The 54,746-nt window shown below is 53.1% G+C and carries 63 protein-coding genes (1 of these 63 running past the window's edge); 23 read left to right on the top strand and 40 right to left on the bottom strand.

The window, feature by feature from the left end:
• Together B3007_RS02140 and B3007_RS02135 are read right to left on the bottom strand one after the other, a co-directional pair.
• Positions 1–1,199: the 5' portion of an Ig-like domain-containing protein gene (locus B3007_RS02140; protein ID WP_301376686.1), read on the bottom strand. 733 nt of this gene lie to the left of the window's left edge; only the first 1,199 of its 1,932 coding nucleotides appear in the window; it begins with the start codon at positions 1,197–1,199; its stop codon lies beyond the left edge, outside the window.
• 14 nt (positions 1,200–1,213) lie between these two features.
• Positions 1,214–2,365, bottom strand: a complete 1,152-nt coding sequence (locus tag B3007_RS02135; protein WP_301376685.1) for an OmpA family protein — start codon at positions 2,363–2,365, stop codon at positions 1,214–1,216.
• A gap of 446 nt (positions 2,366–2,811) precedes the next feature.
• On the opposite strand from B3007_RS02135, the gene rph reads away from it, so the two are divergent.
• Positions 2,812–3,528, top strand: coding sequence for a ribonuclease PH (gene rph, locus B3007_RS02130; RefSeq protein WP_297531659.1), 717 nt, complete (start codon positions 2,812–2,814; stop codon positions 3,526–3,528).
• A gap of 77 nt (positions 3,529–3,605) precedes the next feature.
• Here the strand turns inward: rph and B3007_RS02125 are convergent, their stop codons facing one another.
• A complete protein-coding gene (locus tag B3007_RS02125; protein WP_068439739.1) occupies positions 3,606–4,382 on the bottom strand; it encodes an exodeoxyribonuclease III in 777 nt (258 codons plus the stop codon).
• Between the two features lie 172 nt (positions 4,383–4,554).
• Here B3007_RS02125 and pyrE point away from each other — a divergent pair, with 172 nt between their 5' ends.
• Positions 4,555–5,202, top strand: coding sequence for an orotate phosphoribosyltransferase (gene pyrE, locus B3007_RS02120; protein WP_068439737.1), 648 nt, complete (start codon positions 4,555–4,557; stop codon positions 5,200–5,202).
• Positions 5,203–5,214: 12 nt separating this feature from the next.
• Positions 5,215–5,880 (top strand): hypothetical protein, encoded by a 666-nt coding sequence (locus B3007_RS02115; RefSeq protein ID WP_068439736.1) that lies wholly within the window; start codon positions 5,215–5,217, stop codon positions 5,878–5,880.
• 23 nt (positions 5,881–5,903) lie between these two features.
• Here the strand turns inward: B3007_RS02115 and slmA are convergent, their stop codons facing one another.
• The 5 genes from slmA to coaBC form a co-directional block, all read right to left on the bottom strand.
• Entirely contained in the window at positions 5,904–6,518 is a 615-nt protein-coding gene (slmA, locus tag B3007_RS02110; RefSeq protein ID WP_068439735.1) for a nucleoid occlusion factor SlmA, read from the bottom strand.
• A gap of 9 nt (positions 6,519–6,527) precedes the next feature.
• Positions 6,528–7,430: an acetylglutamate kinase gene (gene argB / locus B3007_RS02105; RefSeq protein ID WP_068439733.1), complete on the bottom strand. Its 903-nt coding sequence runs from the start codon at positions 7,428–7,430 to the stop codon at positions 6,528–6,530.
• An 83-nt stretch (positions 7,431–7,513) separates the two neighbouring features.
• Positions 7,514–10,012, bottom strand: a complete 2,499-nt coding sequence (locus tag B3007_RS02100; RefSeq protein WP_301376684.1) for a phosphomannomutase/phosphoglucomutase — start codon at positions 10,010–10,012, stop codon at positions 7,514–7,516.
• A gap of 66 nt (positions 10,013–10,078) precedes the next feature.
• Positions 10,079–10,534 (bottom strand): dUTP diphosphatase, encoded by a 456-nt coding sequence (dut, locus tag B3007_RS02095; protein WP_348655057.1) that lies wholly within the window; start codon positions 10,532–10,534, stop codon positions 10,079–10,081.
• A 48-nt stretch (positions 10,535–10,582) separates the two neighbouring features.
• Positions 10,583–11,800 (bottom strand): bifunctional phosphopantothenoylcysteine decarboxylase/phosphopantothenate--cysteine ligase CoaBC, encoded by a 1,218-nt coding sequence (gene coaBC, locus B3007_RS02090; RefSeq protein ID WP_068439755.1) that lies wholly within the window; start codon positions 11,798–11,800, stop codon positions 10,583–10,585.
• 84 nt (positions 11,801–11,884) lie between these two features.
• Here coaBC and radC point away from each other — a divergent pair, with 84 nt between their 5' ends.
• From radC to B3007_RS02065, 5 genes are all read left to right on the top strand, one after another.
• Positions 11,885–12,559 carry a RadC family protein gene (gene radC / locus B3007_RS02085; RefSeq protein WP_068439728.1) on the top strand — a complete coding sequence of 225 codons (675 nt, stop codon included), beginning with the start codon at positions 11,885–11,887 and terminating at the stop codon, positions 12,557–12,559.
• A 200-nt stretch (positions 12,560–12,759) separates the two neighbouring features.
• On the top strand, positions 12,760–12,996 hold the full coding sequence (rpmB, locus tag B3007_RS02080) for a 50S ribosomal protein L28 (protein WP_068438718.1): 237 nt from the start codon (positions 12,760–12,762) through the stop codon (positions 12,994–12,996).
• 11 nt (positions 12,997–13,007) lie between these two features.
• On the top strand, positions 13,008–13,166 hold the full coding sequence (gene rpmG, locus B3007_RS02075; protein WP_068438531.1) for a 50S ribosomal protein L33: 159 nt from the start codon (positions 13,008–13,010) through the stop codon (positions 13,164–13,166).
• A gap of 120 nt (positions 13,167–13,286) precedes the next feature.
• The gene (gene mutM, locus B3007_RS02070) at positions 13,287–14,096 is read left to right on the top strand and encodes a bifunctional DNA-formamidopyrimidine glycosylase/DNA-(apurinic or apyrimidinic site) lyase (protein WP_068439726.1); all 810 of its coding nucleotides are present in this window, start codon (positions 13,287–13,289) and stop codon (positions 14,094–14,096) included.
• Positions 14,097–14,249: 153 nt separating this feature from the next.
• Entirely contained in the window at positions 14,250–14,765 is a 516-nt protein-coding gene (locus B3007_RS02065; protein WP_068439724.1) for a hypothetical protein, read from the top strand.
• Between the two features lie 32 nt (positions 14,766–14,797).
• On the opposite strand, the gene B3007_RS02060 is transcribed toward B3007_RS02065, so the two are convergent.
• Together B3007_RS02060 and B3007_RS02055 are read right to left on the bottom strand one after the other, a co-directional pair.
• A complete protein-coding gene (locus B3007_RS02060) occupies positions 14,798–15,229 on the bottom strand; it encodes an OsmC family protein (RefSeq protein ID WP_068439753.1) in 432 nt (143 codons plus the stop codon).
• Positions 15,230–15,327: 98 nt separating this feature from the next.
• Positions 15,328–16,086, bottom strand: a complete 759-nt coding sequence (locus B3007_RS02055; protein ID WP_301376683.1) for an ElyC/SanA/YdcF family protein — start codon at positions 16,084–16,086, stop codon at positions 15,328–15,330.
• 92 nt (positions 16,087–16,178) lie between these two features.
• Between B3007_RS02055 and B3007_RS02050 the strand changes: the two genes are divergently transcribed.
• Positions 16,179–17,768, top strand: a complete 1,590-nt coding sequence (locus B3007_RS02050; protein WP_068439722.1) for an alkaline phosphatase D family protein — start codon at positions 16,179–16,181, stop codon at positions 17,766–17,768.
• A gap of 24 nt (positions 17,769–17,792) precedes the next feature.
• Here the strand turns inward: B3007_RS02050 and ggt are convergent, their stop codons facing one another.
• The 11 genes from ggt to B3007_RS01995 all read right to left on the bottom strand — a co-directional run bounded on the left by ggt (position 17,793) and on the right by B3007_RS01995 (position 28,767).
• On the bottom strand, positions 17,793–19,505 hold the full coding sequence (gene ggt, locus B3007_RS02045; protein WP_301376682.1) for a gamma-glutamyltransferase: 1,713 nt from the start codon (positions 19,503–19,505) through the stop codon (positions 17,793–17,795).
• Positions 19,506–19,577: 72 nt separating this feature from the next.
• Complete coding sequence (locus B3007_RS02040) at positions 19,578–19,835, bottom strand: YfhL family 4Fe-4S dicluster ferredoxin (protein ID WP_068435219.1); 258 nt, start codon at positions 19,833–19,835, stop codon at positions 19,578–19,580.
• A 52-nt stretch (positions 19,836–19,887) separates the two neighbouring features.
• Positions 19,888–20,370 carry a pantetheine-phosphate adenylyltransferase gene (coaD, locus tag B3007_RS02035; protein ID WP_068436960.1) on the bottom strand — a complete coding sequence of 161 codons (483 nt, stop codon included), beginning with the start codon at positions 20,368–20,370 and terminating at the stop codon, positions 19,888–19,890.
• Between the two features lie 80 nt (positions 20,371–20,450).
• A complete protein-coding gene (locus B3007_RS02030) occupies positions 20,451–21,515 on the bottom strand; it encodes an FAD:protein FMN transferase (protein WP_301376681.1) in 1,065 nt (354 codons plus the stop codon).
• Positions 21,516–21,519: 4 nt separating this feature from the next.
• On the bottom strand, positions 21,520–21,975 hold the full coding sequence (locus B3007_RS02025) for a TlpA family protein disulfide reductase (protein WP_301376680.1): 456 nt from the start codon (positions 21,973–21,975) through the stop codon (positions 21,520–21,522).
• Positions 21,972–23,141, bottom strand: a complete 1,170-nt coding sequence (locus tag B3007_RS02020; RefSeq protein ID WP_301376679.1) for a DUF3570 domain-containing protein — start codon at positions 23,139–23,141, stop codon at positions 21,972–21,974. Before B3007_RS02020 ends, B3007_RS02025 begins: the two co-directional genes overlap by 4 nt.
• Positions 23,132–23,356, bottom strand: coding sequence for a DUF4266 domain-containing protein (locus B3007_RS02015; protein ID WP_068436954.1), 225 nt, complete (start codon positions 23,354–23,356; stop codon positions 23,132–23,134). The genes B3007_RS02020 and B3007_RS02015 overlap by 10 nt, the downstream gene beginning before the upstream one ends.
• A 119-nt stretch (positions 23,357–23,475) precedes the next feature.
• Entirely contained in the window at positions 23,476–24,864 is a 1,389-nt protein-coding gene (locus tag B3007_RS02010; RefSeq protein ID WP_301376678.1) for a succinylglutamate desuccinylase/aspartoacylase family protein, read from the bottom strand.
• Positions 24,865–25,105: 241 nt separating this feature from the next.
• Entirely contained in the window at positions 25,106–26,728 is a 1,623-nt protein-coding gene (locus B3007_RS02005) for a GMC family oxidoreductase (RefSeq protein ID WP_297531693.1), read from the bottom strand.
• Positions 26,729–26,756: 28 nt separating this feature from the next.
• A complete protein-coding gene (locus B3007_RS02000; RefSeq protein WP_297531695.1) occupies positions 26,757–27,314 on the bottom strand; it encodes a twin-arginine translocation signal domain-containing protein in 558 nt (185 codons plus the stop codon).
• A 10-nt stretch (positions 27,315–27,324) separates the two neighbouring features.
• The gene (locus tag B3007_RS01995) at positions 27,325–28,767 is read right to left on the bottom strand and encodes a coniferyl aldehyde dehydrogenase (RefSeq protein ID WP_297531697.1); all 1,443 of its coding nucleotides are present in this window, start codon (positions 28,765–28,767) and stop codon (positions 27,325–27,327) included.
• A gap of 151 nt (positions 28,768–28,918) precedes the next feature.
• On the opposite strand from B3007_RS01995, the gene B3007_RS01990 reads away from it, so the two are divergent.
• From B3007_RS01990 to B3007_RS01970, 5 genes are read left to right on the top strand one after another with little or no spacing between them, the layout of a single operon-like run.
• Complete coding sequence (locus B3007_RS01990; RefSeq protein ID WP_076516850.1) at positions 28,919–29,578, top strand: TetR/AcrR family transcriptional regulator; 660 nt, start codon at positions 28,919–28,921, stop codon at positions 29,576–29,578.
• A complete protein-coding gene (locus B3007_RS01985) occupies positions 29,575–30,636 on the top strand; it encodes a DUF3080 family protein (RefSeq protein ID WP_301376677.1) in 1,062 nt (353 codons plus the stop codon). The genes B3007_RS01990 and B3007_RS01985 overlap by 4 nt, the downstream gene beginning before the upstream one ends.
• 25 nt (positions 30,637–30,661) lie before the next feature.
• Positions 30,662–31,456 (top strand): S1/P1 nuclease, encoded by a 795-nt coding sequence (locus tag B3007_RS01980; RefSeq protein WP_301376676.1) that lies wholly within the window; start codon positions 30,662–30,664, stop codon positions 31,454–31,456.
• Between the two features lie 12 nt (positions 31,457–31,468).
• Positions 31,469–31,807: a hypothetical protein gene (locus B3007_RS01975; RefSeq protein WP_273089900.1), complete on the top strand. Its 339-nt coding sequence runs from the start codon at positions 31,469–31,471 to the stop codon at positions 31,805–31,807.
• Positions 31,808–31,824: 17 nt separating this feature from the next.
• Positions 31,825–32,718: a prenyltransferase gene (locus B3007_RS01970; RefSeq protein ID WP_297531702.1), complete on the top strand. Its 894-nt coding sequence runs from the start codon at positions 31,825–31,827 to the stop codon at positions 32,716–32,718.
• A gap of 11 nt (positions 32,719–32,729) precedes the next feature.
• On the opposite strand, the gene tatC is transcribed toward B3007_RS01970, so the two are convergent.
• From tatC to ubiE, 8 genes are all read right to left on the bottom strand, one after another.
• Positions 32,730–33,470 (bottom strand): twin-arginine translocase subunit TatC, encoded by a 741-nt coding sequence (gene tatC, locus B3007_RS01965; RefSeq protein WP_297531703.1) that lies wholly within the window; start codon positions 33,468–33,470, stop codon positions 32,730–32,732.
• Complete coding sequence (gene tatB, locus B3007_RS01960; protein ID WP_301376675.1) at positions 33,467–33,850, bottom strand: Sec-independent protein translocase protein TatB; 384 nt, start codon at positions 33,848–33,850, stop codon at positions 33,467–33,469. Before tatB ends, tatC begins: the two co-directional genes overlap by 4 nt.
• Positions 33,850–34,113, bottom strand: coding sequence for a Sec-independent protein translocase subunit TatA (gene tatA, locus B3007_RS01955; protein WP_068440200.1), 264 nt, complete (start codon positions 34,111–34,113; stop codon positions 33,850–33,852). The genes tatB and tatA overlap by 1 nt, the downstream gene beginning before the upstream one ends.
• A gap of 12 nt (positions 34,114–34,125) precedes the next feature.
• Positions 34,126–34,458 carry a phosphoribosyl-ATP diphosphatase gene (locus B3007_RS01950; protein ID WP_076516836.1) on the bottom strand — a complete coding sequence of 111 codons (333 nt, stop codon included), beginning with the start codon at positions 34,456–34,458 and terminating at the stop codon, positions 34,126–34,128.
• Positions 34,459–34,465: 7 nt separating this feature from the next.
• Complete coding sequence (gene hisI / locus B3007_RS01945) at positions 34,466–34,846, bottom strand: phosphoribosyl-AMP cyclohydrolase (RefSeq protein ID WP_076516834.1); 381 nt, start codon at positions 34,844–34,846, stop codon at positions 34,466–34,468.
• An 89-nt stretch (positions 34,847–34,935) separates the two neighbouring features.
• Positions 34,936–36,588 carry a ubiquinone biosynthesis regulatory protein kinase UbiB gene (ubiB, locus tag B3007_RS01940; protein ID WP_068440192.1) on the bottom strand — a complete coding sequence of 551 codons (1,653 nt, stop codon included), beginning with the start codon at positions 36,586–36,588 and terminating at the stop codon, positions 34,936–34,938.
• A 2-nt stretch (positions 36,589–36,590) separates the two neighbouring features.
• The gene (locus tag B3007_RS01935) at positions 36,591–37,217 is read right to left on the bottom strand and encodes a ubiquinone biosynthesis accessory factor UbiJ (RefSeq protein WP_068440189.1); all 627 of its coding nucleotides are present in this window, start codon (positions 37,215–37,217) and stop codon (positions 36,591–36,593) included.
• On the bottom strand, positions 37,217–37,966 hold the full coding sequence (gene ubiE, locus B3007_RS01930; RefSeq protein WP_068440186.1) for a bifunctional demethylmenaquinone methyltransferase/2-methoxy-6-polyprenyl-1,4-benzoquinol methylase UbiE: 750 nt from the start codon (positions 37,964–37,966) through the stop codon (positions 37,217–37,219). Before ubiE ends, B3007_RS01935 begins: the two co-directional genes overlap by 1 nt.
• Positions 37,967–38,144: 178 nt before the next feature.
• Between ubiE and B3007_RS01925 the strand changes: the two genes are divergently transcribed.
• On the top strand, positions 38,145–38,396 hold the full coding sequence (locus tag B3007_RS01925; RefSeq protein WP_068440183.1) for a DUF1145 domain-containing protein: 252 nt from the start codon (positions 38,145–38,147) through the stop codon (positions 38,394–38,396).
• Positions 38,397–38,472: 76 nt separating this feature from the next.
• On the opposite strand, the gene B3007_RS01920 is transcribed toward B3007_RS01925, so the two are convergent.
• Positions 38,473–39,555 carry an OmpA family protein gene (locus B3007_RS01920; RefSeq protein WP_068440179.1) on the bottom strand — a complete coding sequence of 361 codons (1,083 nt, stop codon included), beginning with the start codon at positions 39,553–39,555 and terminating at the stop codon, positions 38,473–38,475.
• A gap of 248 nt (positions 39,556–39,803) precedes the next feature.
• On the opposite strand from B3007_RS01920, the gene B3007_RS01915 reads away from it, so the two are divergent.
• The 3 genes from B3007_RS01915 to B3007_RS01905 all read left to right on the top strand — a co-directional run bounded on the left by B3007_RS01915 (position 39,804) and on the right by B3007_RS01905 (position 42,214).
• On the top strand, positions 39,804–40,994 hold the full coding sequence (locus B3007_RS01915; RefSeq protein WP_301376672.1) for a sensor histidine kinase: 1,191 nt from the start codon (positions 39,804–39,806) through the stop codon (positions 40,992–40,994).
• The gene (locus B3007_RS01910) at positions 40,991–41,587 is read left to right on the top strand and encodes a response regulator (protein WP_301376671.1); all 597 of its coding nucleotides are present in this window, start codon (positions 40,991–40,993) and stop codon (positions 41,585–41,587) included. The genes B3007_RS01915 and B3007_RS01910 overlap by 4 nt, the downstream gene beginning before the upstream one ends.
• Before the next feature lie 87 nt (positions 41,588–41,674).
• The gene (locus B3007_RS01905; protein WP_301376670.1) at positions 41,675–42,214 is read left to right on the top strand and encodes a lipocalin family protein; all 540 of its coding nucleotides are present in this window, start codon (positions 41,675–41,677) and stop codon (positions 42,212–42,214) included.
• On the opposite strand, the gene B3007_RS01900 is transcribed toward B3007_RS01905, so the two are convergent.
• Positions 42,186–42,824 (bottom strand): arylesterase, encoded by a 639-nt coding sequence (locus B3007_RS01900; protein WP_297531709.1) that lies wholly within the window; start codon positions 42,822–42,824, stop codon positions 42,186–42,188. The two genes, B3007_RS01905 and B3007_RS01900, sit on opposite strands and share 29 nt — an antisense overlap.
• Positions 42,825–42,855: 31 nt before the next feature.
• Between B3007_RS01900 and B3007_RS01895 the strand changes: the two genes are divergently transcribed.
• Both B3007_RS01895 and B3007_RS01890 read left to right on the top strand, forming a co-directional pair.
• On the top strand, positions 42,856–43,545 hold the full coding sequence (locus tag B3007_RS01895) for an ABC transporter ATP-binding protein (protein ID WP_297531711.1): 690 nt from the start codon (positions 42,856–42,858) through the stop codon (positions 43,543–43,545).
• Entirely contained in the window at positions 43,545–46,043 is a 2,499-nt protein-coding gene (locus B3007_RS01890; RefSeq protein WP_301376669.1) for an ABC transporter permease, read from the top strand. Before B3007_RS01895 ends, B3007_RS01890 begins: the two co-directional genes overlap by 1 nt.
• 30 nt (positions 46,044–46,073) lie before the next feature.
• Here the strand turns inward: B3007_RS01890 and B3007_RS01885 are convergent, their stop codons facing one another.
• The 4 genes from B3007_RS01885 to B3007_RS01870 are packed head-to-tail and all read right to left on the bottom strand — an operon-like array spanning position 46,074 to position 49,162.
• The gene (locus B3007_RS01885; RefSeq protein ID WP_301376668.1) at positions 46,074–47,999 is read right to left on the bottom strand and encodes a M48 family metallopeptidase; all 1,926 of its coding nucleotides are present in this window, start codon (positions 47,997–47,999) and stop codon (positions 46,074–46,076) included.
• A gap of 14 nt (positions 48,000–48,013) precedes the next feature.
• Positions 48,014–48,610: a LemA family protein gene (locus tag B3007_RS01880; protein WP_301376667.1), complete on the bottom strand. Its 597-nt coding sequence runs from the start codon at positions 48,608–48,610 to the stop codon at positions 48,014–48,016.
• 31 nt (positions 48,611–48,641) lie between these two features.
• A complete protein-coding gene (locus B3007_RS01875; protein ID WP_301376666.1) occupies positions 48,642–48,968 on the bottom strand; it encodes a YdbL family protein in 327 nt (108 codons plus the stop codon).
• Between the two features lie 14 nt (positions 48,969–48,982).
• Positions 48,983–49,162 carry a YnbE family lipoprotein gene (locus tag B3007_RS01870; RefSeq protein ID WP_068440156.1) on the bottom strand — a complete coding sequence of 60 codons (180 nt, stop codon included), beginning with the start codon at positions 49,160–49,162 and terminating at the stop codon, positions 48,983–48,985.
• Positions 49,163–49,394: 232 nt separating this feature from the next.
• Between B3007_RS01870 and B3007_RS01865 the strand changes: the two genes are divergently transcribed.
• The 3 genes from B3007_RS01865 (at position 49,395) to B3007_RS01855 (ending at position 51,132) form a co-directional block, all read left to right on the top strand.
• Positions 49,395–49,796, top strand: coding sequence for a c-type cytochrome (locus B3007_RS01865; protein ID WP_348655056.1), 402 nt, complete (start codon positions 49,395–49,397; stop codon positions 49,794–49,796).
• Between the two features lie 243 nt (positions 49,797–50,039).
• On the top strand, positions 50,040–50,315 hold the full coding sequence (locus tag B3007_RS01860) for a hypothetical protein (RefSeq protein WP_301376665.1): 276 nt from the start codon (positions 50,040–50,042) through the stop codon (positions 50,313–50,315).
• A gap of 127 nt (positions 50,316–50,442) precedes the next feature.
• Positions 50,443–51,132 carry a DUF3047 domain-containing protein gene (locus B3007_RS01855; RefSeq protein WP_068437634.1) on the top strand — a complete coding sequence of 230 codons (690 nt, stop codon included), beginning with the start codon at positions 50,443–50,445 and terminating at the stop codon, positions 51,130–51,132.
• On the opposite strand, the gene B3007_RS01850 is transcribed toward B3007_RS01855, so the two are convergent.
• Genes B3007_RS01850 through lptM form a run of 5 tightly spaced genes read right to left on the bottom strand, consistent with a single transcriptional unit; the run spans position 51,080 to position 54,707 of the window.
• Entirely contained in the window at positions 51,080–51,787 is a 708-nt protein-coding gene (locus B3007_RS01850) for an HAD family hydrolase (protein ID WP_301376664.1), read from the bottom strand. The two genes, B3007_RS01855 and B3007_RS01850, sit on opposite strands and share 53 nt — an antisense overlap.
• A 2-nt stretch (positions 51,788–51,789) precedes the next feature.
• A complete protein-coding gene (locus tag B3007_RS01845; RefSeq protein WP_068442994.1) occupies positions 51,790–52,461 on the bottom strand; it encodes a DUF484 family protein in 672 nt (223 codons plus the stop codon).
• Positions 52,462–52,481: 20 nt separating this feature from the next.
• Entirely contained in the window at positions 52,482–53,312 is an 831-nt protein-coding gene (gene dapF, locus B3007_RS01840) for a diaminopimelate epimerase (protein ID WP_301376663.1), read from the bottom strand.
• Positions 53,313–53,338: 26 nt separating this feature from the next.
• The gene (lysA, locus tag B3007_RS01835) at positions 53,339–54,589 is read right to left on the bottom strand and encodes a diaminopimelate decarboxylase (protein ID WP_068442988.1); all 1,251 of its coding nucleotides are present in this window, start codon (positions 54,587–54,589) and stop codon (positions 53,339–53,341) included.
• Positions 54,590–54,593: 4 nt separating this feature from the next.
• A complete protein-coding gene (gene lptM, locus B3007_RS01830) occupies positions 54,594–54,707 on the bottom strand; it encodes an LPS translocon maturation chaperone LptM (RefSeq protein WP_414716211.1) in 114 nt (37 codons plus the stop codon).
• Positions 54,708–54,746: the final 39 nt, after the last annotated feature.

The raw sequence follows: 54,746 nt of genomic DNA, 5'->3' as shown, positions 1-54,746 counted from the left end.
ATCGACGAGTCGAGGAGGTCCGCAAAGTTGTCGAGGTCGCCAAGATCTTCTTCAGACAGACCAGTCAGGGCGAGCAGTTCCTCTGAGCCTGCAGCAATCAATGCAGCCAGGGTTAATGGCAGCTCGAACAGAGCCTGAGGATCGGTTGGCACACCGCTGTCTCCCCCTTCATTGCCGCCCTCATCACCGGGCTCTTCTGTACCATTTTCAACAATAGTAAGAAGGTTTCCGGCAAGATCTTCGAGTGCAGCTTGCAGGTCACCTAATGGATTGTCGCCAGATCCACCACCGAGTATTCCTTCAATGACTGCAGTCAGGCTCTCTGTACGGAAGATATTTGTGCTGACTGCTGCGAGTGGATTACCACTGAGGTCTTCAATATTGGTATTAATTTCCAACAGGTAAAAGCTTTCACCATTCAGCGGTTCACTCGGGGTAAATAGCACCCGGCTCCCATCGAATGAGAAATCACCTTCAATTTTGCCGCTACCTGGAATTGGCGAACCTTCACTGTCGACAGGGATAACATAAATGCTGTCGAAGTTTACGGTGCTACTGTCGAGCGGCTCTGAGAAATCAATAACCAGAGTAATATCGACAGGTAATAATCCCATTAAATCTGGTGTTGAAACCAATATTTCAGGGGCCGTTGTATCCTCATCTTCCTGCCCACCGGTAGTGAAGTCAGAGGATGCATCTGTCCCTATCGCGATATTTTCGCTGCAGGCAGCCGAAATACCCGCGCCGATATTAACAGTGTAAAGAGTGTCCTCTTCCAGGCCGCTGACAGGATTGATGAGCAGCGCATTGCCATTCACAGACAGGCTGGCATCAATTGAGCCTGCGGTACCACCTGAGAGGAAAGCAGACGTTGCATCAACAGAGTCTTCATCCAGATCCGTGTTAAAGGTCACCCGGACACTCGTTGCTATAGAAACATTTTCAGCAGCATTGGCCGGAATGAATTCTGTAACCTCGAACTGGCTCTCCCCTGAGCACACAGGGTCGACGGTGCCAGGTGCGCCGTTGTCATCACCGTTACCTACGGCTCCGTCGGTCTGGTCTGAACCCACCGGATCGGTAATGGCGGAGTCGTTACTTCCCAGTCGGCCTTCTGAATCTGAACCGTTGCCGCCACACGCGGTCAGAACGACTGCAGCCAGCAAGGTTAGTGAGGTTTTAAAATCAGGCTTTTTCATAAGTATCTCCGGTTTTATTCAGGCTGGCGCAGAACCAGTTCCACTCGGCGGTTCTCAGCGCGCCCTTCGGGCGTGTCGTTAGTGGCGACGGGTGCAGTTTCGCCCATACCCTGAGAGTTAATTCGGGTTAACGAGATGTCGTATTCCGCTGACAGTACTTTTCCGACAGCACTGGCGCGGGCATCCGAAAGTTGCATGTTGTAGCTTGCTGAACCGCGGCTGTCCGTATGGCCGAACACCTGGAGTTCTGTTGAAGGGTATTCCTTCATCAAGCGAGCAATATTCTCAAGTTCTTTGACGGATTCCTGTGGCACGGCAGAGCTATTGCTCGGGAAGGCGATATAAAGATTTTCCCGCACTTCTACAGTCAGTTTCTCTGCGCAGCCCTGAGCGTCTACTTTTGCTCCTTGCGGTGTATCTGGGCAGGCATCATCTTTGTCGAGGACGCCATCCATATCAGAGTCTTTTTCTTCACATCCGGTCGCGTCAACGACGGCACCTGCTGGCGTATTCGGGCATTGATCGTCACCGTCAACGACGCCATCGTTGTCACTATCGAGAACCACAGGCTCTATTGATTTGGGGTAGCTGCGACCGAAAAGGACCGATACACCCAGAAACGGTTGGAAATCGAGATAAGTATCCTGAAGTTCACCAATCGCACGTATGCCTGCTTCAGCAATAAAGCGTTGATCGAATATCAGTTTCTGCAAGCCAGCTTCAGCGAAGAGGGCGTTTTCGCTGACTTCGTTGCTGCCAATTAAGGTATTCGATGCGATGTCGTAATTACTGTATTTATAGCCGCCGCCAGCGAATGCCCGCCAATCACCATAATGAAACGCAGTCGGGTGAACCCTGAGGCCGACGGAGTAAGATTCCACATCAATGTCAGCATCTGATTCGGTGGTTTCGCTCTCTGCCATAGCTGCCTGGGCATACAGGCTCAGTAGAGAGTTGTACTGGTGTGCGAGGTTGATTCCGTAGCCGTGGAAATCCGTGATGTTATCGTCGGTATCCTCAGTACGACCCTCAGCGATGAGGGTGTAGTTGTACTCGAGGCCCAGGCTGGTGTAGCTCTCTGGCCATTCATGTTCGTGGTCATCCGCTATTGCCATTGAGGGCATCAGAGTGATGGCGCAAATAAGTGCTGTTTTTTGTATATCCATAGTCAGAACTCAAATTGTTCATAAGTTGCGTGCTGTCGATGGCATAGAAAACTCAGATATGGCGATGTCGACGTTTCACGTTGTTTGTAACACTCCTGCTGAAGGAGGTGTCCTGAGTGGAATATATCGTTGCGAACTATGGCGATATGTTTGTTTGTGTTATCGAAGGTGAGAGATTGTTATTTAAAAATTGAGAGATTTATTAGTAGTTGCTGAATTCATTGCACTAATTACAGTTACATTTGGAAACATAAATACATAGCGAAACAAAATAAAACCTATTGTTACTCCATGCGGATGTTTAAGGTGTGTTTTGTAGTCAGCTGGCTCTGTAGGAAAAACGTTTTTTCAATTTCACAACACTGAATAACTGAATGGATTCTCTGTATACTGCGCGCTGTGACAGAAGCCACAGATACACAAGCTATAAATACAGAGGACAAACTATGAGACCAAGCGGCCGCGCACTGGATCAGTTAAGAGAAGTACGCATCACCCGGAACTACACTAAGCATGCCGAGGGCTCCGTGCTGGTGGAGTTTGGCGACACCAAAGTCATCTGTACTGCCAGTGCGGAAACCAAAGTACCACCTTTCCTGCGTGGTCAGGGCCAGGGTTGGGTCACCGCTGAATACGGTATGCTGCCACGCTCTACCGGTTCGCGCATGATCCGTGAAGCCGCCAAAGGTAAGCAGCAGGGGCGTACTGTTGAGATTTCCCGCCTGATTGGCCGTAGCCTGCGCGCAGCAGTCGACCTTGAAGCTCTGGGTGAAAATACCATCACTATCGACTGTGATGTGATTCAGGCGGATGGCGGTACCCGCACTGCATCGATCACGGGCGCCTGTGTTGCTCTTGCCGATGCCATTAACTGGCTGAAAGAAAACGGCAAGGTAAAAGGTGAGCCGCTGAAGCAGATGATCGCTGCCGTATCGGTTGGTATCTATAACGGTGAGGCCGTGTTAGATCTGGATTACGCCGAAGACTCAACGGCTGAAACGGACCTGAACGTCGTCATGACCGAGAAAGGCGGTTACGTAGAGATTCAGGGCACTGCGGAAGGGGAAGCTTTCTCTGCGGAAGAGCTGAATGCCATGCTGGCACATGCTCAGAAGGCTATCGGTGAATTGTCCGAGCTACAGAAGGCGGCTCTGTCATCCTGATATGAAAAAGGCCAGCAGATCCGCTGGCCTTTTCACTATAGCTCAAACGATCACTCTGCGCCTGAGAATCAGAGCGCTCATATTTCTTCGTCAAACTCGTATTCGATCATCACAGCAGCATGTTTACCAAACTGAGGTGCTTTCTCGACGCGGGCTTCAACGACATACTGGCGCACTCCGGGCGTGCAGATCTGATAGTCGATACGCCAGCCACTCTGATCGCGCCGCTGACTTTCTTCATCTGGCCACCAGGTAAACTGGTTTTCACCAAAGTTCGCTTCGCGGAAAGCATCCGTGAACTCGACCGGCCCGAATACCTGATCAAACCACGCACGCTCTTCGGGCATAAATCCCGGGGTATCCTGAGCGTTTTTCCAGTCCTGAATGTCGACGGTTTTATGAGCCGCTTCGAAATTGCCACAGAAAATAAACTCGCGGCGTTTGCGTCGGGTCTTCTGCAGGTGTTCAAGAAATACCTGCTGGAACTCCAGCTTGTCTTCGAGCGAGTTGTGCTCATCAATTGTTGGGAACAGAACCGAGGCCACGCTGACGTGGTCGAAGTCAGCCTGGATAAAACGGCCCTGCATATCCCACTTGGCGTGGGATAACCCTGTCATAATGGCCTTAGGAACATCGCGGGTAAGAATTGCGACACCACTGTAGTGGTCTTCAGCAGCATCGAAAAAGTACGCGTTGAATCCTTCCGGGTAGAGCACGTCATCAGACAGCTGATATTCTTTTGCCTTGAGGTTCTGTATGGCAACGACGTCAACATCGGCACTGCTCAGCCACTGATACAGACCGTTTTTTACTGCCTGTTCCAGCCCGTCAACGTGTAGTGTGATTATCCTCATACATGGTTCCCGGTTATCGATGGGTGTATCATACCGCATCCAATTAGGCCGCTGCACTCTTCTGTGGCACCAATATGGCTACGGGTCTTGCGAAAACAGGAGATAACCCGGTTGGATCGCCTGTTCTTCTTAATTTTCATTGCTGGCCCACGACGACAATTCAGGATTCCTTATGCAAACCTATCAGAAAGAGTTTATCGAATTTGCTATCCAGCAGGGTGTACTACGTTTTGGTGAGTTCACTCTTAAATCCGGACGCATCAGTCCTTACTTCTTTAATGCCGGTTTGTTTAACACGGGTTCTGCTCTTGCTCGCCTGGGTCGTTTTTATGCGGCAGCGTTAGAAGACTCCGGTATTGAGTACGACGTTGTCTTTGGCCCTGCATACAAGGGTATCCCTTTGTCTGCTGCTTTATCCATCGCGCTTGCAGATCAATACCAGAAAGACCTTCCGTACGTCTTTAACCGCAAAGAGGCTAAGACGCATGGTGAGGGTGGAAATCTGGTGGGTGCTCCGCTTGAAGGCCGTGTTCTGATTGTAGACGACGTTATCACCGCTGGCACGGCGATCCGTGAAGTGATGACAATGATCAACGCAGCTGACGGTGCGACGCCAGCCGCGGCGTTGATTGCTCTTGACCGTCAGGAGCGCGGTCAGGGCGAATTATCTGCCATTCAAGAGGTAGAACGTGACTTCGGTATCACTGTTGCCAGTATCGTAGGCCTGAATCAGGTGCTAGATTATGTCTCTGGAAATCCTGAGCTGGCGCAATACGCAGATGCGATTGCTGCATATCGGGATCAATACGGCGTTAAGTAATCCGGGAGATCTATGTTCAGGCGGCTGTTGGTTGGTGCTACGTTAAGCGCATTAGCATGCGCATCCCTGGCAGCAGGCAATGTTTATCGGTTCAATGTTGATGGGCAGGTCGTGATTAAAGACTCGGTGCCGGCAGATCTGGCACCTCTGGGCTACGATGTTCTGAACTCCCGAGGGATGCTGGTCAAGCGCGTGCCGCGTGAGCTTACACCAGAAGAGATTGCTGAACGGGATCGCCTGAAAGCCGAGCAGGAAGCCCGGAATGTCCGTATCGAGCAGCGTAAGCAAAAAGATAAAGACCTGATGCGTATCTACTCGACGGTTGCCGATGTTGACCGGGCATTGCAGAGAAAGTCGGACGAAGTCATTACTCAAAAAGACCTGCAGGCCCGCCGCATCACCGACCTTACCGAGAAGTTGGAACAGGCGCAGCAGGCTGCTGCGAATACAGAACGACGGGGAGCTGCGGTGCCTGAGTCGCTGGTGGACGAGATTCGCCACTATCAAAGCGCCATTCAGGGAGCTGAGGTTGCCATTCGGGAGCTGGAAGAAAAATTAGAAACGCTGAACCACGATTATGGAGTGATTCGTCAGCGGTTAAGAGTGTTGTCTGTATACCCTGAGGGTACGTTACCTGAAGACGTCGACAACAGTCGCTTACCGGCTCTCAATCCGTGAGAGCCAGTTAGTGCCTTACTGATTTAAGGCATCTGCAGGTCTTTTTCCTGCAACAGTATCTGGCTCAGAGAGGCCCATTGAGCAGGCCAGTGCTCTGTTGGACGAACCGAGAACTCTGTACGCACATACTGACGTATACGGCCTTCAATTACAGCCGTCAGAAGATTCGCCAATGCTGTCGGCGACTGCTGCGGTACCAGACCTTCCCTCACTTCTGCTTCCCGCAGGATCTGCTTGAACTGAAGTTCGAAGCGGTCAAAGACCTGATCAATCCGCTGACGCAGACGTTCAGTTTCACCCGCAAGCGCATCCCCTGAGAGTAGACGGCACATGCCAGGATTCTTTTCGGCGAATGTCAGCAGCAGGCCTAATGTTTTTTCACAACGTTGTTGTGCACCATCGATGTCCTTGAGGATCATATTGATGCGCGAAAACAGCGTATCCTCGATGAAGGTGATCAGGCCTTCAAACATTTTCGCCTTCGACGGAAAGTGGCGATAGAGCGCCGCTTCCGAGACGCCAACTTCTTTCGCAAGGCTTGCGGTTGTGATCCGCCCGCCAGGATTGGACTCCAGCATGTGCGCCAGAGCCTGAAGAATCTGGTCGCGGCGAGACATCTTTTCCGTTGCGTCTGTCATCCGTATTCCTTAGCGGCGTCGGTTGGTGATCAGAGTACCTACACCTTCATCGGTGAAGAGCTCAAGCAGCGTCGAGTGAGCAACACGACCGTCGATGATGTGAGCGCTGTTCACGCCGCCATGTACGGCATCCAGTGCACACTGAATCTTCGGCAGCATGCCACCGTAAATCGTGCCATCTTCAATCAGAGAGTCGACCTGCTGCGTGGTCAGACCCGTCAGGATCTTACCTTCTTTATCCATCAGACCGGCGATATTGGTCAGCAGGATCAGTTTTTCGGCCTGCAGTACCTCTGCCACTTTGCCAGCCACCAGGTCGGCATTGATGTTGTATGAGTGACCTTCTTCATCAACACCGATAGGCGCGATCACAGGAATAAAATCACTGTTGGTCAGCATATTCAGCAGCGAGGTATTGATGTGCGAAACCTCACCAACATGACCGATGTCGATAATTTCTGGCTTCTCCAGCTCTGGCGATTTGTGCGTAACGTGCAGCTTACGTGCGTGCAGCAACTGACCGTCTTTACCGGTCAGGCCGATGGCATTACCGCCGTTCTGGTTAATCAGGTTAACAATATCTTTATTAACCAGGCCGCCAAGAACCATCTCTACCACGTCCATGGTTTCGCTGGTGGTCACACGCATGCCATTAACGAAGCGGCTTTCAATGTTGAGCTTTTCGAGCAGGTCGCCAATCTGAGGGCCGCCACCGTGCACAACAATCGGGTTAATACCGACCAGCTTCAGCATCACCATGTCGCGGGCAAAGCTGTTCTTCAGCTCTTCGTCGATCATGGCGTTACCGCCGTATTTAACGACAATAGTTTTGCCAACAAAGCGCTGCAGATACGGCAGAGCTTCGCTCAGAACGTTGGCGGTATTCATGGCGCTGTCTCGCGTCAGAGGCATTGGCTGGCTCCTGTTAATCGGCAAACCGGGTTATTTTCGAGGCGCGATTATACCTCTATTCACTTCCCGGTTGCTATGATTGTTCAGAACGGGGTCTGTATTCCCGGGGCGTGACGGGTAAGTGCCTGCTTCAGAAGTGCCTGAATACGAGCCACGGTTTCTTCAGACTCGCCGGCAAAACGGAGTGTCAGTCGTGGTGTTGTATTCGACGCACGCACCAGCCCCCAGCCGTCACTGAATTCGATACGTAAGCCGTCCACTGTAAAGACCCGCCCTTCGGCAGTCAGTTCGGCATCGGAGCTCAGCGCTTCGATGAGAGAGAACTTCTCCGCTTCTGTCGTCGTAATGGTCAGTTCTGGAGTGCTGACATCTTCTGGCAGCGCCTTGCAGACATTGGCGACAGAGTCATTGCGTGTGGACAGAATTTCCAGCATACGGGCGCCGGTGTAGAGCCCGTCATCGAATCCGTACCAGCGCTCGGCGATATAAAAGTGGCCGCTGAATTCACCACCGATGACCGCATTCACTTCTTTGAGTTTGCGCTTCATCAAGGAGTGGCCGGTTTTCCACATGGTCGGGCGGCCACCGAGGCGATTAATTAATGGCGCGAGGTGGCGGGAAGATTTCACATCAAAGAGAACATCCGCACCCGGGCGACGAGGCAGAATATCTTCGAGTAGTAACATCATCATGCGATCTGGCCAGATGATATTGCCTTCGTTATCAATCATCAGGACCCGGTCACCGTCGCCATCGAAGGCAAAGCCAAGGTCGGCGCCATGTATCAGCACCGCTTTTTTTAGATCTTCGAGATTTTCTGGCTCGCCCGGATCAGGATGATGGTTCGGGAAATGCCCATCAACGTCACAGTAAAGCTCGGTGACGTCCGCGCCCAGCTCACGGAAGAGTTCGGCCGCCAGTGGGCCGCTGACACCGTTACCAGCATCAATAACAATCTTCATTTCGCGAGCGACCTGAACGTCATCGGTAATGCGTTCAATATACTTATCTTTTATTGCGTCTTCCCGAGCACCGGCGTAGCCCTGACTGTAGTCTTCGTCGCGAATCCTCTGGGCCAGTTTCTGTATTTCCTGCTCGGACAGAGGTTGTTGATCAATCACCGCCTTAAAGCCGTTGTACTCGGCTGGATTATGGCTGCCGGTGACCATTACGCCGCAAGGTGTGTCAGATTCAAAACATGCGAAATAGAGCGCACCGGTAGGCAACATGCCGAGGCGGTTTACGCTGCAACCGGCACTTAACAGGCCGTCCTGAAGGACTTTAGCCAAGTGTTCGCTGGAGAGGCGACCATCCCAGGCAAGGTTAATACGTTCGAAACCTCGCTGGCGGACTTCACTACCGAGTGCTTTACCAATATTGCGCACGATGTCGTCATCGAGCTCTTTTTCGACAATGCCGCGAATATCGTATGCGCGGAAAATATGATCGGGGAAGCTGGTTTCCTGCGACGGAAAATCAAGGGGTTTACCGTCATAGGTCGCGGATGGTTCGCGAACTTCAGGGCGCTCCGGCTCTTCATCAATTTCGGGCAGATCGTCACGGGTACGGGCTTTCGGTGTGGCTTTAACGCTGGCGGTTTTCAGGCTGGTTTCAGCACTGCTAAGACGATCAAATACCTGTTCACTGGCAAGGCGGACATCGTCGGCAAGATCGTTGAACAGCTTCAAACTGAAACCCGGGTTTTCCCGAATTTCTTCTTTGAAAAAACGCTCAAGGAACTGCTGAAAATGTCGATGGTTTTTCTGCAGAATACGTTTCTGGATAAACAGTAAAATAAATAACGCGCTCAATGTCGCCACCAGTGAAAGAATCCACGGGAAGGATAAATCAAGGAGTGACACGACCGGGCGGTGATCAGAAGGTGTATAAGTCAGAAACCAGTAGTCATTGATCGGGCGGGTGACCGGCCTCGCACTTTTGACGGGCGTGGCCCCGGCGCTGAACACTTCGATCCCCGAACTTTCTTGTGGGGTCAGTTTCTGCATTACCTGAATCTGGCCAAGGTCGCCAGAGACAGACGAGCGGAATGCGTTCAGCCAGTCGCGTCCGTAACGTACAAGCAGAACACCCTGCGGTGTACCGGTAGCGGGTACCGGGCTGGCCCAGAAAAAGCTTTGCTCCCCATTGATGTTAACCGCTTCCAGCTTCATATCGTCGCCACGCAGCGTGCGATTGACCAGATCCTGTACGGCGAAGCTGAACTCGGTCTGCAGGTTCTGCGACTGGGAAGGTGTCAGCAGACGGATGTCTTCAGTACCGGGCAGCAAGCTTTTCAGGTCGCTCAGCCAGGTGCGGTTACCGGTCTGCAATGAATCGAGAGTGGCTTCGTGGCTGCTCGCCGCGAGTTGCAGTCGCTTGGTGTCTGTCAGGCGTGTTTTCAACGCAAGTGCTGCCTGAGAGGCGACGGCCTCAGAAAAAGCGGAGTCGACATCGGACTGTGTCAGCAGGTTTATCTGTACGCTTTGCAACGCATAGCCGCTGGCGATAAACAGCAGTGCCAGCCAGATTGCAATCCGGCTGTACGTCACGATGGTAAGAGCCTTCTTGCGAGGCGCTGGCATATTGCTCTCCCTGAGCCACTCAGGCTGCGTGGTAATTTATTATTCTTCCCCCTGCTTATAGCAGGTTTAACCGCGTCCGGAGTGTCCGAAGCCGCCGCTGCCGCGCTCTGTTTCCTGAAACTCTTCCACGACTTCGAAGGCCGCCTGTACCACAGGAACGAGAACGAACTGGGCAATGCGCTCCCCGACTTCGACAGTGAAGGGCTCTTTACCGCGGTTCCAGCAACTGACCATCAGCTCACCCTGGTAGTCAGAGTCAATCAGACCAACGAGGTTGCCCAGAACAATGCCGTGTTTATGTCCGAGCCCCGAGCGCGGCAGAATGATGCCCGCCAGTGCGGGGTCTTCGATGTAGACCGACAGTCCGGTTTTAATCAGAACGGTATCACCCGGGTTGAGGGTGATCGCTTCGTCCATGCAGGCGCGCAGGTCGAGACCAGCAGAGCCACCGGTGGCGTACTCTGGCAGTGGAATATCGTTACCAATTCGTGGGTCGAGAATTTTTACCTGCAGCTTTTGCATTATGTTTCCTTCGGCAGTTATTTGTTCAGCAGTCAGTTTTTACATTCGTTATTGCGATGAATCCGGTCGGAAGTGATCGGCGACGAGTCCTATCAATTCGCGGGCGAGGATCTGTTTGTTCATGACATCGAACTGGCATTGCCCCTCCGGCCAATAGACGTTTACCGCATTGTTATCGCTATTAAAACCAATGTCGCTTCGTGACACATCATTGGCAACAATCATATCGAGGTTCTTGCGTGCCAGCTTACCCCGTGCGTAGTGTTCGACGTCCTGCGTTTCAGCAGCAAAACCCACGGTGAAAGGGTGTGGCGTATGCGCTGCAACCGTAGCGACGATATCCGGATTCTTAACCAGCTGAATCGACATTTCGTCAGCGGACTTTTTGACTTTCTGGTCGGCAACCTCGGCGGGGCGGTAATCTGCCACGGCCGCAGAAGCGATGAAAATCTCGCAGTGCTCAAGTTCAGACTCTGCAGCCTGTAGCATATCCATAGCGCTGTTTACCCGCACGACCTTGATTCTGTCAGGCGCATCCAATGTCACAGGTCCACTGATCAGAGTGACCCGGGCACCGGCATCACGCGCGGCTTCTGCGAGGGCATACCCCATTTTGCCTGAGCTGTGATTCGTGATGTAGCGGACGGGGTCGATCGCTTCCCGGGTCGGACCGGCGGTGATTACCACGCTGACACCGGCCAGCGCACCCGATTCGAATTTATTGGCAACAGCTTCTGCGATCAGCGCCGGTTCCATCATGCGGCCGGGGCCGACGTCGCCACAGGCCTGTTCGCCCGCATCGGGGCCGATCACGGTCAGGTTATCTTTGTGGGCATCCTGCAGGCGCTTCATATTGGCTTGAGTCACCGGGTCGCGCCACATCGCCTGGTTCATCGCCGGAGCAATGCAGAGCGGTGCGTCTGTCGCAAGGCACACGGTCGTCAGAAGATCATTGCCCATACCTTGTGCCAGCCGCGCAATCAGGTTGGCACTGGCCGGAGCGATCAACAGCAGGTCAGCCCACTTGGCCAGTTCGATGTGACCCATGCCGGCCTCTGCTTCAGGGTCCAGCAGAGCATAATGAACCGGATTACCTGACAACGCCTGCATGGTGAGCGGCGTGATAAATTCGCGCGCGCCGTCGGTCATGATGACCCGGACATCGGCTCCGGCTTTTTTCAGTTCCCTTACCAGTTCTGCACTTTTGTAGGCGGCGATGCCACCACTGATACCCAGCAGGATTCGACGATTGCAGAGTTGTTGCATTTGCATGGTAGAAACAGCCTGACCTGAGAAAAAATTCAGTATATCGTACAGCCTTACTCCAATCACACCTACAAGGAGGTAGGGATGGCGATTACGGACTGGCCGGCGAGCGAGCGTCCACGCGAAAAATTACTTGAGTGCGGCCCTGCTGCATTGTCAGATGCCGAGCTGCTGGCGATCTTCCTGCGTACGGGCGTAAAGGGAAAGAGTGCGGTGGATCTTGCGCGCGACCTGTTGAGCGACTTTGGTGGTCTGCGACCCTTACTAACGGCCAGTCAGACAGACTTCTGTCAGCCGTTGGGGCTGGGGGCGGCGAAGTTTGCCCAGTTGCAGGCGGTGCTGGAAATGGCGCGGCGGCATCTGGCGCAGGGAATGCAACGGGGTGACGCGCTGAGCAGCCCTCAGGACACCGAACGTTATCTGCAGGCGCAGCTCAGGGATCGTGACTACGAAGTCTTCGCCTGTCTCTTTCTGGATAATCAGAACCGCGTCATTCGCTACCGTGAGTTATTCCGCGGAACGATTGATGCGGCAGCAGTCTATCCAAGAGAAGTTGTGAAGCAGGCACTGGCAGAAGGTGCGGCGGCGGTGATACTGGCGCACAACCATCCATCCGGCGTGGCTGAGCCGAGTGGGGCGGACCGGTCAATCACAGAGCGACTTCAGCAAGCTCTGGGCCTGATGGATATCCGGGTTCTGGATCATCTGGTGGTTGGTGATGGTCATACGGTCTCTTTCGCCCAGCGCGGCTGGCTCTAGCGGGGGGTGAGGCTGGATTATGTATCTTAACCTGTTGTGTAAAAAATACACTTTTGCTTGCGGGGGTGTCTGCGTTTTGGTATAAAGCGCAACTCTTTTCAGCCAGGGCCGTCTACGGTCATCATAAAGTGATGAGCTAACGCCCACGGTTGGTAACGAATTCAAATTGTTCGATACACACAAAATCGGGGCGAGGAACCATGTCTAAGGTTTGCCAAGTTACAGGAAAAGGTCCTGTTTCCGGGAACAACGTTTCCCACTCACAGATCAAAACCAAGCGTCGTTTTCTGCCGAACCTGCAGAGCCACCGCTTCTGGGTTGAAAGCGAAAACCGTTTCGTACGTCTGCGTATCTCTACTAAGGGTATGCGTATCATCGATAAGAAAGGTATCGATGTAGTACTGGCAGAGCTGCGTGCACGCGGCGAAAAAGTCTAAGGAGACCTGTTATGCCACGCGATAAGATCCGTCTTGTATCAAGTGCCGGTACCGGTCACTTCTATACTACTGACAAAAACAAGCGCACCATGCCTGAGAAATTCGAGATCAAGAAATTTGATCCTGTAGTTCGTAAGCACGTTGCGTACAAAGAAGCTAAGATCAAGTAATTGATCTGACTTCTGAAAGAACCCGGCTCCGGCCGGGTTTTTTTATGCCTGCTATTTACCCGCAGGTATGCGGTAAACTAGGCATTCATCTAAGTAATCCACTCATGTCATTGTTGTTGTATGCCAGAACTACCGGAAGTTGAAACTACCCTGCGCGGCATCAGCCCGTACCTGAAGGGACAGACCATTACCCGCATTGATGTGCGCCAGCCCAGGTTGCGTTGGCCCGTTGAGGATGAGGTACAGCAGCTGGTCGGACAGACGGTGGACAGCCTGACCCGTCGGTCGAAGTATATTCTGGTGAAAACTGCCGTGGGCACGGCTATCTGGCATCTTGGCATGTCCGGCTCTCTGCGTTTAGTTGATCCTTCGGCGCCGGCTATGAAGCACGATCACATCGACTGGCATCTGAGCAATGGCCGGGTACTGCGCTATCACGACCCGAGGCGCTTCGGCGCGCTGCTCTGGGTTGCGCCGGGAGAAACCTCCGAGCATCTGAGTCATCTCGGTCCTGAGCCTCTGTCAGATGACTTTGATGATTCTTACCTGTTTCAGAAGAGCCGTGGTAAGTCGCAGGCTGTAAAAACGTTCATTATGGGTGGGCGCGTTGTCGTCGGTGTTGGCAATATTTACGCGAACGAGAGCTTGTTTCTGGCAGGTATTCGCCCGCAGACTCCGGCAGGAAAGATCAGTAAGGCCCGTTACCAGAGGCTGACGCAGACAATACGTCAGGTGTTGGGGGCTGCAATTGAGCAAGGTGGGACGACACTTCGGGACTTCGTTGGCGGGGATGGCAAGCCCGGCTACTTCGCCCAGCAGCTCTATGTTTACGGGCGAGGTGGAGAAGAGTGTAAAAACTGCGCCACTACACTGAAAGAGATCCGCCAGGGGCAACGGGCAACCGTCTACTGCCCAAAATGTCAGCGTTAATCCAAAAAAGCGCGCAGATACGTATCTGCTTGTACTATTTTCTTACTGTACTGGTTTCTACTGTGCTAGTTACTAAGCTACGTTTTGAGTCAGTGCAGATAACAGGCGACATCGCCATTACAAAAACAACAAGCATGCTGCGGGAGGCAACGAATGCCAAGGATCTCGACCCCATTCATCATGGATATTGAAGCGTCTGGCTTTGGCCCGGACAGTTACCCCATTGAAGTTGGCCTGGCGCTGGGGGATGGCTCCCGCTTCTGCTCCCTGATCGTTCCGGCTGAATACTGGACGCACTGGGATGCGTCGGCTCAGAGGGTTCACAATATCTCCCGTGAGATGCTGGCGCGCCATGGCAGCCATGCTCATCAGGTTGCGACTGAGCTTAATGCGATGTTGAGCGGGAAGACGGTGTACAGCGATGGCTGGGTGGTTGATAAGCCCTGGTTGATCCGCTTGTTTGAAGCCGCCGGTATTGATCTGCAGTTTCAGCTCAGTCCGATCGAAGTCATTATGACCGAACCTCAAATTCTGTTGTGGGATGAGACCAAGGCCAGATTAACGCGGGAAGCTAACATTCCACGCCACCGTGCCAGTAACGACGCCTGGTTGGTTCAGGAGACTTACCGCCACACCCTGGCAGAGCTGACGGCAGAAGCGGCAGGCTAAGAAAGCCTGCCGCTATCTCACTGACACCTGAATTATTGATTCAGGGTGTATTCGAGCGTGATTTCGGTATCCAGTAATTTAGAAATCGGACAGTTCGCTTTCGCTGTCTGGGCGATACGCTCGAACTCGTCACCGTCAATGTCATCCACCTGTGCTGCCAGACCCAGGGCGGACTTCGTCACGGTGAAACCGTCGCCGTCTTTATCGAGTGAAACATGGGCTTCGGTTTTCAGCTGACCACTGGAATAACCTTCACCCTCGAGAGCAAACGACAGCGCCATTGTGAAGCAACTGGCGTGAGCCGCGGCGATTAATTCTTCAGGGTTGGTGCCGTGCTCATCTTCGAACCGGGTATTAAAACCGTAAGGCTGGTCTTTCAGTGCACCGGACTCGGTCGACACGCTGGCTTTCGCTTTTTTACCGAGTGAATGATAAATCGCTGAACCTTTTTTGATGATGCTCATACTGACTCCCAATAAATAGTGACACATATTGGGAGAGGGGGCGGGTGTTAAAGTTCCTGCTTTTTTCTGGTGAGGCCAAACACCTTATTGCATGGACATTAAAGAAAAGACTTTAACCACTGCCATGCCCTGCCCATCGTTTCGTAAAAAGCCCGCTCGGTCTTATAGAGGCCTGATGAGTCCAGTCTCCAGTCGCTGTGGTGGGCGCCGACGAACATGGCGGGTGCCGGCAATGGGTTCAGGCCTTCCCGCTCAAAAAATACGGTTGCACGTTTAAGGTGTGCTGCTTCGGTCACTAGAGCGAAGCGCTTATCTCTCAATAATGGCTCGGTCAGCGAAGCTTCATTTTCAGTGTCACGTGCGGTCGGGAAAGCAAAAATACGTAACGGGTCTACCCCGCGATCAATGGCAGCCTGTTGCAGAATTTCTGCATGAGGCTGGGCTGCGCTGAAGCCGGCGTAGCCGGTAACGATAAGAATTGCGTCAGGGTTAGCGCGCAGAATCCGTAAGCCTTCCGATAAGCGGTACATGGCTGAGCTGCCGAGACTCATAAAAGCCGGGCTGTCCGGAGGGGCACTCTGACTGGCACTCCCGAGAATCACCACAGCATCAACAGGCTGCTCGATATCAAACACCGGATAATAACTTTCATGGGGTGCAATTAACCGGTCAGCCACCGGATTAAATGCACTGACTGCGAGTAGTAGAAATACGCTGAAAAATGCCAGCCGGGATTTAACCGGTGCACGCGAAAACCACCATAGCCCCAGTAAAATAAGCAGCAGACATAGCGGCACTGGCATCAGTGTCATACCGACCAGTTTTTTGAGAATAAAAGTAATGCTCTGAGATTCCATTGACGGCTCTTATCGTGGCTGGCTATTGGGCTTAATGTTACTGACATCTTCGCACTTCAGTATACCGGGCTGATTCTCGAGGAGTAGTCATTATGTCCGTCACGCGTCGTTCATTTCTGCGTACAGGTACCGCGAGTCTTGCTGGAGTCAGTGTGGCACCGGGGGCGCTGGCAATGAGCCAGATTCCTGCGGAGCCGGAGCTACCGGCTGCGGGGTTCTTTAACTACGGTGTTGCCAGTGGTGACCCTACGACTGACTCTGTACTGCTCTGGTCTCACTTTTCTCCTGTCAGCCCGATGGATGTTGATGTGATCTGGCAGTTGGCCACCGATGATGGCTTTTCTGACATTATTGCCAGTGGTGTGGAGCGCACAGGGGCATATCGTGACTATACCGTGAAAGTGGACGTGACCGGGTTAAGTTCAGGTACCTCTTATTTTTACCGCTTTCTGGCCATGGGGGAGACATCTCCGGTTGGTCGTACACGTACTGCTGATGCCGGGAGCCCGGACGCTGCGCGCTTTGCGGTGGTATCCTGCTCCAGTTATCCACATGGCTATTTTAATGTCTATCGGGTGTTGGCTGAGCGCAGCGATCTGAATGCAGTCATTCACCTTGGAGACTATATCTACGAGTATGGTCAGGACGAATACGGCGAAGACAGTCTGCGGAGTGAGCGTGCACTGGCGCCTGCTCACGAGACCGTTTCATTGTCTGATTATCGTCGTCGCCATGCGCTCTATAAACTGGACCCGGATCTTGCTGCAGTTCACCAGCAACACCCCTTTATCTGCGTCTGGGATGATCACGAGTTTACCGATAACGCCTGGCGTGATGGCGCTTCCAATCACGATGACACAGAGGGCGATTGGTCTGCTCGTAAAGCGGCCGCAAAACAGGCGTATTTTGAATGGATGCCGGTCAGAGAAAATCGCTCGGGCAGTATTTATCGTCGGATTCAGTACGGTGACCTGCTTGATCTGTTGATGCTGGATACCCGCGTCGAAGGGCGTGATGAGCAGCCTTCTGGTTCAGGTAAGCAGCAGGTGGCAATGGATGAAAATCGCTCGCTGCTCGGCTTTGAGCAGGAAGCCTGGCTGCACGATCAACTGGTCAGCAGTTCAGCACAATGGAAGATACTCGGGCAGCAGGTCATGATGGCTCAACGATATTATCTGAATCTGGAAAATCTTCTTGGTAGCGGTGCGGCGGCGTCATTCTGGCTTGATAGCTGGGACGGCTACGCAGCAACGCGAAACCGCCTGCTTGAGGTTGTGCGCAGCCAGAATGTAAAAAATATGGTGGTGCTGACAGGCGACCTGCATGCCTCCTTTGCGGCAGACATTTCTGATGACCCCTACAGCTGGAGCAACTATAACCGCTATACCGGAGAGGGATCTCTGGCCGTCGAATTTGTCACGCCCTCGGTGACCTCTCCGGGGTTTCCGAAGGTGATTGCCAACAGCGCAGAGAACACCATCATGGCCGGTAGCCCGCATATTAAATACGCGGAAGTGCAGACCCACGGTTTTATTCTGCTAACTGTGGATCGCACTAAAGTTCAGTCAGACTGGTATTACGTGCCCACAGTGACTGAACGCAGCAAGGTCGTTGAATGCGGTATCAGTTATGCCTGTGAAGACGGTCAGGGCCGGTTGAAACGTGTTTATCAACCAGCCTGACTATCAGCCTGACAGCATAGCAACTTACTGAGTGATGACTCTCGCGCTGCCAATGCCGCGCGGGTCTGAAGCGGCGGTGACTTCGCCGCTTTTCTTATCGATCAGGATGGCCTGCATATTGCCGTATTCACGGCCGACATCGCGGAAAGAATGACCGCGCTTCTGCAACTCGGTCATGGCTTCTTCAGAGATCACGCCCGGTTCGTGCTGAATGACATCGGGCAGGTACTGGTGATGAATGCGCGGACGTGCGACCCAGTCTTCGACGGGTTTTCCTTGCAGATATTCCAGCGCACCGAGGAAGACCATACTGATAATACGGCTACCACCCGGTGTTCCCAATACGGCAATGCTGTTTTCAGATTCCAGCATCGAAGGCGACATGGATGACAGTGGGCGCTTACCCGGAGCAATCGCATTGGCTTCATTGCCAACCAGACCATAGGCGTTTGGCTCACCCGGCTTGGCAGAAAAATCATCCATCTCGTTATTAAGTAGTACGCCGGTACCCGGAATCGTGTAGGCAGAACCAAACGGCAGGTTAATACTTAGGGTGGCTGATACACGGTTTCCTTCTGAATCAACGACAGATAAATGCGTTGTGTGGAAACCTTCCTGAATATTTTTAGGGCCATTTAATTCGGTGCTCGGCGTCGCCTGATTCATATCGATGCCGGCTGTCCATTCTTTATTACGCTCATCACTGATGAGTTTTTTCATTGGGACATCAACAAAATCCGGGTCTCCGAGAAATTCAGCACGATCGCGATATGCACGGCGCATGACTTCGGTGAGCAGGTGTATCTGATCGGCTTCATTCATGCTTTGCCAGTCAAAGGGCTCAAGCATTTTCAGCATCTGGGCAATCGCGATACCGCCAGAAGAGGGCGGTGGCGCACTGATTAACTGAGTGCCGCCTAGTGTCACTTTGACTGGCTCTCGTTCTTTCACCTCGTAAGCAGCGAGGTCGTTCAGAGTCCAGTCGCCGCCCGCCTTGTTGACCTCGTCGACCATGGTCACTGCCAGTGGGCCGCGATAGAAGCCATCAAAACCCAGGTTGGCGATGCTGGTGAGGGTGTTAGCAAGGTCAGGCTGCTTCAGTGTGAAACCGACCTCTGGAATACGGCCGTCATCCAGGAAAACGGAGGCACTAGATGGGTAGCGTTGAACCGCGTCGAGTCGGTAGCTCATCAACTTCTGATAATGCGGATCGACAGGAAAACCTTCGCTTGCCTGAGTGATGGCGTCGGCGAGAGAGCGTGTGAGTGGTAACTTACCGTAGTGCTCGGCGATATAAGCGAATGCTGCTGGCTGCCCGGGGATACCGCCCGCGGTCGCGCCATTTACGGCCTTGTCTCTGTCGACGTCTCCGTTTTCATCCAGGTAGTAATCCCGGTGAAAAGACTGTGGTGCTGTCTCGCGTGCATCGATAAAGCGATATTGCTTCTGATCTGCATCGTACAGCAGCCAGAAGCCCCCACCGCCTATACCTGCGCTATAGGGTTCGACAACGCCCAGACTGGCCGCAACGGCGATGGCAGCATCAAAGGCATTGCCTCCTTCAGCCAGAACCTCAAGGCCGGCCTCTGTAGCCAAAGGATGAGCACTTGCTACGGCCACTGTGCCTGAGAATGATTCAGGTTGAGTATCTTTCTGAGCACAGCCAGTGACAGCAGTAGTAACAGTGAAAATGAGAGCGCTGGTGGCGAAAACTCCAGCAAGCCAGGTGCGGCGCATAAAAAAGCCTCCGGTGACAGGAGGCTCTAGTGTCTTACTCGCAAGCGCCGGGCGCAACCGGCGTGGGTGGAATCAGGCGATTTTCTTGCCCGTCAGGCGCTCGTACTTAGCTTCGAGCTCTTCCTGAGTTTCCATGTTGTCGTCATCCTGTGGGATGCAGTCGACCGGGCATACAAGCTGGCACTGAGGCTCATCGTAGTGACCTACACACTCGGTGCATTTTGCCGGATCGATTTCGTAAATTTCTTCTCCCGGAGTGATCGCTTCATTCGGACACTCTGGCTCACACACATCACAGTTGATGCACTCATCAGTAATTATCAAGGCCATGACTAACCTCCATCAGGGAATACGGCTCAGGGAATACGGTTGCTGAGGCGTATTATGCCTCAGTCTGGTATTTTTTCAGAGTGTTAGCGACGGTTGGATGAACCAGCGTACTGATATCACCTCCCAGAGCTGACACCTCGCGCACGATCGTCGACGACACATAGGAATATTGCTCTGCAGGTGTCAGAAACAAGCTTTCGACGTTCGGTGCCAGTACGCGATTCATGTTGGCGAGCTGGAATTCGTATTCGAAGTCAGAAACTGCACGCAAGCCGCGCAGAATGATGTTGCCGCGCTTTTCTTTGACGAAGTCTGCAAGCAGGTTGCTGAACCCGACAACTTCAACGTTATGCAGGTGGCCCAGTACGCTCTGAGCCAGGTCTACGCGTGTCTCGAGATCCAGCAGCGGGCGCTTCTTTGGGCTTGCTGCAACGGCGACGATAATGTGATCAAACATGCGCGCTGCACGTTCAATCAGATCGGTGTGGCCGTTGGTGATAGGGTCAAAGGTGCCCGGGTATACAACTGTATTCATAAAATCAGCCTTATGGGTGATATCTGCGCGAATAGTAATAGATGGGTGGGGTCTGGGCAAATGGCAGGAGACGTCACACTTTACATAGAGATATGCGGCAGGGTACTGACGACCTCTCCGTGTTTGTCGATGATCAGCACCTCAGCCTCAGGCATATTCTCTATCAGCGTAACGCCCTTTTCTGGGCCCAGTACAAACACGGCAGTCGCCAATGCATCAGCGAGGTAGGCTCGCGAGGTCAGCACGGTGACGCTACGACTCAGATTGGCAGGATAGCCAGTATCCGGGTCGATAATGTGATGGTAGCGAGTGCCGTTTTTCTCAAAGTAGCGCTCGTAGTCCCCGGAGGTTGCGACGGCACCGTTGGCGACCGGCAGCACGGCGATCAGACTTTCTGGGTTGTCTGGATGTTGTATGCCGACTTTCCAGCGCTTGGCACTGTTCTTGGCATTGTCTTTAATAGAGGCTCCCGAGCTGGCGTACAGATCACCGCCCGCATTGATATAGAACACCTCGAAACCGGCGTTACGGATAACCTGCACCGCGCGATCAATCGCATAGCCTTTAGCAATGCCTCCGAGGCCAATCTGGGTTCCTGCCTTCGTCAGAAAAACAGTCTGTTTTTCTTCATCTAAGGCGACGTGTTGATAATTAATGGAAGCGGCCGCGCGCTTTAATTCGGCCGCTTCAGGGATCGTTTTTTTTCGAAAGTCCCAGAGCTTGCCCGCGCTTTTAAAGGTGATATCAAACTTTCCGCTACTAAGCTCTGATATGCGCAGAGCTTCGCTGATTAAACGAAATACTTCAGGTGACACCGGAACGGCTTTCTCGCCCGCTGCCTGATTTACCGAACTGATTTCGCTGTTGGGTTCCCATTCAGAGAATACCTGCGTGACGCGTTTGATTTCATCGATGGCGCTGTCTATTGCCGTATTGGCTGCCTTCGCGGAGTGGCTATCGCTGGTAAGAAGAATCTGAAAATCGACCGTGGTGGTCATCAGGCTGGTGGACCTGTTGACCGCAGGCGTTGCCTGATTTTCTGAAGTGCCGCTGATGCGTTCAGCGGCATGTAACGGGTTAACAAAGAGGCTCAGGCTAACCAGAAAAATACACCGGGCACGCAGTTGTCTGAGCGGAAAGACCACGGAATTATTGCTCTGCCGACAGAGTATCGAGAGCGGCTTTAAAGTCGTCGTCAGTGCGTCGACCGCGATACACCGCATCTCCTTTGCTGTTGAGCACAATCAGAGTCGGCGTGCCCCGCACTTCGAACTGATCTCCGATGATCAGATCCGGGTCACTCAGGGATGGCCAAGGGAGTGCGCGCTCTACTTCTACCTGGCGACCATCTTCTGGATTTTTATTCACATTAAGACCAAGCCAGGTAAATTCCGGGTGGTCTTTTAATTCCTTCTTTAAGTGTGGAATTTCTTCCATGCAGTAGCCGCACCAGGATGCCCAGACAATTAATACAACCGGTTTTTCGGGCTGATTAAAATCTATGGAGTAGGTGTCGTTATTCAGCGTTGAGTAATTTCCTGCGAGCGATGCGATTGAAAATAATAGCGCTGAAAAAGCGGATAGAAAAACAGAAATTAATTTCATAATGCGGTGTACCAACCTAGTGTCAGCCAGTAAAAATTCAGGTCATCTGAACGACGATACATATTAAAGCCGATATCGTAATCTGATGGTGCTTTGGTGAACCAGCCTGCTTTCCGGTAGGACAGAACCAGTCCCGCGCTGTGGCCATCAAAATGTCCGAGGTCAGAGTCACTGGTCTGGTAAGTCTGCGGTGCACTGAATTGTTCTGAAAAATATTCTGTGGCCGTTTGTGTGTAAAACCGATAGCTAGGTTCCAGTGTCAGTTGCCCGTCATTCAATCGATAGAAATAGCGAGCTTCGAATGCCTGACCATCCAGCTCCCAGCTGTCCTGATAATGACTGAGGCCCAGCTGTACGGAGTCTTCACCGATGGCGTGTTTATAACGAACGGAGACTGTATTGCGGACGCGTTCATCAGGAAGGACTTCAAAGCCACGCTCACCGTTATCGAAGAGTACTGAATTAAATGAGGTGGCTAACATGCCGCGCTGGCGGCTGTAGACCCAGGACAGGTTCATCAGCGATACCGGTGATAGCGTCTGAGTCAGGCTGAAGGCCCCGGTGGCAGTATCGCGCGGTTCGTCGGTTTCTTTGCTGCCGTCGTAGCGGATCATGCGCACCGTATCATCATAAAACTGAAAGTCTGCACTCAGCTGGGTCGACTCTTCGTTTAATGATTGAGAAATACCAAATCCATAACCGGTGCTGCGGTAAGCGTATTCCTGACCGTAACTGGTATGCAGAGTGACCCCCGTGCGGCTGTCACTGCGATACTTCCAACGCCCTTCGAGATTGAAGCGTCCGGGGTTATAACCGGTCGCGCCAGAGACGGTTTCTGCTTTATCGCGGGCGTCATCGTAAGAGGCTGCGGTGACCAGATCGCCCACGGCTTTAAAGCTGGCGGCGTTATTTTCATTCAGTCGTTGCTGAAACAGGAGAATACCTTCGTAGATGGTCGCATCTTCTTCGATGGTTGGGTTACCCCCTGAACCACCATCATCTTCCTGCTGGTAAACAATCCCCCGGGCGGCAAAGATGCTGTCGAGTTCATCTGTCGTAGGGGCAGCCGCCTGAACAGCTGTCGTTACAGCAATGGCACAAGCGATAGTCAGTATTCGCAGGAGATAAGCAGGGCGAACTGCTGTGATCAGACGTGTCAGTAACACCCGCAACCTCCACCACCACCGCCGGTAAATACACCGGATGCGCCTTCGCGGGCACTGTATACATCGGCTTCGATTTCGCTCTTCAGGGGCGTGCTGTCGAACGCCATATCCGGCTGAGACAGGCGCTCTCGCTCGTTAAAGCGTACTGGGGTACAGGCCGAAGCGGATACAACTAGTAAAGTCAGAATGCCGCAGCCCAGATATTTAGTATTCATGCTGTGCGTACCAGATCTGCAATGCAGGTATAGTAACAGCTATTGCAGGACGCTTTATGACAGTCTCGTCATACCAGCATGAAATACTCAGCTGGACACCTCATTTCCGACATTACTGATTACTCAGCGTTCTCAGAGCCGCCCTCAGAGTCGCTGATTTTTTTCATGCTTGCTTCGGTGTCTTCCGGGGCGGGCGCTGTTTCCGGGTCGTCGGGGTACGACTGAACCGAACCTGATTTCTGACTTTCTTCTTTCAGTTCTTCCTGCGCTTCTTCTTTAGCCTCTTCCGGGGTCTTGGCTTCGCCGATGTGATAGGCAGCAAAACCCGTCTGTACGACCTGATTGAAGGCCATGCCGATAATTTTTCCGGACAGAGGAGAAACGATATCGCTGCCTGTATTGGATACCGGATCAACAACACGACCCAGCACATCGCCCTTGCGAACCGTGTCACCCAGTTCAACATCAGACATGAGTATCCCGCCCTGATCGGATCTTACCCACTCAGAGTGATAGAACACGGGCTGAGGCGTTCCCCAGAAGCGCATCGTAGGCTGGATGTCGAGATTCTGCAGTAATGTTTCAAGCGCTTTGACACCGCCGTCGACAGAGCTTTCATCCAGACTGTTTGGCCCACCGGATTCCAGCGTGATCGCAGGAATGCCGAGATCGGTCGCGGCACGTCGCAGAGTCCCTTCACTGCCACGACCATGCAGCACAGTAATGCCGCCCAGATGGCGGCTGAATTCGAAGACGGTTTCATTGCTGAGGTCGGCACGGATCTGCGGAAGGTTGGTGCGCTTCAGAGAGCCTGTATGAAGATCGACGAGAAAGTCGCAATTACCGCGGATGATCTTATTGAAGAATGAATAGGCAATACGCGAGGCTGCGCTACCGCTTTCGCTGCCCGGAAAGTAACGGTTCAGGTCGCGACGGTCAGACAGGTAGCGGCTGGCGCGTCGGAAACCATCGAGATTAACAATCGGAACGCCAATGACAGTGCCGTTCATTTTTACCGGTTCGAGCTGGTACATCAGACGCCGCACCATTTCGATGCCATTCAGTTCATCGCCATGTATCGCGGCGGTCAGGCATACCCTGGGCCCAGGATTTTTACCGTGTGCAACCAGCACCGGCACCGGGGTGTCGATACTGGCAAACGACTGTCCGGGGCTCCAGTACAGTGTCTGAAACTGTCCGGGGGGAATGCTGGCGTTGAGAAGGCTCAGGTTCTCGACGACCGGGGCTATTTCGACGTCTTGTTGGCTTACTGGCGGCTTGGCTTCGGTGGTTTCAGGCTCTTTCGTATCACGTTCAGTCGATACAGACCCTGTCACTTGAGGAGCAGGCGACGCTGTTTTTTCCGTGTCTGTTGTTTCGAGGTCCGTTCTTTCCTGATCGGCGCTTTGCGGAGCTGGTTGGGTACTGGAAGGTTGCTCCTTTGAAGCAACCGCAACTGCACAGGGAGCAGCAAGCAGGAACGCTGTGAATAAAGCAAAGTACTTCAATCGAGAGCGCCTGAATGAAAAGCATGTGAATGAAAAGCACGGAGCGATTGAGAAATACGATTTCTCAGGAGAAAACATAACTACAACTCAGTTTGTTGAATGTTCTGAGTCTAGACCATGGTGTCCGTATAAGGTTCGTTCAGAGCGTGTATTTGTGAATTGCTCAGAAAGGAAGGTATTTAAAGAAAGAAAAAGAGCGGCTGAGCCGCTCTTTTCAGTATCAGAAACCAGCACGATTGCTTTATGCGCTGGCTTTGATTTTCTCAACCAATTGGTTAGCAAACTTACAGGCGAAGCCGTAAACCGACAGCTGTGGGTTTGCACCGATACTGGTCGGGAATACTGAACCATCAATCACGTAGAGGTTGTCGAGGTAATGGTATTTACCGTTACTGTCGACGACGCACTTATCCAGGTCTTCACCCATGGTCATACCACCCATAACGTGCGCACTCCCTACGGTGAATGCGTTTGAGCGATTGTCCAGGTTGTTGATGCCTTCGCGTGCTTCTTCAACGGTTTCGTACCAGGGGGCGTCCAGATGCGAAGGTCGAACGCGTTTCGCACCCGCAGCAAACTGAATTTCAGCCATTGAGATCATGGCACGCTGGAATGCATCCCAGATGTAATCGTTAACCGGGTAATCCACAATCGGCGAACCATCGCTGGCCAGTTCGATACTTGCGCCGGGGCTCTCTTCATCGAAGCCGTCACGGATCAGTGCCAGCAGCAGGTTGGTGTTGGGCAGATTGCCCATGTCTTCATAATGACGACCGCCGTGCCCCAGGAAGAGTACCGCTGCCAGACCGGGATGCAGAGGCGTTGCCTCAAGCTTGTAGCCTGCAGGACCTGTGACATTCAGCCATTGGTAATGGTCACTGTAAATAGACTGTGGTGCGCCGTAATACGGGTCGATCAGCTCATCGAACTGAGCGAAGTTAAAGGCCACCGGGTGGAAGAAGGTACGCTTACCAACGCGCTTCTTCGGGTCCGGAGCATCTGAACGCAACAGCAGTGCAGGGCCGTTGATACCACCACAGGACATCACGACGTGAGGTGCTTTCACCGAAAACGTATTGCCGTTCGGTTTGTAGTCGCTGTTCAGGGCCGTCACTTCAACGCCCAGAACTTTTTTGCCTTCAATGATCAGGCGCTCTGCACGAGCGTTATAAATAAGGCCAGATTGTTTATTCAGTGCCCCCGGAATGGTGGTAACCAGCATGGACTGTTTTGCATTCGTCGGGCAACCAGTACCGCAGTAACCCAGGTTCCAACACCCGGAAACGTTACGCGGAATAACGTGCCATTCGAGATTCAGGGCTTCGGCACCACGGCTCAGAACGGCGTTGTTCGGGTTAGGGGGTACTGGCCAAGGCGCAATCTGCAGACGTTCTTCCATGCGTTCAAACCATGGCGTCATCTCTTCTTTGCTGGCGCCTTCGAGTTTGAATTCATTTGCCCAGTGTTCGAGTGTCTGTTCTGGCGTATGAAAGCTTGAAGTCCAGTTGATGACTGTTGTGCCACCGACGCATCGACCTTGAAGGATCGACATTGAGCCGTCCTTGCTCATACGGCCGGCGCTTTCTTGATAGAGATCGTGGTAGGCCTCACGCTCATCCATCTTAAAGTCATTGGTGCTTTTCAGCGGGCCTTCTTCCAGCATCAGTACATTGAGGCCAGCTTCGGCAAGAATTTCTGCGGTAGTGCCACCGCCTGCACCTGTGCCAATAATGACAACATCTGCATTGATGACGCCGCCATCGGTAACGTCGGCTGCATCCTGAACCTTCCAGCCGCCTGCGATACCCTCCAGAATCGGATCAGGGATACCCGCAACCATTGGAATGTGTGGTGTACGTTTCATCGTGTTCTCTCTATCGGATTCTGTCGTGTTATTCGCCAGTGGCGGGGTATGGATATGGCACTTTCACCGGTGGCCCCGGATAGCCGCTGATTTCATAGTTCTCTGGCTGCGAATACCAGCAGATCGTGATTAGCTTACACAGACCCTGATACCCCATGCGTTTGATCGGCAGCCAGGAGTCACGCCAGCTTTCAAGGAATGCCTCGGCTTCTTCAACGGTGGCTTCCTGCCATGGATGCAGCGGTGCACCAACGGCAACACGGGTGACCGGTGAACCCATGAGATCAAATGCCATCTGTAACTGACTCAGAGCGTGCCCCTGAAGGGTCGTCATCAGGGTATCCAGTGACTCCAGCAGGCGCTGACGTGCGTCTTTGCCGAGAGCACCGGGGTAGCCTTTGGTGGTCAGTACCGCGGGTGCAAGAGCACCAAGAAAATAGACATCCACTTCACGCAGTGTCTTAAACCCCTCTGCCGGAGTCTGCTGTGACGAGCAGCCAGTCAACATGGCTGCTCCTGAACCGACTGTCAGTGCAGCGGTGCCCATGGCACCTAGCTGCAGAAATCCACGGCGGGATGTTTTCATTCTTTTCCCCTTACCGGATGAAGAGTTTATAAACCAGATTGTGCAGACGTGTGCCATATGGCGGATAGATCACTTTACCGCTATTAATCCGCCCTTTGCGGTGTACAGCTTTCGCTTTGGATAACGTCACAAAGCCTTCCTTCCCATGGTAATGGCCCATACCTGAGGGGCCAATACCTCCAAAAGGCATGTCATCCTGCGCGATATGCATCAGGGTGTCATTGACTGCAACGCCACCGGCGTGGGTCTGCTCAAGCACTTTCTTTTCAGTATCGCGATTATAACTGAACAGATACAGCGCGAGAGGTCTGTCCCGGTCAGTGATGTAGGCCAGAGCGTCATCAAAACTGCGGTATGTGACGATCGGCAGGATGGGGCCGAACAGTTCTTCCTGCATGACGGTCATGTCATCGGTACCGTTTTCGATGAGGTGTGGTGGCATTTTCCGACAGTCAGAAAAGTTCTCATCGCGCGGGTTTATCTGGGTGATTTTGGCGCCTTTTTCGTCGGCATCTTTCAACCAGGAGAACAGACGCTGGTACTGACGGTCGTTAATGATGGCTGTGTAGTCATCATTATCTTTCATGGTCGGATACATTTTGGTGAATGCCTGGTGATAGCGACCAATGAACTCCTTTTCCTTCCCTTCAGGCACCAGGACATAATCCGGTGCGATACAGGTCTGACCAGCGTTCAGTGACTTACCGAAGCAGATGCGCTCAGCAGCGTGCTCAAGGTTGGCATCCGGGGCAATCAGAGCCGGTGATTTTCCGCCCAGTTCAAGCGTCACTGGGGTCAGGTTTTTAGCGGCGGCGGCCATGACGTGTTTGCCGACAGCGGTGGAGCCAGTGAAGATCAGGTGGTTCCAGGGTACCTCTGAAAAAGCGCTGGAAACATCAACTTCACCCTCGATGATAGCCACTTCATCTTCGTCGAATACCGAAGCCAGCATGTCTTTTAGCGCGCGGTTGGTTGCGGGCGTAAATTCGGACATTTTGACCATGGCACGATTGCCGGCAGCGAGTGCCGTTGCAATCGGTACCAGTGCCAGCTGAATCGGATAGTTCCAGGGCACTATGATGCCAATGACACCGAGAGGCTGATAAACAACTTCATTCGATGCCGGAGCGAACAGCATATTGACGTGACGACCTGATGGGCGCATCCACTTGCGGACGTTCTTAACCATGTAGTTGAGTGCCTGCACGGTCGTCATGATTTCTGCAATCAGGGTGTCTCCCTCGGCGCGGCAGCTGAAGTCTTCGTTTACTGCTTTGACGAGAGAGTCCTGCTGTTGCACCAGGGCTGTTTTCAGTTTCCGTAACTTTTCGATTCGCGCAGCGGCGTCCGGCATAGGGTCTGCGCGAAATGCCTCCAGTTGCTGGTGGTGCAGGGCATGAAGGCGCTCAATTTCCTGAGCGGGCGAATGCAGGGTAGAAACTGTGGCAACCATGGGTGCCTCCGGGTGGTTAACAAATAAACAGATTCTATTATTAGAGTTATTACTCTAATTCGTCAAGAGGTGTCGTGCGTAGACAAGAAGATTGTCCGTATATACCTTTACTCAGGTTAAAGTAGAGACATGATTATTCTGGAGCGATGTTATGGGCACCCGCGAACGCATCATTGATGTGGCCTTAGAGATGTTTAATGAGAATGGTGAGCGGGCCGTTACAACCAATCATATTGCCTCGCGGCTCGGGATTTCGCCGGGCAATCTCTATTATCACTTTCGCAACAAGCAGGCGATCATCGCCAATTTGTTCGATCGTTACGAGCAGAGAGTTCTGGAGATACTGGCGTTACCGGAAGGGCGAGTCATCGAAACTCAGGATAAGCTGCGTTACCTGACCGACGTCTTCAATGAGCTCTGGGCATACCGTTTTATGCACCGGGATATGGAGCATCTGCTGAGCGCAGACCCGGAGCTTCATGAGCGCTATCGTGGTTTTTTCAGTCACTGTCTGAGGCAGATCGAGAACATCTTTCTGGCGCTCAGTGGTGCGGGGATACTCTCTGCTGATGAACAGGACTGTCAGGATCTGGCGTTGAATACCTGGATTGTCGTCACCTCATGGTTTTCGTTTCTGCAATGCAATCTGTTGTCGGGGGATGAGAGTGTGATCACGCAGGATATGTTGCAGGGCGGAATTTATCAGGTGTTCAGTCTTGAACGTCCCTATCTTACTCCAGATCATCGGGACGACGTACTTGCACTGCAGCGGGCATTTATCCCACGCCCGGACTGGATGCAGCGCCGGTGAAGTCGCTGCGTCTTGTTCTCACCCTGGTTATTGCAGTCGCGCTTTGTGGCTGCTCAGCAGGTGAGCAAGCCGCACTTGATGATTATCTCGAGCGCCTCGGTCGTGCACTACAGGTTGAACCGCCCGAGTCTGATGGTGAGGCACTTCAGGCAGTGCTCGTCGACTTGCCCGGGCGTCGCCAGTTGTCAGTCAACGAGCCCCAGTTAAGCATTAATCTTCTCGACTTTCTCTCACTCTCCTCGTGTGAGTTGGGACGTGTTCTAGGGGCTAACAACAGCTCTCTCGGTAAGCTGGCAGCGCCCAGTCAGAGACTTCATCTACAACGTGACCTGATGCTAAGTGCGCCGGAGTGCATCGACGTTCTGGGGGAGGATGATCCCGAGCTTGCTGAGAAGTTACGTCGCCTTCTGCAGCAGAAATACGATGCCAGAATGACGTATTGGTGGAATGCCTGGCTCTCGTCTGAGGAGTGGCAGGCTTTTCTATCCCGGTCAGAAGGACTGATCCCGATGGCAGAATCCTCAGCGGAAGATCAGACGACATTACTGGCGGCAACCCAGGCTCTCGCGTATGTCGTACAGCAGGGACAACAGTGGCAGTCAGGCGAGTGGAAATACGAATCGGCAGTGATGGAGTCTCATCAGCAACAGATGTTAGCGACAGCGGCCATCGGGCGCTGGCGTTTAACCAATCGAGCACTTATGGATGTGAGCATCAAGGGAGCACGACTTCTTGAGCAGCGCCTTGGCGACCGTCCGCTGTGTCCGGCGGGCCGCCGGACTCCTCAGGCCGAGATTCTGCAGAATGTCTTCCATAAGTATTACGCCGGTGTGCTTCAACCCTATCTGAGTAAAACTGACCGCTTCAGTGCTGAGCTTATCGGTTATCTGAGTGTCATTTCTTCTCTTGCCCCAACCGGTGTTGTCGATGAATGGCAGGTGGATGTCATAAATGTTCTGGAGGAAGAGCGGGCCGCTATGCTCAATGCCCACCGCAGACATGTTACAAAGTGGCAGGACATTCTGGCTCAATGTGCCATGATGCCCGGTTCACAATAACGCTAAGCTGACCCAGAATAGGCCTATGAAGATAAACAGCATACAGCGCGCAGTATTCGCCGTCTTGTTCATGACAGTGTTCGCCTCAGGTGCGCACGCGTTCAGTTATGCCAGTCATGCGGTGGTGTGCGATCTTGCTTATCAGTATGCGGCGCCTGAAACACAGAAAATGATTTCCGGGTTGGTTTGGCAGTCGCGGGAGGCTCGTTCATTCGCGCAATTGTGCGGCTGGCCTGACCGGGTAAGAAAGATAGACGACTATAAGCACACGTCGGTGTGGCACTACATCAACGTTGCGCGTAAGGATACCTCTGTGCATCGTACACATTGCCCGGGCAAGGGATGTGTAACGGAGGAAATACGCGTAATGCAGAAGCGTCTGCAGAGGGCTCCGGATACCGACTGGCAAGCATTGGCGTTTCTCGGGCATTTTGTCGGCGACGTACATCAGCCATTGCACGTCAGCTATTCAGATGACCGTGGCGGCAATCAGACGCGGATATATTATCGGGGCGAGCGCACTAATCTCCATGCGTTCTGGGATCGAGATGTGCCTAGCCTGTCGGGAACTTTAACGGAAGACAGCAATCTTATCGCGTCTTTTTCTGTGGAATTTCTGCGCGAGGGTAGTCCGGAAGACTGGGCCAATGAGTCGCTGGAAAAGACCCGGGAGATCTATCGGAATTACAGGAAAGGCGCCCGTTTCGAAGACGATGATATCGCTGCTGATCGTCATTGGGTCCGGTCGAGACTGCATCTTGCTGCCCGTCGGCTAGCGAAATTGCTGGATCAGTTGGCCCCTGTCAGCGCTGCAGGTTAATCAGGGAAGAATATGAACATAATAAGAATACTCCCTTTATGTTTTCTGACGTCATTCGCAATGGCGGCAGAAGAAGAACGTACTGTCTGCGAGAGTGGAGAGGTATGGCATGCTATTCAGGTGGTATATCCACAAGGATGGAGCTTGCCGTGTGAAGTGCATTTTACGACACCGGAAGAAAAACGGGTGGTCTGGAATGCAAAAACAGCAGAAGGATTTTGTGAGCGCAAAGCGCAGGAGATTGTGCAGCGTCGCAGAAATGCAGGTTGGCAGTGTCACACCGAAACCCTGGTAGACAGCCCTGCTTTGACTGAGAGTAGCCTGATATCGGATTTGCCACCGATGCGGTAAAGCACAGAGACAGCGGCATGGATGCATCAACTTTTACAACGACACTTAAAACGACCCGCCCCCCTTTTCTGATCCTGACCCCCGTTTGCCTGCTGATGGGGTTTGCTGCCTCAGGATACTCTCCTCAATTAAATCCTGATCTGATCTGGGTTGTACTTGGTGCTTTGCTCGCGCATATATCTGTCAATATGCTCAATGAATATCAGGACTTTAAAAGCGGCCTTGATCTTGTCACCGACCGCACGCCGTTCAGCGGCGGAAGCGGAGGTTTGCCCGAACATCCGCAGGCGGCAGGTTGGGTACTGGCCGGAGCTGTCCTGTCATTGTTGTGCGTTGTAATCATCGGTGTTTATCTGTCATTAGCGTACCCCGCCTTGTGGCTGTTGGGCGGCATAGGGGTGCTTCTGGTGTGGTTTTATACCTCGGTCATTAATCGTTTACCCTACCTTTGTTTGTTTGCTCCAGGGCTGGGGTTTGGCGTTCTGATGGTGGTAGGGACGGCTATTGTCGCAGGACTTGAGCAGCCGGTTTGCGTGGCTTTTGGCGCGGCGGTCGTCTTTCTGATGGTAAATAATTTGCTGCTGGCAAATCAGTTTCCTGATATCGAAGCCGATAAAGCACATGGTCGAGAGCATTTGTTGATTCGGTATGGCGTTTCTGCGGGAATTCGGGCCTTTAATATCATGACCTTTTCAGTCGCCGGATTAATTGTGATGGCGGCTATGTCAGGTGTGTGGCCACAATGGGTCTTGCTGGCACTCATTCCATGGGCGCTTACGCTGAAGACGCTGACAGCTCTGAATCAGGAACGTGAGAATATTGCAGCGGCACCAGATGCCTTGGGTATGAATGTGATGGCGACACTGCTGACGCCTGTCGTGTTAGCGTTAGCTTTGCTGCTGAGCCGCTAAAAAGGTCGCTTTTAATCGGCCTCAGAAGCTTCTGTTTCTTGTGTGCGGATTAAGCGTGAAGCAAGAACTCCCGCCTCGAATAGCAGATACATCGGCAGTGCCAGAATAGTCTGTGAAATAACATCCGGTGGTGTTACCAGCATCCCTACGACGAAACAGCCAAGAAAAATATAAGGCCGTTTACCACTGAGAGACTCCACAGTAGTCATGCCGCTGAGCACCATCAGAAAGGTGGCGACCGGAATCTCAAAGGCGATCCCAAAGGCGAAAAAAATCTTCAGCGAGAAGTCGAGAATATTGCTGATGTCGGGCATGAATGAAATACCCTCCGGCCCAATGCCGGTGAAAAAGCCAAACACCAGTGGCAGTACCACAAAATACGCAAAGGCAATGCCTGCGTAGAAAAGCAGAATACTCGACAGCAGGAGAGGAATAGCGAACTTTTTCTCATGCTGGTACAGGCCCGGCGAAATAAAAGCCCATATCTGGTGCAGTATAAAGGGCACTGCAGCCAGAACGGCCAGTACAAAGGTCAGCTTGAAAGGTACCAGAAAGGGCGATGCAACACCCGTGGCGATCATCTGGCCTTCGACCGGCATCAGTACCGACAGCGGCTCAACCAGGATCAGGTAGAGATCGTTGGCGAAATAGAACAAGCCCGCAAAAATCACCAGAACGAGGAGCACCGCACGCAGCAGGCGGTTGCGCAGCTCAACCAGATGGGCAATAAGAGGCTGTTCTTGATCGGTCATTGAGGTTTTTCTTCAGATGGCTTCTTCGAAAGCTCAGGTGTTTTTTCGGCCGCCTGGTCAGTCAGCTGTTCAGGCGTGCTCTCAGTCGATGCAGGCTCTTTTTCCTGCGATGTTTCCTGAGTCACGTTAGGCTTTCTCATGGACGCTGGATTCAGAATGTCTTCATCAAGAAAGGTTGCCGCTGGATCACGAAGTTTGGCTTTCAGCTCTTCGGTGCGGGCTTGCCTTTCCAGATCTTCCTGAAAGTTGCTGACCGAGCGACGCACACGACCAATAATCAGCCCCATCGTGCGGGCTGCTTTCGGCAGCCGCTCCGGGCCGAGTACCAGCAATGCAAGGACGCCGATGACCATCAGCTCCATGAAGCCCATATCAAACATCAGGCTTTATCCTGATCCTTGGTCTTGCTGAATTCTGCGTCTTTTTCCGGAGCTTTCTCAGCTGACTGGCTGGTCAGCGATTCCGGCTTTTTATCGTCCTCGGACACGTCTTTTTCGTCAGGCTTTTCATTCATTGCGTTCTTGAAACCACGGACCGCGCCACCCAGGTCGCCGCCCATATTACGTAGCTTCTTAGTGCCGAAAATCATAATGACGATCGCCAGAATGATCAGGAGTTGCCAGATACTGATACCGCCAAGCATAGTTATTCTCCGTTATTTCTTTGTACGAGAGGCTTTTTCTTCTAAGCCTGACATGTTGAACCGGCGCGCCAGTTCGTTAATGACCGCTTCAGGGCGCTCGCCCAGTTTCGCCAGTGCGACCAGGCTATGGAACCAAAGGTCGGCCGTTTCGTAAATGACCTCTTTATTGTCACCACTGGTCTCAGCATCTTTTGCTGCCAGTATGGTTTCGGTGGCTTCTTCACCCACCTTTTCCAGAATTTTGTTCAGGCCTTTGTGGTACAGGCTGGCGACATAAGAGGAGTCAGCCTCTGCACCTTTGCGTTCTTCCAGAATATCACCTAACTGCTGAAGAATATCGCTCATAAGAATCTCAGTATATGTCACTTGGGTCTTTCAGGACGGGATCTACGTCGACCCAGTCGTTATTTTCGTACACCTTGTAAAAGCAGCTTTCACGTCCGGTGTGGCAGGCAATACCGCCAATCTGCTCAACCTGCATGACGATAACGTCGCTGTCACAGTCGAGGCGCAGTTCGTGAAGCTTCTGTACGTGGCCAGATGATTCACCTTTGCGCCAGAGCTTCTGACGCGAGCGCGAGTAATAAATCGCGCGCTGCTCTTTTGCGGTCAGTTCGAGGGCTTCACGATTCATCCAGGCCATCATCAGGATACGGCCGGTGGCATGATCCTGGGCAATGGCCGGTACTAATCCATCGTTATCCCACTTCACTTTATCAAGCCAGTTCATCATTCAACCCTGTTTCATCTGTTCTGAAACGCGAAGGATACCGTAGAGCGCCGACTGTGCCTAATGCCAAATCTGCGCCCGTGATTCCTGTATCAGCTCTTCAGTACCAGCCATATCAGGCCGGCGGCGCCGATACTTAATCCTGCAATTTCTGGCAGTGCTAATGCGTAAGACTGCCACCACAGCAAGCCGCCAGTAATGGTAGTCATGATCCCTAGTGTCTGGTGGCGCTTTTGTAAACGCTGGGCTTCGAGCGCGGCGTTCAGAACCTCTAATTGCTCCTGCATTCTCAACTGATTCTCATCGAGATGATTGAGGCGGGTCAGGGCACCGTGCATCAGGTTAGGGATCTGCGGCGCTTTTTCTACCCAGCCGGGTAGCTGACGCTTGAACTCTTTCCAGGCGGCTTTCGGACCAAAGCGCTCACGCATCCAGCGTTCAAGGTAAGGTTTGGCGGTTGTCCATAGATCAAGGTCCGGGTACAGCTGTCGGCCCAGCCCTTCGATGTTCAACAGGGTTTTCTGCAGGAGTACCAGCTGCGGCTGAACTTCCATATTGAAGCGTCTGGCGGTCGCAAACAGCTGAATCAGTACCTGCCCGAATGAAATTTCTGACAGAGGCTTCTCGAAGATAGGCTCACAGACACTGCGAATCGATGCGGCGAACTCATGAACTTTTGTCGTTGGCGGCACCCAGCCAGAGTCTACGTGCAGTTGTGCGACCTGATGATAGTCCTGGTTAAAGAAGGCCATAAGGTTCATCGCCAGATAGTGCAGATCTTCGTCGGTGAGGCTGCCAACGATACCGCAGTCGATGGCGATATATTGTGGGCTTGATGGGTTTTCGCGCGAAACAAAAATATTGCCCGGATGCATGTCGGCATGGAAGAAACTGTCGCGGAATACCTGAGTGAAGAAAATCTCTACGCCGCGCTCGGCGAGTAATTTCATATTGGTGTTCTGGGCATACAGCTCGTCGATGTTAGCCACAGGAATACCGTAGATGCGCTCGCTGACCATCACTTTATTGCGCGTGTATTCCCAGTAAACCTCTGGCATGTACAGTAGTTCGGATTCTGAGAAATTACGACGTAACTGAGTTGCGTTAGACGCCTCAATCTGGAGGTTCAGTTCACCGTAAATGGTGTGGCGGTAGTCTTCAACGACTTCAACAGGCTTTAAACGACGGCCTTCAGCGGAGTACTTAACCAGCAGTACAGCCATAAACTCCAGCAACTGCAGGTCGCGTTCAATGGTGTCCTCGATACCCGGACGGACGACCTTAACCACGACTTCTTTACCGGCTTCTGAATTCTCGCCAAAGAGGCGTGCGGCATACACTTGTGCAATGGAAGCGGCCGCGAGCGGCTTTTCGGAAAACTCGGCGAACATCTCGCTGATGGGTTGCCCGAGTTGTTCTTCGATCAGTTTGAGTGCGGTCTCGGTCGGAAAGGGGGCTACATTGTCCTGCAGATTTTTAAGTTCTGCGACAATGTCTTCGGGTATCAGATCCGGGCGTGTGGATAAAATCTGGCCGAATTTAACAAAAATAGGGCCCAAAGCTTCCAGTGCAAGGCGCAAGCGTGCGCCGCGGCTGAGCTTGCTCGGCACCGGACTCAGGCGCCATGGGGCCAGCCACAGCAGAATGCGGATTTTAAGTGGTAGCTGGTCGGTTGGAACAAGAGCATCCAGCCGGTAGCGGGTAAATATGAAGAGTATTTTCCAGAGTCGCCAGAGGTTACCCACGCTCAGTCCTCAGTCTTTTTCTTGTTTTCCAGACCGGCAATCCGGGCTTCTACACGATCCATCATCAGGCGCAGATCATCTGTCTGTGTTGCAAAGTCATCGAGCATGGCTGACGGTGTCACTGCCTTCAGCTCATCTTCGAGGTATTCTTTCGCGGCGGTGCGGTAGGTTGACCCGGTGTCACGGCCCCAGCGCCTGAGGCCACGTAACCCCTTACCGATCTGGTGGGCGACCAGGCTGCCTGTCAGCGGCTGTATGGCAGCTTCCCAATCAATGTCTAACGCCTGTACGGTACGGGTCAGATAGAGTGCGAGCTCGGTATCTCCATCCATATCGATATCGCTGTTGATCAGTTCGTGTGCTTTATCGTCGGCGCGGGCCAGCTCAAGAAAATCCGCCAGCTTGCCACTCAGTACCACCTCGGTGTCTGAGTCGGGTGTCATACTCAGAGCGATACCATCACGCAGCAGGCGAATATTAAAGCGACCCAGGCCCTCTATATCGACGGCGGCCATACGACCTTCCTGACGAGCCAGTCGTGAAAGTGTTGCTGTGTCCTGGCGAAGCGCACGATTAATAAGCCCTTCAACGGGCAGGCACATCGCCTGACTGAAGACCGCCGATAGCATCAGGGTTTGATTCCCCGGTGCAGAGCAACAACACCACTGGTCATGTTGTTGTAGCTGCAGCGCACGAGGCCGGCATCTTCCATCATCCCTTTCAGCGTTTCCTGATCCGGATGCATACGAATGGATTCAGCCAGATACTTGTAACTTTCAGAGTCGTTCGCAACAAGCTTGCCCATAAAAGGCAGGGCGCTGAACGAATACAGGTCGTAGGCCTTGCTCATGACCGGGTTCGTCGGCTTGGAAAATTCGAGGATGAGAAGACGGCCGCCTGGCTTGAGTACACGCGCCATAGAGCGCAGTGCTTTGTCTTTGTCGGTAACGTTACGCAGGCCGAAGGCCATAGTGATTACGTCAAAGCTGTTGTCTTCAAACGGCAGACACTCGGCGTTTGCCTGAACGTATTCGATGTTACCCACGTACCCCTGATCGGTCAGGCGGTCGCGACCGACGTTCAGCATGGATGAGTTGATATCAGCGAGTACAACCTTGCCCTGTGGGCCGACGATGCGTGAAAACTTACGCGTCAGGTCACCGGTGCCACCGGCGAGGTCGAGAATCTGATTACCCGGACGGGCACCACTCATATCGATGGTGATGCGTTTCCAGAGGCGGTGGACGCCGAATGACATCAGGTCGTTCATTACATCGTATTTCGCAGCGACAGAATGAAATACATCAGCCACTTTTCCAGCTTTTTCGTCGACCGAAACGGTCTCGTAGCCGAAATGAGTTGTTTTATTGTCGGACATGCCTACCTCCCAATCTGGACCGACATTCTAACCAGCCGGCGTGCGAATGTCTGCTTTCATTGGCAACGCAAGGTGGCACAACCGCACCTGTGCAACTGAAATGGCATCAGGCAATCTGCGTCATCATACTTTTCTGACTTCTGGTCAGAAGTTAACTAAGACTTAGCTGGAGCAATAAATGAATACCGTAGCTATGAAAGCAGCAACATTTTTATTCTGGGTACTGGCGATTACTGCCTGGGTGCAGGGTTGGGATGGCTTGCTCGGTTATCTGCCGACCATCGGCCTGATCGTCGCGGGTATTCACGTACTGGAGGTGCTGCTTTTCTGGGTAGCTTTCCGCAAGAAGAGCACCAACGTGCGCCTGGACGCTATTCAGGTTTTTATTTTTGGAATGTTCCATCTTCAGCGTTTTATGCCTAAGTCCTGAGCTGGCTGGCCCAGAACACAAAGCGCAGATCAAAAAAAGGGAGGCCTGAGCCTCCCTGATAATATGCTACAAACCGTTATTCGACGGTCAGTTCAACGCGACGGTTGAGCTGGCGGCCTTCTTCGGTAGTGTTATCAGCAATCGGCTGAGAATCACTCAGCGCTCTCAGTTCAATCGAATCTTTGCTTACGCCACGAGCCATCAGATAGTTACCAATGGTTTTCGCACGTTCCATCGAGATGAACTGATTGAATTCGTCACTGCCAGTCTCGTCGGCATGACCTTTTACGATGATCTTCAGATCTTTATCTTCTTTCGCCTGAGCGGCAATCTGATCCAGGTAAGCAGTCGCTTTGCCCGGCATACCAGCTTTGTTCAGCGGGAAGCGCAGCAGAGCTTCGACGGTTTTGATCAGGTCACAACCATTGCTGCCTACCATGGCCACCTTACCGGTGTCAGCACACTGGTCAACGCTGTCAGCGACGCCATCATTGTCACTGTCTTCAAAAGCAGATTTGGCTGGGATGCCGGCCGCTGTCGCTGGAAGCTCGTTGACCTGTTCTGCGGTCAGCTGGCTGTCGTCAGTCATATTGTTGCTGGCTACTGTGCTACCCGCTGCCGCAGTTGAAGCTGCAGCGACCGCAGCAGAACCGAAACGGTAACCCACTTCGATGACGTAATTCATGTGTTCTGGATATTCGTTGATCATGTCATCGTAACGAATTTCAGCGCGGGCAAAGATACGCTCCGAAGAATCGTATTGCACACCGGCGCCCAGAGAAGCCAGAGCGTTTGAGGCGCTGCCACCGTCGGTGCGCATTTCTTCAAAGCCCAGGCCTGCTGTCAGGTAAGGTTTCAAGGCGTCGTCAGACAGGAAATACAGGCTGCTGAAGCGGAACTGCTCGATATCTGCGCGAGAATCGTCCTGGATGATGGATGGGATAACAAAGCTACCCTCGAGAGCGAGGCTGTCTTTGAGCATGTAACCCAGAGAGAGTTCGTTGGTGTAACTGTGTTTCATGTGATCGCCGAAGTGATCAACACTGATTTCGTTTTCAGTGTGCGCGGCGCCCACCGTGAAGTAGTAAGGTAATTCCTGAGCCATAACTGACGCAGAGGTCGCGGCCAGAATGGCTGCGCTAAGTACTGAATGTTTCATAATCAATCCCCCAATCGATTGCCCACGAACTTTACCTAAGCTTGCAATTCAAAGCTACAACGGCGACGCGCCGTTCATACACTTGGCAGGCATTTAGCAAGGAAAGCGATCACAAAAGTGGTACTTTATTCGTACTTATTAGCAAAGGCTTAATTACTGACTCCATGGTTTCTGATCCTCATCATTTGCTGACCCAGCGAGGATGAAATACTCTGAGCGCCATAACGATAATAACTGGTATTTCTCACATGGACTCCGTCACACTGCCTTTGCGGATACCCTATATTCTGCGTGCAGGCATCATTATCACGCTGGGCATCAGTGCCTGGGCAATCGCTGCCTACATTGTTTTGTCGGTGTGTCCTCCTGAGCAAAGGATGCTGGCTACTTCATTGATGGCGACCAGCGTTTTCTGCTTCTGTGCTCTGGCATTCCTGGGCACCCGGGAGTTGCTGATGAACAATCTCGCATGGCGCGTCGATAATCGTGACTGGCGGTTCTGGTTGTTTCTGGTGGGGTCACATCTTTGCTCCATTCTTCTGATGGACGTTGCTGAGGTACCTTCCGAAAGTGCGCCCTACGCGGTGTTGATGGTGGTGAACTCGGCGTCTCTTGTTGTCCGTTTTTCACCCAAATATTCACTCAGCTTCAATATGTTGGTCGCCGTGTTGTTTGCGATGCAGTTCCCACAGGATCAATGGCTTATTTTCTGTTTGTGCATGCTTATGCAGCTGGTCTTGTGGAGCTTTGGCCTGAGTATCGTAGTTGAGATCAGTGAGGTCAGGCGTCTGCGGGTTATGGGTGATGAGCTGCGCATGGCACAGGCTCAGATAGCCGAATCTGAACGGATGCTGGAAAGGCGTAATATCCGTCATAACCTGCACGATAATATGGGGCACGAGCTCGCGACTCTGCATATGAATCTTCAGATTCTAGAGCAGCAGGCCGGTCGCTTAGAGTTGTCTGATGATATTGTCGCGCCTCTGGAACGCTCGCGGGATGCCAGCAGGAAGATGTTCGCTGTTCTGGATGACATTGTATCGGGGTTACGTCAGGTGCCTTCCGCTCATTTCTATGATGCTTTAACCGATCTGGTTGATCAGGCTACAACGCTTCAAGTCACGACCTTGTGGGATGAGAAGGTGAAGATCTCCGACCCTCAGTGTTGTGAAACTCTGCTGTCAGTGGTGCGTGAGTTTCTGACCAATGTGATGAAACACTCTGCGGGGCGGGAGGTTGAAATCCGCAGTCACTACAGTAATGGATCTATCGAACTGAAGCTGACAGATCTGGCTGAGTACATGGGTGAGTTCAGCTACGGCAATGGACTTTCAGGTGTGGAAGAGCGAATAGCCGCGATGGATGGCTGCTTTTTGGTCGAAATGTCTGACCAGAATCAACTGACCTGGAGCATCAGGTTGCCGGAGGCCAGCGTATGATGAAACTCGTTCTGGTAGATGATCAGGCTCTGGTACAGCAGGGCGTAGCAACCCTGTTGGAAATGTCGGGGGCGTTCGAGGTCGTTGCCACTCTTGAGTCTGGGCAGGCACTGACGGACTGGTTAGGCGAGCATCCTTCCGGGTGTGATCTGGTACTGCTCGATTTCCATATGCCTGGTCAGGACGGTATAGAAACCCTCAACTCTCTGAAGCCAGCACTCCGTACACCTGTGGTCTTTCTCTCGACCTTCGCGGATGCGGCGCTAAGTCGTGAGGCCCGTCGTAATGGTGCTTCAGGCTGGTTGGCAAAGAGTGTGGAAATAAGTGAGCTGGTCTCCGCGCTTCAGGCCGTGGCGGCTGGTGAACAGGTATTTCCGGCGTTGAACCATCACTCTCAGGATTGGGATCTGAGCGCCCGGGAGTTCGAGGTGGCACGCTGTCTGGTCGCAGGTATGACGAATCAGCAGATCGCAGATCAGTGTTGCTTGAGTCTGGGGACAGTGAAGAACTATACGTCCAATCTTTTCAGTAAACTTGAAGTGGCAAATCGTGCTCAGGCGATTGCGGCACTGCGGGAGCGCGGTATTTCCTGAGCTGACCTGAACTGTGTCTTGTCTTTTGTATTGTTTGTGTATAGCTTTTGTATATATTACTTATGCACACAGACTCAGGAGATAACCATGCAGCACCTCACCCGTCTCATACTGCTTACTCTGACAGCTTTATCTCTGTCAGCCTGCCGTATTGTTGAAACTGTTCCTTTTGTTGATATCCCGCGCTATATGGGGCTCTGGTACCAGATCGCCGCCAATGAAGTCTCGTTTAATGAGGGGCTGGTTGGGGTAACCGCAGAATACACTCTGCTCGAGGACGGCTCGGTCGAAGTGCTGAATAAGGGATATCAGGACACTCTGGACGGCGAACTGAACCAGATCACAGGCAACGCAACCATCTGGGATGAAGAGACGAACTCCAAGCTCAAAGTTGTGTTCCCCGGAGCGCCAGACCTGCCTTACCCGAACTATCTGATTGTTGTTCTGGATGAGGCGGGGTACGAGTATGCGGCGGTCACTGATCCGTTTGAATACACCCTGTTTATACTGAGCCGCTCGCCGGAGATGAGCGAGAACACATACGCAATGATTCTTGGTGAACTGGAAGCACTGGGCGTGGATACGAGCGAGCTTGTTATTACTCCGCAGGCGTTGCCTGAGGAGTAATCAGCTTAAGTACTTCGGGCGCAACATTATCGGCCAGTGTCGGTTGCGCCTCTGTTGTGGGATGAATGCCATCGTCCTGCATCATGCCATCTACTGTCGCCACGCCCTCCAGCAGGAAAGGCACCAGACCTGTGTTGTAACTTCCTGACAGTTCTATATACAGAGTTCTGAAGCCCTCTGTGTATGCTGGCCCATAATTAGGTGGGATCTGCATGCCAGCCAGAATAACCTCCGAGCCCGATTCCTGTGTGGCCTTAATCATGGCCGTCAGATTATTTCTGACCAGCGAGAGTGGTGTACCTCTCAATGCGTCGTTGCCGCCGAGTGCAAGCAGGGTGACGTCGGGTTGATGGCGCTTTAATAAGGCGGGTAAGCGGCTCCGACCGCCAGAGGTGGTATCGCCGCTTATTGCTGCAACGACAACAGTGAGTTGCGGAAACCGGTTCTGCAGTTTCTGCTCTAATAGCAGAGGCCATTGTTTTTCTACCGGGACGCCAAACCCCGCACTGATACTGTCGCCAACAATCAGCAGTTTTGGTGGTTGCTGTGTCTGTTCTTCTGCCTGCACGACCGAACAGACGAACATTGCCAGAGTAATAAACACTGACATTAACGATTTAACTTTCAGGAAACCCTTCGGTATGCCGGACAACACAGATATTACCTCTCTCAGTGCCGATCACTTAGTGAAAACAGTTCGCAGTGGCGAAGAACCTCTGACCATCCTGAAGGGTGTTTCGTTGCATATCAAGCGTGGAGAAAGTGTGGCTATTGTCGGTGCATCAGGCAGTGGTAAGTCGACATTGCTGGGTATTCTTGCGGGCCTCGATTTGCCCACGGAGGGGGAAGTCACGCTGCTCGAGCAACCCATGAGCGGGCTGAACGAAGACCAGCGGGCGGCGATTCGTGCCGGTGGTGTTGCTTTTGTATTCCAGAATTTTCATCTGCTTCAGGGGCTGACAGCGCTTGAGAACGTGATGTTGCCGCTTGAGATCGTCGGCAAAAAGAATGCTGATAAAGAGGCAACCGGGTTGCTTCATTCCGTCGGGTTGGCTGATCGGCTTGCGCACTATCCAAGCCAGTTATCGGGTGGTGAGCAGCAGCGTGTGGCATTGGCCCGTGCCTTCGCTGGGCAGCCCGAAATTCTGTTCGCGGATGAGCCTACTGGCAACCTGGACCGTGCGACGGGCGAACAGGTTGAGTCCCTTTTATTCCGGCTAAACGAAGAATCTTCCACCACTCTGGTGCTTGTTACACACGACGATCGTCTGGCGCAGCGCTGTGACCGGCGCCTGAAAATGGCGGACGGTGTGTTAGAGGAAATTGCCTGATGACAAATACCGCAGGTAGATTCACAGAGCTTCGGCTGGCGTTAAGGTTGATGAGCCGAGAATTGCGTAGTGGCGAGCTCACGCTGATCTTCCTGGCACTGGTACTGGCGGTGACTGTCACTACGGCGATTGCCATATTCAGCCAACGACTGGATCTGGCCATGCAGGCCAGTGCCAATGACATGCTCGGGGCGGACCTCCGGGTTCGTTCGACCACTCCGCTCGAAGAGGACTGGCTGGTGGAGGCCGATGAGCTGGGCCTGGAGCGAGCCCGTACTCTGACGTTCCCCAGTGTGGTTGTCGCCGGTGACGAGATGACGTTGTCGGCGGTGAAAGCGGTCGATGAAGGTTATCCCCTGCGTGGCGAGCTTCTGGTCAGGGGTATTGATGATGAAGTTGCATCCATGCGGTCGTCTGGCCCAGAGCCGGGAGAGGCCTGGGTCGAGGCACGCCTGCTGTCGTTGTTGAATATCGGCCTGGGCGATGAAGCAGATCTGGGTGGCAAAACTTACCGGATCACTGGCCTGATTGAGAAGGAGAGTGACCGGGGAGGCAACTTTTACACCTTATCACCGCGCATCATGGTGCACTGGAGTGAGCTGGAGGGCAGCCCTATGCTGGGGCCCGGCAGCCGTGTGCGCTACCGGCTGATGCTGAGCGGTGATGGCGGTCTGTTGGAGCAGTTTCAAAGCTCGGTCGAGCTGAAAGCCAATCAGTCATTTGAATCCCTGGGTGATGGAAACCGGCAGATGTCGGCTTCTCTCGATCGCGCGCGCCGCTATCTTGGTCTCGCGGCCATTCTTGCCGTCGTTCTCTCGTGTGTTGCGGTTGCGGTCAGTGCTCGCCGTTATGCTGAGCGTCACTTTGATATCAGTGCTTTGATGCGAACCTTTGGCCTGCCGCGGGCCTCAGTGCTTCGCATTTTTCTTGCCCAGCTTCTGATTCTCGGGGGCGCAGCGACCATGTTGGGTGCCTTTTTTGCTTATATTCTGCAGTTAGGTTTATTGCAGGTGTTGTCTGGTCTGATACCGGAAGGCCTGCCGCCAGCAACTCTGAGTGCGTGGGCGCTTGGGCTCAGCGCCGGCCTTTTAGGCCTGTTTGGTTTTGGCGTACCGCACCTGTTGCCCTTGTCTTCAATCAGTCCGCTCCGGGTGCTGCGAAGGGACCTTGTGCCAGTGCCGCTCAAGGGCTGGCTTATTTATGCGCTGGCGCTGGGCTCTCTGACAATTCTGCTTTCTCTTCTGACGCAGGATGTCATGCTCAGTAGCGGCCTGATGATAGGCGGCGCTGCGACGTTACTGATTTTACTTCTGTTATTGCGAGGCGGCCTGAGGCTTGCCGGGCGCCTGTTACGGAACCGAAAGCTTCCGCTCAGCCTCAGGTTTGCCTGGCAGCATCTGAGCCGTAGTCACACCGCAACAGCCGGGCAGCTACTGGCGTTCGCGATGACCCTGATGGTGATGTTGATTATCGGCATGTTGCGCACGGACCTTCTGGCCGACTGGCAACGCAGTATGCCTGACAATGCGCCGAACATTTTTGCCCTGAACATCCAGCCTTTCGAGCGTGATGCATTCTCTGAGTCACTGGCGAATCACAGTATTGAGACGCAGGCTTTGTACCCTATGATTCCCATGCGCCTGGTACAGGTGAACGGTACCCCGGTCAGTGAGATGGACATTGCCGAAGATCGCTCCATCAACCGTGATCTGATTACATCCACGGCTGAAACCCTGCCTGACAATAACGAAGTCGTCGGTGGTGACTGGGCAAAGACTGCCGCAGGCCCGGGGCAGGTCTCTGTTGAGCACGAGCTGGCCGAGCGCCTGGGGCTGGGCTTAGGGGATGTACTGACTTTCCGTGCGGCTGGCGTCGACCTTGATGCAGAAATAACCAGTCTCCGTCGTCTCGACTGGACGGCCATGACACCGAACTTTTTCATGATGCTCTCACCTGATCTGACGGAAGAGTTACCCATGGGCTACATGACCAGCTTCCACCTTGCCGATGAGCATGAGGGCGCACTGGTTTCTCTGATCCGGAAATACCCGGGCATCACCTTTATTGATACCCGCGCGATTCTTTCGCAGGTGCAGACCTTGCTGCAACGACTGACGACCGCAGTCGAGCTAATTCTGGTGTTTGTATTGCTGGGCGCTGTTCTGGTGATGTTATCTGTGTTACTGACATCGACACGCGAGCGACTGACTGAAGGGGCTGTGCTGCGGACCTTAGGTGCAGCGCGGAAACAGCTGCGTCAGGCACAGTGGGTTGAGTTCGCACTCCTGGGTGTACTGTCAGCCGTGTTGGCCTTAATCGGTGCGGAGTTAGTGACGGCGGGTTTGTATATTGGCCTGCTGGATATTCCCTACAGCAGTCTTGGCTGGGCGTGGCTCTGGTTGCCGCCGGCAACGGCCCTTGGATTGGCGATTCCGGGCAGCTTGATGCTGCGCAGAGTCAGTCGGGTTCCGCCGCTGACCGTATTGCGGGAAGGCTGATCTGGATTTGTCTGATTTGAGAACACCCGCTCAGTCGATCAGCTCAGCCGGGTTCTCGAACATGCCGAGCGGAGTTTCCAGAATAGCGCCCAGGGTGCGTATCATGTCGCGCTCTTCCATCGTGATTTTGCCGTCATGATGCACACACACAGAAATGGCGCGCATGACCCGCTCCCGAACTTCCGGTGCACTTGCGATCAGAGCACTCAATGCTTTATTCAGCGGTTTCAGGCTTTTGTGCGGCGCGTGTTCCGGGTTGCAGTCCCGCATCAGTAGTTGCTCTGATGTAATTCCCGCTTCAAACGCAAGCACCGCAGTCTGATAATTTTTCGTTCCGGCATGGGCGACGTACGCCAGCACAACAGCAATATCATCGGCAAGTGCGTGGGCAGACTTACGCTTCTGACGGAAAGCCGGGAGGGTGCCGAAGTGGCGCCCGAGGTATTGCAGAATCAGCCGGTACAGACACCACTCGAACAGGTCGATCTTGTTATCCAACTGAATCATGCTGACCAGGGTCTGATTCATCGTGCGGTACTGCTTGAGGGACATACGACGCAGTGCCGGCATTGCCCGCTCGACCAGCTCAAGGCGCACCTCTTTGTCTGAGCGTCTGGCTTCATTCAGGTAGCGCAGGGCTTCGCGGAAGGTGTCGCTGCCATGCCTTTGCTGAATCATATTCTGCTGCTCACGCGCCGTCTCTTCGGTCGAGCCACTCATCAGCAACGCAAACACCAGAGCCTCTGCAGACATCGCGTTAATGATCGCGATTTCACTTCTGAGGAGTTCTTCACCGCGTGCTTCGTAAGGTATCGCTTCATATCCGGTATCAGCGTGAGCCACTGCAGTATCTGTACTATCGACGTTTTCAGGTGCCTCGCCCTGTCCGGCAGAGAAACCGCTGATGGCATCGCTGTCGTTGTAGGCAAAGTCCCGAACTTCGATATGCTGCATTCGTGGCTTCAGATAATGCCCGTCCCAGCCCGGCTGAATTTTCTGAATACGTTCATCCAGCGGTGGGTGCGTTGCAAACATGGTGCGGCGAAAGCGCATGACCGGACCAAAAAAGAAGTGCGATACCTCCAGCGCCGACGGTGAACCAACGCGGGAGCCCGCGCCATAACCGATGACTTTGAGAGCGCCACTGATACCATCAGGGTTACGAGTAAACTGCACAGCGGATGCATCCGCAAGAAACTCACGCTGGCGACTGACCGCCGACTTGATCATGCGGCCGAAAAATTCGCCGCCGTAGCCAATCGCCATCAGTGCAAACCCGAAGGCGGCAGCCCGTGGGTCTGTGCGACGTGTCGTAAAACCGCGGTTGTGTGAGCCGCGGACAATCATACGGCCGATTTCACCAATAAACACGATGCCATAGATGATGCCGGTAAGGCGCATGTTCATGCGCATATCACCGTTGAAAATATGACTGAATTCGTGGGCGATAACTCCCTGAAGCTGGTCACGTGTGAGTGCCGATATTGCGCCTCGCGTGACACCAATAACGGCATCGCTCGGCTGGTAGCCTGCGGCAAAGGCGTTAATGCCGGAGTCTTCCATGACGTAAACATCCGGGACGGGCATACCCGAGGCGATAGCCATTTCTTCAACGACATTCAGGAGTCGCCTCTCATCCGCTTCGCGGCTGCCAGGGTCAAGCAGTGTAGCGCCCAGAGAATCTGCCACGTCACTTCCTTTGCTGAGCGATAGCTGCCTGAAAAAACTCGAAATCATGATCACGGCCATCGTCGTGAAGCTGACGACAGCCCAATGCTCGCCATCATAAATCTCAAAGGCCCGTGAGCCCTCGGTTGATGAATAGGTTGCGAAGTGAATACCGGCAATAAACAGCAGGTTAACTGTCAGGACAACGGCGATGACGGCGAGGCTGAACAACAGAATGAGGCGCCCGGTGTTACGGCGCGCCTCTTCCTGATGGCGAAAGAAGTTCATACGTTACGCGGGTCTCAGAAGCTGATCTTGGGTGCGTCTTCGAGAACTTCGCGGTTTTCGAATTCCAGTAGTGTCGCGTCTTCTCTGTGGCCGAAAGCGCCGGCAACGACGACGGCTGGAAAGCTCTGGCGGTAGGTGTTGTAGTCCATGACAGAGTCGTTATACGCCTGACGGGCGAAGGCAATGCGGTTTTCGGTACTGCTCAGTTCTTCGGTGAGCTGCATCATATTCTCGTTTGCCTTCAGCTCCGGGTAAGCTTCCATCACGACATTCAGGCGGCCGAGTGCGCCAGCCAGTGCGCCTTCAGCCCCCATTAACTGAGCCATGCCACCACTGTTCGCAGGGTCGCCACCAATTGCCTTGAGGCCAGCGGCGGCTTCGTTGCGCGCGCTGATCACGGCTTCCAGAGTATCCCGCTCGTGACGGATATACTCTTTCGCTGTTTCAACCAGGTTAGGAATCAGGTCGTAGCGGCGTTTTAATTGCACATCGATCTGAGCGAAGCTGTTCTGAAACCGGTTTTTAAGAGCGACCAGTTTGTTGTACACACTGACCAGTAAAAGAATAAGTCCGGCGATTACTGCCAGTAGAATGATGCCTGTTGTTGTCATTGTCCGTTCTCCGTATGTTCAGGTCAGGGCGTTATCGCTGCCACTGACCTGAACCGTCCATGTAAAATTCGCCGCTGCCCTGAGCTTTTTCAATCAGTTTTTCACCTGCAATCCGCTCGATGTTGACCAGTTGCGTGTTCTGCTTGTTCGCGATTTCCTGATAGCGGGCTTTACGCTTGGCGTTGATATCGACCACCAGAGCGGCCGCTTCGGGGCTGTTTGCACTGATGAGGCCGAGGTAACCATTGGGTTGCTCACCGACAAGGCCCATGTTTTTCGCATCGTCCAGTTCCAGGGCCAGTGCAGCAACACTGAACAACAGGCCAGCGACGAAGGTTGTCATTTTGCTGAGTTTCATCGTCTTCTCCTTGTTCAGAACAGATCGTCTTCGGATTCAAACAGTTGCTCGAGGTCCTTTTCGACCTTTACCCGGACTTCGTGCTCAATTTTGACGTTAAGATTGATGGTAATCGGCTTTTCCGGGGCGGCTACCTTAAGCGTGCAGGCTGTCAGTGGTGCCAGCAACAGCAGAATCAATAGAGGGTTTTTCATGGTCAGAGTCCTTACCTGTCTCAGGCTTACTCTATCTCACGGGGCATGATGTGGGAACGGGCGGGCGTAAGGTTTGGTATAAGAATCACGAAAATAACAGCCTTCAGAGAGCCTCTGAGGCAGAATACTTGCGCTGAATCATGTCCAGTCGTTCAAACCCGGACGATTTGTAGCTATAATGCGTGCACTAAAATTACGACAAGCCTGATTGGCACTGGATGAGGACATCTTCGTGAAGCAACTGAAAGCATTGATTCTGGCGGCCGCCACTCTGGTCATGGCTCAGGCATACGCCGAGAGCGACGCTCAGATTGAGAAAATCCGCGAGCGCATCGCTCCGGTCGGTGAGGTATGTGTAGGCGCTGAATGTGGTGGCGTTGCAGTGGTTGCTGGTGAACCTCGCACGGGTGAAGAAGTTTACAACACTGCCTGTACTGCATGTCACGGTGCTGGTGTACTGGGCGCACCTAAGAAAGGCGATACCGCTGCATGGGATGATCGTCTGGCGAAGGGGATGGATGAAACACTCCAGAATGCCATCAACGGTATTAACGCTATGCCTCCAAAAGGTAACTGCGCGACCTGTTCTGATGATGAAATCCTGAACGCGATCAAGTACATGGCTGGACGTTAATCGTCGTAGTCTGTCTCAAGAGAAACCCGCTTCGGCGGGTTTTTTATGTCTGCTGTTCTTATCAGAAAGTGTGATTGCTGAAAGCCTGTTCGTCGGGAATATTGCACCCAGGATTCTCTGGCAGTGACTGAAATCCGGCTTTGATGTTTTTTTTGTTACCAATGGTTAGCGTTGCTGGAAGCGGCGTCCGTCTTGTCTATAAGTATTCCCATCAAATGAATACCGCTGAAAGAGGGATGTCTTATGGCACATGATGACGATCTGCACGAAGATGAGTTTAACGATCAGGATTCGCACGAGGAATCTGGCGAGCAGGAAACCGGAACAAAAGAGGCCGCCGCCTCAGATGATGATATTGAGTATGGCTCTCAGGCTGCTCGCGAAGCGCTCCGTGAGGCTATGGCGTCAGATGTCGAAGCCTTCCTGGCACGTGGCGGCCGAATTCAGGAAGTCGCTTCGGACGTGATGGGTGATCCTCCACGTAAGCCTCAGACCAACTACGGTAGCCGTCCCATCTGAATCGACTCGTTTGCTATGAGTCTGTCATGCCAGTCGCATAGAACGGATAATTCTTTTTATGTGACTGGTCGTTTTCTGAGCAAGTGCTAAAATAGTCAGGCAAGTTGATTCGCAAGGATGCAGAAACATGACCAGCCATTCCAGAAAATACCGCCGCCGTTTACACGCCTTACCCGCTGCACTGGCCCTGTTCGTATTCGCCGCTCTGTGGCTATACAGCAACACCACGTCTGCTGATGTACTGCTTTCCGCAAAATCCATCGACGATTGGAACAAAGACTGCCGCCATTGCTCTATCGAGCCTCACTATGACGTTATTAAGGGCGAAATCGTACGTCTGGAAAGCCGGATGGGGCGTGCTCTGTTAAGTCGCCCGTTTGTCAGTGAAGGGGCGAGGCCTCAGCTAAGCTGGCAGTGGTCACTGGATCAGTTTGATGAAGAAACAAGTGCGGCGCTGATGCGCGTGACAGTGGACTTCTCAAGCACAGAAGCCGATCAGACCTATCGCCTGCATTATGTGTGGAACCCGGCGGAGCGCACGACACATCGTGAAATAATCGAAGAGAATGAATTCGTCTGGGTAGTCAGCGGTGCTCAGCAAGCGCCACGTCGCTGGTATTCTGTCGTGCGTGACCTGAAGCAGGATTTCGGCAGGTTGGCTGAGGATGTACCTGAGGATATTTCCGTCACCCGTATTGAAGCGGGCATAGGCGAGCCGGATGGGCGCAAGGTCCGCAGTGGTGGTTACATCAGCGAACTGACGGTCAACTACCTTCCAGAGCCTTTATCGCTTGAACCAGTTGCGACCAGTGACTGAATTTTCCATCGGGCTGACAATCCGCCAACGGCCAGTCAGCCTGCTTATTATTAAACCAGAGAGTTTTCATGCCTACGGCCTGAGCTGCCGCGACGTCCTGCTCCGGGTGATCACCAATGTGCAGTGCCTGTTGAGACTCAACGCCTGCGTGCTGAAGTGCAGCCTCGAACATATCCGGTGATGGTTTGGCTTCGTAGTCATCGGCTTTCAGGTGACGATCAAAGAGATGGGTATGCCCTGCGATATCCAGATCAGCATTGCCGTTCGTCAGAGCAATCAGAGGGTAGGACGCCTTCAGCTCTGTCATTACTTCAGCAACACTTTCAAACAGTATTAAGTCGGTGCTGCGCGCCTGATAGAAGGCTGCAAAGGCATCCTGTGCCATGCGTCGGGCGCTATCAGAGTCGTGGCCAGACTGCAGGAAGATACGGCGCAGTAATTGAAAACGAAATTCGGACACTTTGCCCGTCAGCTCAGGGTAGGCTGCCGCCAGATCTTTCTTGTAGGCGTGAAATTTTTCCGGTGGATAAAATTCAGCTGTCACTGGAGAGTGCTTGCTGATCCAGTCGAACATTGCGCGTTCTGCTGCGATCAGCGCATCGGTCGGATCCCAGAGTGTGTGATCCAGGTCGAAGGTGATGAGCCCTAAGGTCATGTTCAGCTGACCGGAATCTGCGGTAGTCGCAGCGCCAGTACGTCGGCAATGAAGTCGAGGAACAGGGTGTCCACCGAGCTACGATAGTAACCTGGATCTTCACTGGCTACTGTCAGTATGCCGAGGTTGTCTTTGCCGCGGATATGAGCCGCTGCAACAGAGCGGCAGGCGGATTCATCGACGCCCAGGAGTTGGGCAATGTCGGCCTCGGGCAGTTGTCCGCAGATGGCTCTGTGGCCTTTAAACAGGCGGTGCACTGAGCGTTGTACTTCACTGCTGTGAATCGCAATCAACGGTGGCTCAAGCTGACGCTCGGTAAAGTGCAGCATGGCCCAGGCATCGACCGAAAAATCTTTACGCAGAGAGTCATCCAGAGCAGCCTGAACGTCTACCCAGGTCGTGGCCTCTACCAGCGCCAGTACCAGCCGTTTGCTCTTTTCGAACAGCTGGTCGTTACGGCGGGCGTTTTCAAGCAGGTCAGACAGGCGCTGTCTCAGTTCAACGTTGCGTTCACGGTGCACGGCAAGCTGACGTTCAACAAGGCTGGTGGCCGGACCGCTATTGTGTGGAATCCGCATACCTGCGAGCAGGTCGTCCTTCCCGATAAAGAAGTCGGGATGATCTTCCATATATGCGATTACGTCGGCTTCGGTCAGTCGCGGGGTCTGGCTCATGTCTGTCTGTTCCTTAGAGGTCAGAGGTTTACTTTACCTTCGAACACCCGTTCAGCCGGGCCTGTCATTTTCACTGCGCCTTCGCCGTCCCAGTCGATGAACAGGTCACCGCCCGGCAGGCTGACTTTGACGCCCTGATTCAACCAGCCGCGAAGCTGGCCTGAAACTACCGCGGCGCAGGCACCGGTACCACACGCCAGGGTTTCACCTGAGCCGCGTTCGAACACCCGCAGGCGAATATGATGTGGATTCACAATTTGCATAAAACCGACATTGACGCGGTTCGGGAATTCCCTGCAGGACTCCACCGCCGGGCCCCAGGTTTCGACCGGAGCAGTATCGATGTCGTCGACGCGGATCACCGCATGTGGGTTCCCCATAGAGACTGCCCCCAGGTTGATAATACCGACGTCAGGCACATCAATGGTGTACTCGGTAGCAAAACCATCGGCAATAAACGGGATTTTCTCCGGGATCAGCTCAGGTTTGCCCATATCGACCATGACCTGTCGGTCGTCGGTCAGGTGCAGTTCCATGATACCGCTGGCTGTCTCAACACGAATGTCACGTTTGCCTGTCAGGTTCTGGTCGTAGACGAAACGGGCAAAACAACGTGCACCGTTGCCACAGTTTTCAACTTCACTGCCGTCGGCATTGAAAATCCGGTATTGGAAATCGACATCCGGACGGGTTGGCTTTTCAACGACCAGCAGTTGGTCGAAGCCGATACCAAAGTTACGGTCCGACAGTTCGGCAACACGCTCCGGGCGAATGTTCGCACTCTGCGTAATCAGATCAACGACAACGAAGTCGTTACCGATACCATGCATCTTGCTGAATTTAAGCCACATATACTGTCTCTTTATCCGGGCTGATATTAATCGGGTAAGCAGCTTTCGCCAGCAAACAATGACGCGACGGTTTCGCGTTCACGGACGACAAACGCCTTATCGCCGTCGACCATAATCTCAGCGGCACGGCCACGGCTGTTGTAGTTTGATGCCATGACAAACCCGTAAGCACCTGCCGACATTACCGCGAGCAGGTCTCCGGCAGCAATTTTCAATGGACGATCTTTGCCCAGAAAATCTCCGGTTTCGCAGACAGGGCCGACGAGGTCGTAGGTGCGCTCTGGCTCAGCGGAAGTCTCGGATACCGGAACAATGGCCTGCCATGCGCTGTAGAGGGCAGGACGGATCAGGTCGTTCATTGCGCCGTCGATGATGGCGAAGTTCTTGTGCTCATTGAGCTTCAGGAACTCGACCTGAGTCAGGAAGACCCCGGCGTTCGCGGCAATAGAACGGCCCGGCTCAAAAATCAGTTTGAAGGTGCGATCGCCCAGACGCTCTTTTACCGCGGCAATGTACTCTGCCGGAGTAGCAGGCTGTTCATCCTGATAACGCACGCCGAGACCACCACCAAGGTCGAGGTGTTCGATGGTGATGCCACGCCCGCTGAGTTCGTCGACCAGTGCAAGAACGCGGTCGAGTGCATCAAGGAAGGGATCAATTTCAGTGAGCTGGCTGCCGATATGGCAATCGACGCCCTTTACGTCCAGGCCCGGGAGGCCTGCGGCTTTTTCGTAAATGCGTACGGCGTCGTTAATATCGATACCGAACTTGTTGTCTTTCAGGCCGGTAGAAATGTATGGGTGAGTCTGTGCATCAACATCAGGATTCACACGCAGGGATACCGGTGCTGTTTTTCCCAGTTCTGATGCTACGGCGCTCAGGCGCTCAAGCTCGGCTTCAGACTCAACGTTAAAACAGTGAACGCCCACTTCGAGCGCACGCTGCATTTCATGGGCTTGTTTGCCAACACCGGAGAAAACCACTTTCGAAGGATCACCGCCAGCCGCGATAACGCGCTCCAGTTCACCGATGCTGACGATATCAAAACCAGCGCCCAGTCGTGCCAGTGTGTTCAGAACCCCCAGATTAGAGTTTGTTTTGACCGCGAAGCATACCAGATGAGGCCACTCACCCAGAGCATCAGTATAGGCAAGGTAGGCTTGTTCGAAGGCACTGCGCGAGTAGACGTACAGAGGCGTGCCGTGTTCTTTGGCGAGTGCGGCCAGAGAGACGTTTTCGGCATGCAGGCTGCCGTTCTGGTATGAAAATGCTGACATGGGCTTACTGCTCTTGTTCTTGTTCGGAGTCTGGAAGATAGAGCGGACCTTTCTGACCACAGGCACTGATGCCAATTGCGAACAGCAACATCAGAGACACACAGGCGATGGTTTTCAGGTTCATGGCTACCTCCCACATAATGCCACGCATTATACG

The sequence above is a fragment of the Thalassolituus sp. UBA675 genome, from assembly GCF_002297765.1.
Classification (GTDB): domain Bacteria; phylum Pseudomonadota; class Gammaproteobacteria; order Pseudomonadales; family Oceanobacteraceae; genus Thalassolituus.
Note: the sequence above shows the minus strand (reverse complement) of the source record. Positions and strands in the feature narration are given on the sequence as shown.

Bases quoted from the DNA above. Each gene is read 5' to 3' on its own strand.
- B3007_RS02135 (WP_301376685.1), bottom strand. From the start codon at position 2,365: ATGGATATACAAAAAACAGCACTTATTTGCGCCATCACTCTGATGCCC.
- rph (WP_297531659.1), top strand. From the start codon at position 2,812: ATGAGACCAAGCGGCCGCGCACTGGATCAGTTAAGAGAAGTACGCATC.
- B3007_RS02125 (WP_068439739.1), bottom strand. From the start codon at position 4,382: ATGAGGATAATCACACTACACGTTGACGGGCTGGAACAGGCAGTAAAA.
- pyrE (WP_068439737.1), top strand. From the start codon at position 4,555: ATGCAAACCTATCAGAAAGAGTTTATCGAATTTGCTATCCAGCAGGGT.
- B3007_RS02115 (WP_068439736.1), top strand. From the start codon at position 5,215: ATGTTCAGGCGGCTGTTGGTTGGTGCTACGTTAAGCGCATTAGCATGC.
- slmA (WP_068439735.1), bottom strand. From the start codon at position 6,518: ATGACAGACGCAACGGAAAAGATGTCTCGCCGCGACCAGATTCTTCAG.
- argB (WP_068439733.1), bottom strand. From the start codon at position 7,430: ATGCCTCTGACGCGAGACAGCGCCATGAATACCGCCAACGTTCTGAGC.
- B3007_RS02100 (WP_301376684.1), bottom strand. From the start codon at position 10,012: ATGCCAGCGCCTCGCAAGAAGGCTCTTACCATCGTGACGTACAGCCGG.
- dut (WP_348655057.1), bottom strand. From the start codon at position 10,534: ATGCAAAAGCTGCAGGTAAAAATTCTCGACCCACGAATTGGTAACGAT.
- coaBC (WP_068439755.1), bottom strand. From the start codon at position 11,800: ATGCAACAACTCTGCAATCGTCGAATCCTGCTGGGTATCAGTGGTGGC.
- radC (WP_068439728.1), top strand. From the start codon at position 11,885: ATGGCGATTACGGACTGGCCGGCGAGCGAGCGTCCACGCGAAAAATTA.
- rpmB (WP_068438718.1), top strand. From the start codon at position 12,760: ATGTCTAAGGTTTGCCAAGTTACAGGAAAAGGTCCTGTTTCCGGGAAC.
- rpmG (WP_068438531.1), top strand. From the start codon at position 13,008: ATGCCACGCGATAAGATCCGTCTTGTATCAAGTGCCGGTACCGGTCAC.
- mutM (WP_068439726.1), top strand. From the start codon at position 13,287: ATGCCAGAACTACCGGAAGTTGAAACTACCCTGCGCGGCATCAGCCCG.
- B3007_RS02065 (WP_068439724.1), top strand. From the start codon at position 14,250: ATGCCAAGGATCTCGACCCCATTCATCATGGATATTGAAGCGTCTGGC.
- B3007_RS02060 (WP_068439753.1), bottom strand. From the start codon at position 15,229: ATGAGCATCATCAAAAAAGGTTCAGCGATTTATCATTCACTCGGTAAA.
- B3007_RS02055 (WP_301376683.1), bottom strand. From the start codon at position 16,086: ATGGAATCTCAGAGCATTACTTTTATTCTCAAAAAACTGGTCGGTATG.
- B3007_RS02050 (WP_068439722.1), top strand. From the start codon at position 16,179: ATGTCCGTCACGCGTCGTTCATTTCTGCGTACAGGTACCGCGAGTCTT.
- ggt (WP_301376682.1), bottom strand. From the start codon at position 19,505: ATGCGCCGCACCTGGCTTGCTGGAGTTTTCGCCACCAGCGCTCTCATT.
- B3007_RS02040 (WP_068435219.1), bottom strand. From the start codon at position 19,835: ATGGCCTTGATAATTACTGATGAGTGCATCAACTGTGATGTGTGTGAG.
- coaD (WP_068436960.1), bottom strand. From the start codon at position 20,370: ATGAATACAGTTGTATACCCGGGCACCTTTGACCCTATCACCAACGGC.
- B3007_RS02025 (WP_301376680.1), bottom strand. From the start codon at position 21,975: ATGAAATTAATTTCTGTTTTTCTATCCGCTTTTTCAGCGCTATTATTT.
- B3007_RS02015 (WP_068436954.1), bottom strand. From the start codon at position 23,356: ATGAATACTAAATATCTGGGCTGCGGCATTCTGACTTTACTAGTTGTA.
- B3007_RS02005 (WP_297531693.1), bottom strand. From the start codon at position 26,728: ATGAAACGTACACCACACATTCCAATGGTTGCGGGTATCCCTGATCCG.
- B3007_RS02000 (WP_297531695.1), bottom strand. From the start codon at position 27,314: ATGAAAACATCCCGCCGTGGATTTCTGCAGCTAGGTGCCATGGGCACC.
- B3007_RS01995 (WP_297531697.1), bottom strand. From the start codon at position 28,767: ATGGTTGCCACAGTTTCTACCCTGCATTCGCCCGCTCAGGAAATTGAG.
- B3007_RS01990 (WP_076516850.1), top strand. From the start codon at position 28,919: ATGGGCACCCGCGAACGCATCATTGATGTGGCCTTAGAGATGTTTAAT.
- B3007_RS01980 (WP_301376676.1), top strand. From the start codon at position 30,662: ATGAAGATAAACAGCATACAGCGCGCAGTATTCGCCGTCTTGTTCATG.
- B3007_RS01975 (WP_273089900.1), top strand. From the start codon at position 31,469: ATGAACATAATAAGAATACTCCCTTTATGTTTTCTGACGTCATTCGCA.
- B3007_RS01970 (WP_297531702.1), top strand. From the start codon at position 31,825: ATGGATGCATCAACTTTTACAACGACACTTAAAACGACCCGCCCCCCT.
- tatC (WP_297531703.1), bottom strand. From the start codon at position 33,470: ATGACCGATCAAGAACAGCCTCTTATTGCCCATCTGGTTGAGCTGCGC.
- tatB (WP_301376675.1), bottom strand. From the start codon at position 33,850: ATGTTTGATATGGGCTTCATGGAGCTGATGGTCATCGGCGTCCTTGCA.
- tatA (WP_068440200.1), bottom strand. From the start codon at position 34,113: ATGCTTGGCGGTATCAGTATCTGGCAACTCCTGATCATTCTGGCGATC.
- B3007_RS01950 (WP_076516836.1), bottom strand. From the start codon at position 34,458: ATGAGCGATATTCTTCAGCAGTTAGGTGATATTCTGGAAGAACGCAAA.
- hisI (WP_076516834.1), bottom strand. From the start codon at position 34,846: ATGATGAACTGGCTTGATAAAGTGAAGTGGGATAACGATGGATTAGTA.
- B3007_RS01935 (WP_068440189.1), bottom strand. From the start codon at position 37,217: ATGCTATCGGCGGTCTTCAGTCAGGCGATGTGCCTGCCCGTTGAAGGG.
- ubiE (WP_068440186.1), bottom strand. From the start codon at position 37,966: ATGTCCGACAATAAAACAACTCATTTCGGCTACGAGACCGTTTCGGTC.
- B3007_RS01925 (WP_068440183.1), top strand. From the start codon at position 38,145: ATGAATACCGTAGCTATGAAAGCAGCAACATTTTTATTCTGGGTACTG.
- B3007_RS01920 (WP_068440179.1), bottom strand. From the start codon at position 39,555: ATGAAACATTCAGTACTTAGCGCAGCCATTCTGGCCGCGACCTCTGCG.
- B3007_RS01915 (WP_301376672.1), top strand. From the start codon at position 39,804: ATGGACTCCGTCACACTGCCTTTGCGGATACCCTATATTCTGCGTGCA.
- B3007_RS01910 (WP_301376671.1), top strand. From the start codon at position 40,991: ATGATGAAACTCGTTCTGGTAGATGATCAGGCTCTGGTACAGCAGGGC.
- B3007_RS01905 (WP_301376670.1), top strand. From the start codon at position 41,675: ATGCAGCACCTCACCCGTCTCATACTGCTTACTCTGACAGCTTTATCT.
- B3007_RS01900 (WP_297531709.1), bottom strand. From the start codon at position 42,824: ATGTCAGTGTTTATTACTCTGGCAATGTTCGTCTGTTCGGTCGTGCAG.
- B3007_RS01895 (WP_297531711.1), top strand. From the start codon at position 42,856: ATGCCGGACAACACAGATATTACCTCTCTCAGTGCCGATCACTTAGTG.
- B3007_RS01890 (WP_301376669.1), top strand. From the start codon at position 43,545: ATGACAAATACCGCAGGTAGATTCACAGAGCTTCGGCTGGCGTTAAGG.
- B3007_RS01885 (WP_301376668.1), bottom strand. From the start codon at position 47,999: ATGAACTTCTTTCGCCATCAGGAAGAGGCGCGCCGTAACACCGGGCGC.
- B3007_RS01880 (WP_301376667.1), bottom strand. From the start codon at position 48,610: ATGACAACAACAGGCATCATTCTACTGGCAGTAATCGCCGGACTTATT.
- B3007_RS01875 (WP_301376666.1), bottom strand. From the start codon at position 48,968: ATGAAACTCAGCAAAATGACAACCTTCGTCGCTGGCCTGTTGTTCAGT.
- B3007_RS01870 (WP_068440156.1), bottom strand. From the start codon at position 49,162: ATGAAAAACCCTCTATTGATTCTGCTGTTGCTGGCACCACTGACAGCC.
- B3007_RS01860 (WP_301376665.1), top strand. From the start codon at position 50,040: ATGGCACATGATGACGATCTGCACGAAGATGAGTTTAACGATCAGGAT.
- B3007_RS01855 (WP_068437634.1), top strand. From the start codon at position 50,443: ATGACCAGCCATTCCAGAAAATACCGCCGCCGTTTACACGCCTTACCC.
- B3007_RS01850 (WP_301376664.1), bottom strand. From the start codon at position 51,787: ATGACCTTAGGGCTCATCACCTTCGACCTGGATCACACACTCTGGGAT.
- B3007_RS01845 (WP_068442994.1), bottom strand. From the start codon at position 52,461: ATGAGCCAGACCCCGCGACTGACCGAAGCCGACGTAATCGCATATATG.
- dapF (WP_301376663.1), bottom strand. From the start codon at position 53,312: ATGTGGCTTAAATTCAGCAAGATGCATGGTATCGGTAACGACTTCGTT.
- lysA (WP_068442988.1), bottom strand. From the start codon at position 54,589: ATGTCAGCATTTTCATACCAGAACGGCAGCCTGCATGCCGAAAACGTC.